The sequence below is a fragment of the Pedobacter sp. T50_32 genome, assembly GCF_057652195.1.
Genome location: NZ_JBYFBY010000006.1, coordinates 230,687 through 288,357, shown reverse-complemented (window position 1 = coordinate 288,357; position 57,671 = coordinate 230,687). Strand labels below are relative to the sequence as shown.

The window sequence follows — 57,671 nt, the reverse complement described above, 5'->3', positions numbered from 1 at the left end:
TGGGTGAGCTTGCAGATGCGCTTATAGTAGCAAAAACAAATACCGCAATCAAACAGGTTTGGGTAGCCGCAGGTACGTACCATCCGTTATATAGCCCAGCTGATGATAACTTTGGTGTAAATGCGGGCAGGGCAAATTCCTTCCTGTTAGTAAAAGATTTAAAGATATTCGGTGGTTTTGAAGGAAATGAAACGGCAACTGCGCAAAGAGATACAATTACTTGGGCACACCAATCTATTTTAAGTGGTAATATTGGAGTGCTGAGCAACGCAACAGATAACGTATATCATGTTTTGGTTTCGGCGGGCGATGTTGGGACTGCCCAACTTAACGGTTTTACAATTACAGAGGGGGGCAGCGGTTACGCAGGTGGATCTATCATCGTAAATGGCAAAAATGTAGATGTGACAAGAGGAGCTGGTGTTTACAATATTTCTTCTTCACCGCTGTTGACAAACCTAAACATAACAGGTAATAACGCATTTGCTGGCGGTAACGGTGCTGGTGTTTACTGCAACTCTTCTTCACCTAAAATTTTAAATACTACCATCAACAACAATAAGTCAGAAGGCGGTAGTGGCGGAGGCATGTACCTCATATCTTCGTCTATTCCTGAACTAAGAAATGTAACCATCAGCGGTAACTCTGCAACTGTTAATGGTGGTGGAATATATAGTGAAGCATCTGCCCCAATCTTGAACGATGTTGTTATTAGTAATAACAAGGCATTGGGTAATTTTGGTGGAGGTATTTTTAATATAGCGTCTTCGCCAATTTTAAAAAACGTAACCATTAGTAATAATTCAGCGCAAGTTTATGGGGGCGGTATTTATAGTGGTAGTAATTCCGAAATTGTATTTGATGGAGGTGAGATCAGCAACAATACAGCTCAAGAAGGAGGCGGTATTGCAAATCAAAGTTCTTCGTCTACTTTTAACAAAGTAGCTATCATTGGAAACTCAGCTACAAATAAGGGTGGTGGTGTGCATAATGATACAGGTGCAACACTGATATTAGATGGTGTATCGGTTAAAGCCAACAACGCTGGATCGGATGGAGGTGGTATCTTCAACAAGTCTAATTCCTTAAAATTGGTCAATGTTGCCATAACAGGTAACAAATCGGCTTCTGGAGGAGGTGGTGGAATTTATAATGAGGCATCAGCTACATTTACAAATTTAACCATTGCAGGTAACGCAGCTCCCATGGGTGGTGGTGTATTAAATGTTGGATCTTCCGTTAAATTTTACAATACTATTTTATATGGAAATAGTTCAGAGCTGCTTAATGTTTCATCTACTTCAGAGTTTTATAACTCTATTGTGAAGGGTAGCGGTGGCAGTAATAACTGGGATTCTTCTATTGGAACAGATAAAGGAGGCAATCTTGACCTAGAACCTGGATTTGTTGTTGCGCCAAGTCACGATACGGCTCCGTTTACGGGTGGAGATTATAAATTGGTGCCTAATAGTCCAGCAATTAATAAAGGTGATAACAGTTACTATGCAGGGCTTTCGGCAACTAGTACCGATTTGGCAGACAATACAAGGGTATATAATTTTGCTACCAATGGTACAATAGATCTAGGTGCGTATGAGTATCAGGGTACACTTTCTCAAACCATCAGCTTTGCTGCTTTGAGTGGAAAGACAACTGCCAGCGCAGATTTTGCATTGAGCGCTACAGCTAGCAGCGGATTGGCCGTGAGCTATGCAAGTGGTGATGCGGCCATCGCAGATGTTTACCAAGACAACGGCGTTTGGAAGGTGAAAGTTAAAACTGCAGGTTCGGTTGTGATCACCGCAAGTCAAAGCGGTAATGGCGACTACGCTGCGGCAACAGCGGTAGATCAAACTTTAGTAGTTACCGATGCGGTACTTCCGGTGCAGTTAACCAATTATACTGCAAAAGTTGCAAATCAAACAGCTAGGCTAGATTGGAGCGTATCTTCTGAGCGTGATAACCGTAATTTTGTAATTTATCGCAGTGGCGATGATAGGCAATTTACCGAGATAGGAACGGTACTAAGTTTAGGTAATACCAATACCAACAGAAATTATTTCTTTGTAGATAAGCAGCCTTTAAACGGTAACAATTACTACAAGCTGGTGCAGGTAGACTTGGATGGCAAGCCGGTTGAACTTGGTGTTAAACCATTGAACTTCGTGCTTTCGGCTGTTAATTTGAATGTATATCCTAACCCAACAAAAGATAAAGTAAACGTTACTTTTGAAGCTGGGACATATAGCCGCATAGCTTTAACAGGTATAGAAGGTAAAGTATTAAAATCTTTTGAACTAAGCTCGCAGCAAGGTCAGTTAGCCATAGATTTAACTGCTTATCCTGTTGGAACTTATTTTATAAAATTAACGGGAGGGCAACAAAGCACTGTTAAAAAAGTAGTAAAACAATAACATTATACCAAACAAACATCAACCCTGTGGGCAATTGCTTACAGGGTTTTTTTGTTTAGCTATAGCCTAAATATTTCTGAAGCAGAGGGTGATTAATGTTAGTTACGCTGCGGTTACTGTTCTGTTAGGATAGATTTTGGTAAACAAACGCATTTTGTGGTGAACAAATTTGCGCTTAGCCTTAATTTCGTTAGCAATTAACTGCTTAGCGAGAGATTTATAAAGTGCTTTTGTTTCTGCATCAGCCTCTGCAAAACCTGGTACGGCACTTATCGCGATAGCTAATGCGCAGTCGACCAGTTGAGGTAATCTATTTGTGATTAATGCAGTTTTCATGATATTCAGGTAAATACAAACGATGTGCCGAATTAAGTGCTGAGCTAATTTTTCACATTAATTTAACATCAAGCATAGTTGGATTGATAAAAAGGGAATGGATGGGACACTCCCTTTAAATTTAAATTTGTGGACTGTGACTAGTTTTCAGATCAGAAGCCATATTTTTTGCTTTTTCCATCCACTCTGGTGCACGGTCTTTAATATAGTCCAGTTTTGTTCTGCCAAAGGCATCTTTTTTCGTCAAATATTTCACTGCGCCGTACACTGCGGCTCCAATCAGCGCTGTTTTTACAATTCCCATATCTTATTAGTTTTTAGAGATTAACAGTCTGCAATCATTTTGGTTTTTAAAAATACTTCGGCATTTCATCACAAACATTTCCCATGCTTCTATGTTCAATTGAAAAGAGAAAAAGACAATGAGCAACTTAGATATCTTTCCAGAACTGTTGGGTAAAACAGTAGTAATTACCGGTGCTTCAAGTGGCGTTGGTTTAGCAACTGCCGAAGCATTTGCTGATGCAGGTTGTAGAGTAGTGCTGGCTGCTAGGGGCGAAGAAGGGCTAGCAAAAGCGCTTGCAAGCTGCTTAGCTTTTGGTGGCTTTGCAATAGCTGTACCTACAGATGTTTCCGATTACGAGCAAGTGCAAAAGCTAGTAAGCGAGGCCGTGGCTTTTGGTGACGAAATAGATTATTGGGTAAACAATGCTGGTGTTATGGCAAGCGGCAAATTTGAAGAAGTTCCAATCGAAGTCAGTCATCAGGTAATTAAAACCAATTTATTTGGATATTTGAACTGCGCTCATGCGGTGCTGCCCATATTTAAGCAACAAGGTCACGGAGTGCTCATCAACAATGTATCTATTGGTGGTTATATGCCAGCGCCGTACAGTGCGGTTTATTCTGCCACTAAATTTGGTATCAAAGGAATGATGGAATGCTTACAGGGGGAACTATCTGGCGAAAAAGATATCCATGTTTGTAATCTTTACCCTCAAATCCAACGTTCTACGGGTAACATGCATTCGGCAAAATACTCTGGATTGGATTTTAAAGTGCCACCCTTTGCTGCCGACCCAAAAGATACTGCTGCACAATTATTGAAACTGGCTATGCATCCTAAAAAAGATAAATTTTCAGATTTTACCTCTTGGGGATTGAAAACCATGCATGCTTTTTTTCCAAAGTTGTTGGTTAATACCGCATCGGCTGGAATGCGTTTAATGATGAAACTAAAACAGGGTGAGCCAACGGATGGTAATGTGCTCCATCCATCAGATGATCCTCATCAAATTTACGGCGAAACTATTTTGCCTGTTCCATCAAAGAAAACAAAAATGGCTATTGGGTTAGGTGTAGTAATTGGCGCAGCACTAATTTTAGCATCCGGAAGAAAAAGTTAAATAAATCTAACATGTATATAAGAAGAAATCCATCCGTTCTAAATGTTACACACAAACCTTAATTACCGTTGTTTTATTTTATGTAAAAGCTTCGATTAATAATGAATTGGTATGAAACAGTTTGCGATCATATTAGTCTTATTGGGCATTTCGCTGTTTGTACAGGCCCAAACAACCGTTAAGAAAGTAAAGAAAGTAGTTCAGGTAATGGCACCGCAAACTTTTTACCTTAACGGTAGAGCTAGGGGCACTTTAGGCGGCAAGTCTACGGCAACATTTAATGTTACACTTCCCAAAAATACCGTAGAATGGTTTTATTCGTTTACTACCTCTAGGGCCGAAAAACCTAAGGTAAGTATTGGTCTGCTGTCTCAACTTACAAGGTTTTATGATCCAACAGGTCTATCGGCTATGGCTACCAACGCCGTACTTACCCCGTCTGGTGCAGGCGTTTGCGATATCTATGTGATGGATAGGGAGAATTGTGACAAGTTTATGAATAGAATAGATCATCTAAGAGGAGCTTATCGATATGATACAGACGACTCGCGAGAGAACTATAAAAATGGCACTGTTCATATCAAGGAAATCCCATCTTTAGAAGTGTGTTTAGGGTTTCGAAATCCGAGTGCTACCGAGGGAACTTCTATTACTTTCGAAGTAGCGGCCATTGTTGAAGAAGATAGTGTGGTGATAAAGAGTATGCGTGAAATTGAAGCGGAAACTTTCGCTCGGCTTGGTCGAAATTCTTTTGAAAGAGAAGAGTACGACCGTAGTTTAGAACTCAACAAAAGAGCGGTTGAATTAGATCCTGAATTGGAACGCCCGCATCACGACATTGGGATGGTGCATCTCGTGAAAAACGACTATATCTCAGCCATCAGTAGTTACGCCACTGCGATTACCCTTTTCAAGAAATCTACAGAAACTGCTTATTGGTTCAATACCGCTATCAATGATCTTAAAAGTTTGATCGCCAAGCATGGCGAACTGGAAGGGGCAAAGGATATTCTCGAAATGTTGAAAAGTGAAGCGCCAAACTAGCAAATCATCGCAAAGTGTATAAACAAAAAACAAAACGTAGTGTTATGAGATTATCAATATACGGCTATGACAGAACATTTAGAAACTTTTAGAACAGAACTTCTAACTTATTATCAAGACTATTTACTGATGGCTGATTTTACGTCGAACGGTAAATTGCTGCTGTTAGCCAAGCCCTTTGTAGATTTCCACCAAATCATTGTAGACTTATGTGATAATATGATTGATATGGTTGATTTTAGGGAACATTTAGATGTGCATCTTTACCAATTTGGTAAGAATGAGCTTGTAGAAATTGTAATTAATTAATCTCTCAAACATTTTAAGTTTTAGCTTGTTTAATCGCTACAACAATTCATCTATGCAACAGCTACAGCTAAGCCCTCGGTCTAAAGGTGGTATTCCGCCAAAAAAGACAACAAAATCTTACCAACAAAAGGCAACCGAAGCGGCCGGTTATCTCTTCGAATTATTTAATGATGCAATTGAATATACTCCTGGCGAGCTAGAAGAGCAACAAGGTGTATTTAGCTTGAAAGTTAGAACCAATTTAGGCACTTCTTTTCATGTTGATATTACCTTCACTCGTTCTGAACTTCGTCTGCAAGCGAAATTTCCATCAGGAATTTTGCAAACTGAGTTCAAGAAGATTAGACATTTCATTGAAGACTTGGAATGCTACCTTAATGTAGCTCACCCTTGGTAGGGGCTATAAATTGAGCGGCTAACTACTTTTTTTAGCAGTTGAATACTTGATATGCTGCCGAGTTATTATGAATGGCAGTTTCTTTGCATACACACAAGAACCATGAGAAAAGAGATCAGTATACTAGAAGATGATTGGGATATTATGGAAGTATTCCGTTTATTACTCGATGAAGAAGGGTACAAAGTAAATAGTTTTGCCAATGTTTCTTCATTAATGGCTAGCACCGCAACTCCCGATTTATACCTGCTGGATATTCGCTTGCCAGATGGTAACGGCATGGAAGTTTGCGAAAAGTTAAAAGATGATCCTCGTTATGCCAGCATACCTGTTATGATGCTTTCAGCACATGCTGATAAAAATCTTTTAATGGCCAATTGCCGTGCAGATGAGTTTATGGAGAAGCCTTTCGATATCAATAGGCTGTTAGAAAGTGTCTCTACACTGCTATCACCGCCAAAGGGAAAAATGCTAGATTAACTTCAGGACTTTATTCCTTTTATTGGCTTTGGAAACTGATTTCTACATGATGTATAAAGTAGATGGAATTATATCTTTGCTAAAAAACGCACAAAATGGGCATAGAGATAGAACACAAATACTTAATTAATCTAAGCGAATGGAACAAAGTAACTGCTACCGAACAGGTGCAAATTAGACAGGGCTACCTGCAAACAGATCCTAATAAAACCATTCGTGTAAGAACAAAAGGTGGGCAAGGTTTTATCACGATCAAAGGAAAAGCAGAAGGCGCTAGCAGGCTCGAGTTTGAATATGAAATACCACTTACAGATGCCAATGAACTATTGGATAAATTCTGTTCAAATTTAATTGAAAAGGTTAGGCATCACGTAATTTACAACGGTAAAACTTGGGAGGTTGATGTGTTTACAGGTTTAAACGCCGGATTAATTGTTGCCGAAATTGAACTGCGGAGCGAAGATGAAAGTTATACTTTGCCAAGCTGGGTAGCGGAAAACGTGACGAACGAGGTTAAGTATGCAAATTCAAATCTAGCTAGCACGCCGTATACTAGGTGGCGATGTTAGAAATCGAAGTTACTTTCTTGAACTTTGTACCACAAATTTTTTCCATTTTACAATCTGCTTCACATAAGCGTAATCTTAAAGCGATAGTTTTAATATCCCAGCGATAGTAGTAAGATTGTTTCGTACCACGCAATGACTGGTTAAGATCTATTTTACGTTACTTTTCTTCCTTATTAAACGTAAATTCTGCACCATTTTGGCGCAAGATCATTTTTCCTTCTAATGGATAAAACTCGAATTTAGCACCTACTTGATCAACCTTAAATTTGTCTTTCCCCGTAGCTTCAAGCGCTAACGGCTGTTGTCCATTACCTTGTCCAATTAGTAAATTTCCATTTTTAGTGAATGTAATTTTAAGCGGAATTTGTTTAGACGCATAAACACCTAGGTATTGATCTAGCTCTTCTGGTGTAGTACTGTAATTGGTAAAAACAGGGATTTCGTATGGTCTGCCATAAACCGCACTTAATACTGCAATAGAAATATTGTTGCTATTCATTTTGGTGCCGTTAGAAATTAGTGCATAGCTCAGGTTCCCATCAGCAAAATGACAAAAGGAAGAACTAAAGCCATCAATTCCGCCAGAATGTCCATAGCTCACTTTATTAGCAAAAGGCATTTGAAACAATCCAGCACCATAGCCATCTTTGATACGCTTCATTATATCAAGACTTTCAGCTTTCAAAAGCTTTCCGTTAAAGAGTGCATCTGCAAAAACATTCAAATCTTTAGGTGTAGATATAATTGCTCCAGCGCCCAAAGGGATGGAAGAATCGGTTTCTGCTTCAAGCGCCCATGTTCCAGTAAATTTGTAAGACTTGCACTCATTTTTATTCGGATCTATCTTTCCGAAAACGTAAGTGTTTTTTAATCCTAAGGGAGTTGTAATGTATTTTTTTAACAATTCTGGATAAGATTTTTTGAAGGCTTTTTCTAAGATGAAGGTTAGCAGCACATAATTAGAATTGCTATAATTCGCTTTACTTTCTGGTTCAAAATCACTGCCTGCTTTAACGATCAGTTCAACCATTTGCTCAGGCGTTTTGGCTTGTGTGTTCCAGGTTAAATAGTCTTGATCGTCTGTGAAGTTATGTATACCGCTTCTGTGCGTTAACAAATGTCTTAAAGTTATTTTGCCTGCATTTTTGATGGATGGAAACCATTTATCTATAGTCTGTTCTAATTTTAGCTTGTTTTCTTCAACTCCCTTTAAAGTGAGTACAGCGGTAAAAGTTTTTGAAATTGAACCTATTCTATATTTATGGTTTTCGGTTGCTTTGATCTTATTTTCAAAGTCAGCAAAGCCGATGGTTTTAGAGTAGATTACTTCTCCGTTCTTCGACACCGCAACGCTGCCCATAAATTGGTTGTTCTTATCTAGCGTATCGAAATAAGTATCTAGTTTCGATTTGTCAAAATCTACTTGTGCAATCCCGACCTTAACTAATAGAAGAAGTACTGCGAGCGTTAAATTTATGCGTTTCATGTTACAATGTTAATTTAGTGATATCGAGCTACTGAGATAATTTTTGTGGATTGTTCCTAAGCTAACATTTTTATATAAGATACGCAAATTACGCTTTGATGGCTTAAATAATAGCTTTTTAATTCCTGCGCCTACTGATAAAGCGACGGTTATATAATCTGTTTTAATGGTTTAATTTTTAAGTCTACAATAGATGTTCGTTCGTGTTGCGAAAGCACATAAATAACGCTTTGCGCAATATCATCTGCCATTAGCATTTCCATGTCCTCAATCTGCTGTAGCTTTTCATCCTGTGGTTGCTCCTGCATATCGGTATCAACGGCTCCCGGTTCAATTAGGGTAATGTTTATTCCCTTCGCATTAACTTCCTTCCTTAACGATTCCGAAAATCCCTGCAAGGCAGATTTGGTAGCCACATACACTGAACTACCATCTCTAGTATTGGCACTCATAGAGCCGATATGGATAATATGTCCTTTTTCCTTAGTTAACATTATCTTAAGCGCATGATTACTGCAGGCCATATAGCCTATTAGATTAGTTCTTACAATATATTCCCAGTCGCTGTAATTACCTTCTGTGATACTCCCATAACCTAATGAGGCATTATTAATTAACACATCTAAGCCGCCAAGTTCTTCATTCACGGTCATAAATACTCGTTCAATATCTTCTTGTAAAGAAAGGTCGGCGGCAACACCAAGTACTTGGGTCTCAGAATCGTCATGTTTAATTGCTTCTAAAGTTTCTTGGATCGCATCTTGGTGGCGACCAACAATCACAATATTGGCACCTAATTCTGCCAAGGTAATGGCTAAAGCTCTGCCTATACCAGTTGTACCGCCTGTAATGAGTATTCTCTTTTTAGCTATTCGTTTTGTATCGAAATATTTTTCCATGATGATTGATTTTGTGTCTATTAAAAACCACTGGTAACATGAGAAGTTTGTAAGCTAAATACCCCTTCTAATAAGGTGAATACCCAATTGTCAGAATAATATTAAGGTAGCAGAGCTGATGGCCAATCCTCTAGTTTTCGACAAATACTGGGCATATCTTTTGTGCCATGATTACTTATTCACCAAAAATCAGATAACGATGGAAAATCAAGCACCACAACACAAGAACGATCCGAAAGGTCAACATAACCCTGTTGATGGTCCAGGAAATGGAGACGACAGACCGCAAACCCATGACGGCATAGCTGATCAAGGTACTACAGCAGAAGAAGTGGGTGGAGAAGACCAAAAGGGTACAAATGCCAATGAAAGGGAAATTCCTGAGTTAAATCCAGATAGAAATGATGTAGAAAACCAAGAACCCACAGATTTTGATGAAAGTACTGGCTAGGATGTTGGTCTTAAGAGGAAGCGTACATCTACGCCTCGAAGTGTCAAGAAATACTGTTTTTTCTAATAGCAAAAACTTTTAGTTCATAATTTACTTAAACCTATCCGATGGGATGTCCCTGTCACTAAACCTTTTAGTTGAAATATCATGAATTATCAAGAAAATGAGCAACAAGGTACTGAACAAGGTTCGAACCTAGAAAACCAAAACATTGGTGAGCAATCGCAAGGCAGTCAAGACCACGATATCCTAAGGGATGATGAAGATCAATTAAATGGTTCTGGCCAATCGATCACTCAAGATGAAGAAACGGCCGCCGATGACTATGAACGCGATGAAACTGCAGATAGCGACTACGACCAAAGTGGCGATGGCGCTGACATGCAAGATGATGAGCTTGAGGATGACGTAACATTTGATCCAAATGCTGATGATGACGAGCGTGATGGAACGATCATCTAAGCGCAATTCAGGATGATTTTATTTAAGCTTCTGTAAGGAGGATGTTCAAAAAGACCTGATAGCGAACTTTTGAACATCCTTTTTTATTTAATATTGAAATTTTAGATGAAAATCGATAAAAAAGGTAAATAGAAGAGCCACGGGTGGTGGTTTGGGAGCAACACTGCTAATATTATTCATTTTGTTCCGATACTTTCAAGATAAAATACAGACTAGTTAAAAGATTTACTAAAAAGATGCCTCATACCGAAGAAATTTTGATGAAAGTAGCGGCTTTTGCTGCCGATGCACACGCTGGGCAACAGCGTAAATATGTTGATGAGCCTTATATCGAACATCCCGTTAGGGTAATGTATACATGTATGGTACAGCAACAACCATTGCCAGTGCTCTGTGCTGCGTTACTGCACGATGTTTTAGAAGATACTTCCGTAAGCGAAGATGAATTATTAGTTTTTCTAAATTCGATGTTTCATCCGCAAGAAGCAAAAGATGTATTAGGCATAGTACTTGAGCTTACTGACGTATTCGTTAAAAGAGATTATCCGCATTGGAACCGACAGATAAGAAAAGAAGCTGAATTGGAACGGTTAAAGCGAATTTCTAGCAGTGCACAAACCATTAAATATGCCGATATTTTAGACAATTCAGAGGTCATCGCCATGCAAGATCCCGGATTTGCTGCGGTATTACTGAAAGAATATCAACAACAAGTTAAAGCTTTACAGCAGGGAGATGCTACTTTGAGGCAAATGGCAATAGAAAAGTTGGAGTTAGCTTTAAAAGGATTGCCTCACAAGCAAGTCAGGAAGAATTTTTAAGGTAGATTTATATTTTAAAAAACCGAAGGTTAAGCAATTCTCCTTCGGTTTTTATTTGAGATTAGTGTGCCGTAGCTTCGTCTTGACTAATTTTTAACGGCATATCGCCTTTATCTCCTTTAATAATGCGCATAATTCTATAATTATGCTGCGCTTCCATTAAATGATGCTCTAGTGTAGGCAATTATTTGCTAGTGCAGGCTGTGTCTCGTTAGTACTTGCAGCTCTAAACAGGTTAACTGCCGCTTCGTGCTCCTTCACCATCAGCTGTGCGTAGAAGTGGTTTCGCTCATCAAACTTTAATGAATCTAAATGTGCAAGTATCGCTTTTTTATCATCAGGCAATCTCTGCGGTATGCTGATCTTATTTTGTTTGGCAATGGCTTTGAGTTCTCTTTGTGCCATTAAGTGATCTCTCACCATAATGGTAGCAAGGTTTTGGATGTCCCTATTTTCGGTGCGTTTAATCATAATCGCACTACTTTCTATTTCCATCATGGTACCAATCGCTGCCTTAGTAGCAAAATCATTTACGCTGCCTTTTTCCAACGCTGGATCTATCTTGTCTTTCCTAATTTGGTTAAGATTGTTCTGACTAGATGGATTGGGATTTTGTTTACAAGAAATTAAGGCAAAGCCCATCGAAACTGCTAGTAATAGTATCTTTTTCATGTTCTTTTAATTTTTGGTTACTTATAAAGCAACAGCCATGAGACTATTTGGTTTTAATTTCATCGGCATTTTACGGGATTTTCGTGTTTGTTTTGCGATAAATACCCAGCAGCTAATACACAAAATACCTATTTCTTTTTTTTGAAGAACTTTTCAGCGTAAGATCAATTTCATTATAAAATTAACCGTGATATGGAAGAAGAATTAGATCATCAGAATATTCCGCCACAAAAAATTGGCGAGCAAATGGATGTGGTTGAAAAGCGCTCTTTTGATGATGAATTATCTGCAATGGATTTTTTCGAATTGGCAAAACACCGACTGCTCGATGTTAATCATTGGTCTGTTTTGGCTGGTACCGCTTTGTCCAACTTTCAACTCACCAATAACTACGGTAATTTGGTAGATCGTTTGGTGGAGGAAGGAGATTATTTACGGATTGATATTCCTGGTCCAGGTTCTAGCGTTGGAGATGGCTACGACTGGGTGCGGGTAGAGTCCATAGTAGAAGAACGCGAGCCTGGAGCCGAGACGATTAGTGTAACCGTGAGACCTGCTGCAAATCCACTTTCTAATAACAGCGATACTGCCCATTTTCTTACAGAGCAAGCTACTTCAACTTTTCAGGTAAAACGCATAGGAACCCATATCTATGCCGCAGAACATGGTCGTAATGAGCTAGCCAATACTTACAACACAAGTACAACGGATAATATTCGGAATATGCTAGTAGGCTGGGCGGCTACATTAGGGTTTTCTTATCCGCAATGGAAATCTTTAGTGAGTGGATTACTCAAAGATCCTGATAAATAGCATTGAGCTTAAAATTAATCGAATAGCTGTTTAATTGATGTATTGGGTGGTTGCGTAGATGTGCGTAGTCAAATTTTTTACCACGCTAATTGTTATGTTTTTCTTTGCATCGTCTAAAAAATAAGACCTAAGAAAGACGATGAAAAACCCTACCTGCCAAAAACAAGAAGCCGTAAGTCTAATGCGCTTTATCTACATTATTATTTCGCTAATAAGCTGGATTGTGATCTGTAATTGCCTCTAGCAAAAACGTATATCAGCGCTACTGAACTAATTTAATTACTGATGAGATGAAATGGACTAATCCCAAATCTCGTTCATTGCTGTAAGAATGATTGGTTTGCCGTCAGTCACTACAATGGTGTGTTCGTGTTGCGCCATGTAACCGCCTCTATTGCCAACCATCGTCCAACCATCAGCTAAGGTTTCTGCAATAGTAGAGTCGGTAGAGATGAAAGTCTCAATTGCCACCACCGAATTTTTCTTGAAACGTGTTAAATTAAATCTATCCCTGTAACAGGCAACCTCATGTGGTTCTTCATGCAGACTGCGGCCAACACCATGCCCTGTAAGGTTTTTAATTACTTTGTAGCCACGTTTTTTAGCTTCTGTTTCAATCAAATGACCAATGTCAGAAATACGTACGCCACCTTTAATATTCGCAATGGCTTTTTGCAGGATATCTTTCGAAGCATCAACTAATTTCTGGTGATTGTTGACGTCGTTTCCTAAGATGAATGAACAACCGTTATCAGACCAAAAGCCATCCAGTTCTGCCGAAACATCAATGTTGATCAAATCTCCTTCCTTTAAAATCCTTTGTGCATTTGGTATGCCGTGGCAAAATTCATTATCAACGCTAATACAAGTATAGCCTGGGAAATTATAGGTTAAAAAAGGAGCCGATTTAGCACCAAACTCTTCCAACATCTTCCCGCCAAAATCATCTAGTTCTTTAGTGCTCATGCCAACTTTTGCATAATCCTTCATCGCTTTTAGCGTTAGGGCAACTGCTTCGCTAGCTTTTTGCATTCCTTGTAATTCGGCTTCGTTGGTAATAGACATGTGCTTTTCGTTTTGCTTCAAATTATGATGATGCAAAGTTAAAAAAAATAAGAAGTCTGGTCTGTCTTAAGGATGTAATTTCGCATAGAGCCATTCGCCAAAAGCATAGCCATTTTGGTAAATTCCAATGGCAATAACAAGCAAAATGATGGGAAGTAAAATCTTAAACCATTTTGATTTTAGTAATTCTTCTTTGTTCATGATGTAGTTTATTTAGGTTTTCTTTAGAACGATAAGCCGATTGAATTGTTACAGTTGTCAACTAGTTTTAACGTATTAATAACAAAAGCCTGTTATAAAATTCGCTCGTTTATCTTATCTTTAGGCGATTTTATCAAACCAGTCCTTTTTTTTGGACTTCTTATTTTCAAACATCATAAAATAAAAAACATGTCAAACTCATCAAAAATTATCTATACCAAAACAGACGAGGCTCCATTGTTAGCTACATATTCATTTTTGCCTATTGTACAAGCTTTTACAGCATCTGCAGGAATTGAAGTAGAAACTAGGGATATCTCTTTAGCAGGAAGAATTTTAGCAAACTTTCCTGAGTTTTTGAAAGATGATCAAAAAATTGGAGATGCCTTGACAGAACTTGGAACTTTAGCTAATACACCAGAAGCTAACATCATCAAGTTACCTAATATTTCTGCTTCTATTCCTCAGTTGAAAGAAGCTATTGCCGAATTGCAGTCTCAAGGTTTTGCATTGCCAAATTTTCCTGAAGATGCAAAAACCGATGAAGAGAAAGCAATCAAAGCAAAATATTCAAAAGTTTTGGGTTCGGCTGTAAATCCAGTTTTACGTGAAGGTAACTCAGATCGTAGAGCACCAAAGGCGGTTAAAAACTACGCAAAAGCTAATCCACACTCAATGGGTGCTTGGTCATCAGATTCTAAAACCAAAGTAGCTCACATGAACGATGGCGATTTCTATGGTTCTGAAAAATCTACAACGGGTGAAAACGATACCCAATTCAAGATTGATTTTGTAGATGCTAGTGGTGCAGTTACCGAATTGAAAGGTTTAGCTAACTTAAAAGCTGGCGAAGTAATTGATAGCTCGGTAATGAGTTTGGCAAAATTGAAATCTTTTGTGGTTGATGCCATTGAAGAAGCTAAAGCTACCGGCGTATTACTTTCTGCGCACTTAAAAGCAACGATGATGAAGGTTTCAGATCCTATCATTTTTGGTGCAATTGTAGAGGTTTATTTCGCAGAAGTTTTTACAAAATATGCTGAGCTTTTCAAATCTTTAGGAGTTGATACTCGTAACGGTTTGGGCGATGTTTATGCAAAAATTGCTGGTCATGTACAAGAGTTGGAAGTAAAAGCAGCAATTGATGCTACTATTGCTAACGGTCCAGCTTTAGCCATGGTTAATTCTGATAAAGGCATTACCAACTTGCACGTTCCTTCAGATGTAATTGTAGATGCTTCAATGCCTGCAATGATCCGTACTTCGGGCCAAATGTGGGATAAAGATGGCAAACAACAAGATACTTTAGCTATCATCCCAGATAGAAACTACGCTGGTGTTTACACTGCAACTATCGATGATTGCAAAAAACACGGTGCCTTCAACCCAACTACCATGGGTTCTGTACCTAACGTTGGTTTAATGGCTCAAAAAGCTGAAGAATATGGTTCTCACGATAAAACTTTCCAAGCTGCGGCTAACGGTACTATCCGTGTAAGCGATGCTGCTGGTAATGTATTTTTTGAACAGGCTGTAGAAGCTGGCGATATCTTCCGTATGTGCCAAACTAAAGATGCACCTATCCAAGACTGGGTGAAATTAGCCGTGAACAGAGCTCGTCTATCTAGCACTCCAGCTGTTTTCTGGTTAGATGAAAACAGAGCACACGATGCACAGATCATCAAAAAAGTGAATAAATATTTAGCTGATTTTGATACCAATGGATTGGATCTTCGTATTCTTTCTCCAATCGAAGCAACTAAATTTACTTTAGAGCGTATCCGTAAAGGTGAAGACACTATCTCTGTAACTGGTAACGTACTACGTGATTACCTAACCGATTTATTCCCGATTTTAGAATTAGGTACTTCAGCAAAAATGTTGTCGATTGTACCTTTAATGAATGGTGGTGGTTTATTTGAAACTGGTGCTGGTGGTTCTGCCCCTAAGCACGTAGAGCAGTTTGTTAAAGAAGGTTATTTACGTTGGGATTCATTAGGTGAGTTTTTGGCACTACAAGCTTCTTTAGAGCACTTGGCGCAAACTCAAGATAACTCTAAAGCGCAAGTATTGGCTGATGCCTTAGATGAGGCTAACGCGAAGTTTTTAGCAACTGATAAATCTCCTGGTAGAAAATTAGGAACGATTGATAACCGTGGTTCTCACTTCTATTTGGCGTTCTATTGGGCTGAGGCTTTAGCTGCACAAACTAAAGATGCAGACTTGAAAGCCAAGTTTGAGACATTAGCAAAAACTCTAGCAGAGAACGAAGCAAAAATTACTGCTGAATTGATTGAAGCGCAAGGAAAGGCTCAAGATGTTGGTGGTTATTACAACCCTAACGACGAATTAGCTTCGAAAGCAATGCGTCCAAGTGCTACGTTGAATAATGCTTTGGCAGGTTTGTAGTAGCATTTAAATGTTATATAGAAATCCTCCGGTAATTCACCGGAGGATTTTTTATGTTCCCATTTCGTCATTGCGAGGAATGAAACGACGCAGCAATCTTTCGCAATCACGATTTTGTCTAGCCCTCCGACAATTCCTTCACCTTTTCCAGTGCTACTGGCCATTTTTCTTCAAAATAGCTTTTATGCTCTTCGGTAGTATCCAATTCTACACTTAATAAAGATTTGCCGTCTTTTGTGCTTAACTTATAAGTTTCAATAGCGCCTGCCCATTTTTTTATCTCTTCGCTATCATAGTCTTCCACCCCATTCATATACATGCCTAAATGATGAATGGAAATGTATTCATTAGGTATATGTTCGGCAATTTTAGAAATCATTCCATCACCTTCCGCATTCACAAACAAAACCTTGCTTCCTATTTGCCAATCGGTTATTGCTCTAGAGCCCTCAGCAAAGGGAGCAGTCCAAACTGGATAGGTTGTTTCTCCTAAAAGTACATTCCATACTTTTTCTTTAGGCGCATCAATCTCGATTTTGAAATATATTCTTTCCATAATATTTGGTTTTAGCCATAGATGCACAGATTTTAAAAAATCTGATCAACAGCATTAATAATTTGGTTTTTTGCTTTTCTGTATCAATAAAATCTTTGCATCTGTGGTATTAATTAGTTTTATTGATTGAAATTACTAAAATCCATGAACAAGACATTCCATTTATGTCCATCTAAATCAGTAAAACCGCCACCATACATCCAACCATCTTTTTCGCCACCTTTAGCGTAAATGTAAGCACCTGCAGCCTCAGCTTTCGCTAAAATCTCATCTACTTCCGTAGGGTTTTCCGCATCGATAGAAATCAAACATTCCGTTTTATTTTCTAAATCAGCTATTTTAAAAGGAGTAAAGCTGTTAAACACCTCATCGGTAAAAAAATTAACGATAAAATCCTTTTGCCCAATTTTAAAAGAAGCCATGGTGGCACTTTGTGGCGCATGCGTGTTTAAAGTAAAACCGATTCTCGTAAAGAAGTCAGTGGTTTTCTGGATGTTTTTAACTGGCAGGTTAAGCCAAATTTCTTTAGTCATGGTTTTATTGTTTAAGTTAAGTTAATCAAATTTCACCAAAAAAGCCAGTTTGCTTCGGGTTAAAAACGACAATAGAAAGGGTTGTAAAAGACTTTCTTTACTTATTGGATATCAATTTCTATGTTAAAAAAATAAATTCCTAGTCATGCAACAAAAAGATTTTTTATGCCTCTAATAGTTGAAGTTATAAAAAATTCGATGAAAATTTGCTTCGTACGAAAGTTATCCTACCTTTGTTTTATGCAACAGAATAACGTGAATAATTCAATACCAGAACCAACCCGAGCAGAGTTAGAGATTTTACAGGTTTTATGGGAATATGGCGCAAGCACTGTCCGTTTCGTAAATGACGAGCTTAACAAGCAAAGAGATGTAAATTATACTTCTACCTTAAAGCAAATGCAGATCATGGCCGAAAAAGGGATTTTAAAGCGTGACGAAAGCCAGATGAAACACATTTATGCACCTGTACAAGCCGAAATTAAAACCAAAGATCAACTATTGGACAGATTTGTGAATACTTTGTACAAAGGCTCTACTACTAATTTGGTAATGCAGCTTTTGGGCAATGAAAAAACTACGAGGGAGGAATTGGAGGAGATTAAGAAAATGCTGAAAGACTTAGAGAAGTAACAAATTTAAAATATTAACGGAACCACAATTATGGACTTTCAATGGTTAAACTTTTTACCTGCAGACTGGGTTAATGCACTTTACAGCACCTTGTTTCATTCTTTATGGATAGGGTTGCTGATGACGCTGCTAGTTGGAGCTATTGTTCTGGGTACAAAAAATAGCTCGCCAGCCTTAAAATATAATCTGCTTACAGGTTTGCTGGGTACGTTTTCTATTGTTATGATTGTTGTTTTCTATCAGTCGCTAAACAACGTTAATCTTTTTTCGGCTTTTTTAAATAGAGATGTTTCAAACTCAAATTCCACATTTAAATACAATTTTGTTAACGATATAGCTACTGTTGTCACTACTTTAAGCACTTATGCTAATCAGCTGCTGCTGGTGTGGTTAGGTATTATTCTTATGAAGGCGGTAAGGCTGCTGCTTGGCTTGCAAGGTGTTCATCATTTGAAACATACAAAAATTTTCGATGCTGGTAACTTTTGGCAACATAAAGTAGATGAGCTTTCGCAACAGCTGTATATTAAACAAAGTGTTCAAATTTTTCAATCCGGCATTGCTAAAATTCCTATGGTTATCGGGCATTTTAAGCCAGTTATTTTAATGCCCATCGGCATGCTAAACCACTTAAGTTTAACCGAAGTTGAAGCCATTTTAAGCCACGAATTGGCGCATATCAAACGTAGAGATTATTTGGTGAACATCTTTCAGAATGTATTGGAAGTGCTATTTTTCTTTAATCCGGCGGTGCTGTGGCTATCTCGATTAATAAAGGAAGAGCGAGAAAATTGTTGCGATGATTTGGCTATTTCATGCACTAATGATAAGAGCGGTTACCTTAAAGCATTGGTGTCGTGTCAAGAATTTAACTTAAATGCTACCGGCTTTGCAATGTCTATGGCCAATGGCAAAGGCCAATTGATTTCACGTATCCGTAGAATTGCCTTCAATAAAAAAGCTTCTTTAGGGAGTTTAGAAAAGACAATATTAACAATGTCGTTGTTATTGGTTTTAGCATTAAGCGTAGCTTTTACATTGAGTGAAAAGCCAAAACACATTGTAAAAACCACTACAAGGAAAGTACAAACCATTACAGCGCATAGCATTACTGAAACTATTGATGAGAAAACTAGGATGATACAAACTCCAAAACATACTTCTACCAAAGCCAAGTTCTCCAAAAAGGAAGTTATTTATTCAGAAGATTTGGAATTGGGAGTAGCCGGTCCAGCAAGTAAAAAAGTTGATGTAAAGAATGAAGCTATTGCAACTTGTGCAAAGGTTGATCCTGTAAAATCGGTTGAGTTTTATGCGCCACCGGTTTCTAAAACGGTGAGTACAACTACATCTACCACTACTAGCACTGTAAAGGTTGATGGAAAAGTAGTCGTTCATGTTTCATATCAAGGAAAAGATGCAAGGGAAGATATTAAAAGAGATATGGTAAATGATAATATCATCGTAATTGGAGAAAATCCATCCTATGTTTTAAACAGAAACGAAATGTTGGTGAATGGCGTAAAACAGGATACTAACACACATCAAAAATATAAAGAGAAATATATTACCAGAGCCGATACCCAATATCGCATCGGTAGTTAAACAAAATAAAAGCTTTAATGAAATCAAAATTCAAGGTTATATTGACCCTATGGCTTGCCATTGCCTCAATTTATGCTACCGCACAGCAAAGTAGCACTTCAACAATCAACGGAAAAATTACAGATAGTGATCTTAAACCCCTTGATTTGGCCACGGTAGCCTTATTTACTGCTAAAGATAGTGTGTTGGTTAAAACTGTTTTTACAGAAGCTGATGGAAAATTCTCTTTCGATAAGGTGGCAAACGGTAATTACCAAATCAGGATTGCATTGGTGGGTTATTTAAATTACAGAAGCGAAGCCATTGTTGTTAGTGAGAGCGACTCGAAAATTCTATTAGGCGATTTAAAGCTTACTACCGCTACCAAAACCTTAAATACGGTAAATATTGTATCAAAAAAACCTTTCGTAGAGCGTAAAATAGATAGAACCGTAGTTAACGTAGATGCTTTGATTTCTAACGCTGGTACTTCGGCACTTGATGTTTTAGAGAAATCACCAGGGGTAAGTGTAGACCAAAATGGAAGCATTAGCCTAAAAGGAAAACCAGGTGTAATGATCTTTATTGACGATAAACCTAGCTATCTTTCTGGTGCAGATCTAGAAAATTACCTTCGGTCATTACCGTCATCCATGGTAGATCAAATAGAATTGATGACCAACCCGCCAGCAAAATATGATGCCGCTGGAAATGCAGGTGTCATCAATATCAAAACAAAAAAAGATAAAGCTGTTGGATTTAACGGTTCTGCTAATGTTAGTTTAAATCAAGGTAAAAAAACAAGATCGAATAATAGCCTCAACCTAAACTATCGCAAAAACAAGCTCAATTTTTTCGGGAACTTTGGTTATAATCTGAGTAACACTTTTACAGATTTAGATTTAAATAGAACTTACAAAAAGCCCGATGGTAATGTAGATTATTTCTTCAACCAAAACTCCTATTTCCAAAGACATGGCAATACGTTTAACGGCACCGCTGGAATGGATTTTTACCAATCAGATTTTACCACGTGGGGTGTAGTTTTAAAAGGGAATTTAAGGAATGCTGATAACGTGAATGACAATACCAGTAATTTACTGCATCCATTGAGGGTAAAATATTCGAGCATTGTAGCCAAAAATATGGATGATGTTGACTTCAAAAATGGAGGTGCTAATATCAATTATCGTCATAAATTTGGTAAAACAGGTAAAGAAATTACGGTTGATGGTGATTACATTAATTACAACACCAGAACAGACCAACAATATTTTAATGATACCTATGACGGTAATGGTAATTTGATAATGCAAGACTTGCTAACTGGACATTTGCCTGCAAAAATTAACATCTACAGCTTAAAATCAGATTATTCGCAAGGTTTAGGCAAAAATTGGAAAATGGATGCGGGTGCTAAATCGAGTTACATTAAAACCAATAACATTGCCAGCTACTTTTTAACCGCTAACAACGTAACTTCTCCAGATTACGATAAAAGTAACCACTTTTTATATAGTGAAAATATCAGCGCTGCTTATTTAAACTTAAGTTCGGAGGGGAAGAAATTTTCGGTCCAAGCTGGTTTAAGGGTAGAAGGAACTATTTCTAAAGGTCACCAGTTGGGCAATATCATGAAACCCGATTCTAGTTTCAAGAGAAGTTACATCAACGCCTTTCCAAGCTTATATTTCTCATACAAGTTAGATACTACATCCACCCATCAGCTTGGGTTAAACTATGGTAGAAGAATAGACAGACCGTTTTATCAAGATCTAAATCCGTTCTTTTCTCCGTTAGATAAGTTTACTTACTATGTAGGAAATCCATTTTTGAAGCCGTCATTTACACAAACTATTGAGCTTTCGCATATGTACAAAAACAAAATTACCACTGCAGTAAGTTATAACCATACACGTGATCAGGTTAATGAGACGATTGAGATTGTAGATGGAACATACTACAGTCGACCAGCTAATATTGGTAAACAAGAGGTTTATAATGCTTCGGTTGATGCAAACTTAGATTTTGCAAAATGGTTGGGTTTGCATTGGTTCGGTCAGTACACCTACATTCATTCACAAAGTGATTTTTATACAGGTTTCTTAAATACTAAAGGTGGTTTTTTCTCTAGCAATGGCCAATTGCAATTAAAGTTAAATAAAGGCTGGAGTGGAGAAGTAAACTACAGATATCAAACTAAATTAAGAAACGTACAGTTTGAAATCGGTAAAGTTTACGACATCGGTTTGGCTGTTCAAAAGAAACTTTCTACAAGTAGCACTCTGCGTTTAAGTGCAACGGATATCTTTCAAACTAGAGCTATTAACGGTATCATTAACAACTTAAATTTAACCGAAGCCAACTGGAGAAATAGAGGCGATTTTACAACAGTTGCCGTGAGTTATACGTACAGGTTTGGTAAAGCAATTAGCAACTTACGTAGGCATAATGCCAATGGAGCACAAACAGAGCAGAATAGAGTGAAAAATTAAAAAGTGTTTACTTTAATTTTGAGTATTAAAATGAAGATTTAAAACTTTTTTGACTAGAGCTATTTGTTTTATCGCTTAATTATCAGTAACTTCATACTGTGATTTCAGTGCTTCTACGATGAAAAGGGGTGGCCTTCTTCTTTTAATCATTTTTATTTTACTTGCATTTAAGCAGGGTAACATAGGAGCGTCCAAAAAGGGTACATTTAACCTTCCTGTTGGCATTACCTCTAAAGACTACCTTCCAAATACACTTGTTATTAAATTTAAAGAAGGTGTGAGGCTAGATGTGGTTACTCAGAGTACAGCAAGAGAGCTTTCTACAAACGGGATTTCACTAACAGCACTAGAACCTATATTTAAGGAACAATCGAAAGGCAACCAAGCGCTCGCAGATAAAAATGGATATAATTTCGAGCTTTACTACCATATTAAATATCAAAGTAATGCTAACATAGAAAAGGTAATTAATACGTTGTTGGTTAGTGATAACATTGCATATGCCGAACCTAGTTACATACATAGTACTTGGCATACACCAAATGATGTGGCTTATAGCACGCAATTTTATTTATCACAGGTAAGGGCGCCACAAGCTTGGGATGTTTTGAAAAACTCCTCTAATGTAATTATTGGTATTGTTGATACTGGTTCTGAAATCACTCATCAAGATTTAGCTGCGAATATTTACTACAACACGGCAGATCCGGTTAATGGTATAGATGACGACGGCGACGGCTTTATAGACAACTACGCTGGTTGGGATTTATGTGGAGCTTCGGCATCTACGATGATCCCAGATAACGATCCAAATGTAAAAAGTTCAGCAGCAGATCATGGTGTGCATGTAAGTGGTATCGCAAGTGCGGTTTCAAATAATGGTTTAGGAGTAGCTAGTTTAGCTTACAATGCAAAGTTGCTGATTGTAAAAGCTGGTGCAGATGATGCCGCAAGATCTATTTACAAAGGTTATGAGGGCATTAAGTATGCTGCCGATAAAGGCGCTCACATCATTAACTGTTCGTGGGGAGGTGCAGGCGGTGGACAATTTGGCCAAGAAATGGTGAATTATGCCATTAGCAAAGGCTGTTTGGTAGTGGCTGCAGCGGGCAATTCTGGCAATGATTATCCAATATACCCAGCAGCTTTTGATGGGGTGTTGGCGGTAGCAAATTTAAACGCTGATGATACCAAAGGTTCGGCTTCTAATTACGGCACTTATGTTGATATTTCTGCTCCAGGCCAAGGTATTTACAACACTGTGTACAACAATAGTTATTCATATTACTCTGGCACATCGATGGCCGCACCACTAGTATCTAGTGCGGCTGCATTGTTGAAAGCAAAATATCCTACCTACACAGGAATTCAAATTGGTGAAATATTACGAGCAACTGCTGATCCGATAGATGCGAAAAATCCAACCTATGCAAATATGTTAGGCCGTGGAAGACTAAATGCTTACAGAGCTTTAACCGAGTCGGCTGCTTCGGTACGTTACCAGAGCATTTCCATTAGCGATCAGAGTGCTGGCAATAGGGCACCAGGCACAGAAGTAACCATGCGATTTAGCCTGAAAAATTTTCTCATTCCAGTAAATTCGTTAAATGTCAGTATAGCTAGCAATAGTAGTTTCGTGCAAGTCTTAGATCAAAACATCAATGCAGGAAATTTCAATACTCAAGAAACGAAAACGGATATTGGTCCTATAAGAGTTAAGGTTCTACCTAATGCACCAGAAAACCATGAAGTTACTTTTACAGTAAGATATACAGGTAATAATGGTTCCTACACAGATTTTGAAAGTTTTAAAGAAGTTTTTGCATTAGATTACCTCAATATTCGAGTGAATAAAATTAGTACTACTTTAACTTCAAATGGTAGGGTAGGGTACAGTCGTCCAAATGCTACAGCCGGTTTAGGTTTTGTATATAAGGATGAAAATATGCTGTACGAAGCTGCGCTCTTAATTGCCAAATCTGAAACGCAGGTAATGAACAATGCGAGGATAGATGCCAGTTATAGTGATGATTTTAGAAGACAGCAAATAGCAGCAATGGTATCGCCATCTACAGCCAATTTTGAAGGTACAACTGTTTTTACCGATGCTGGGAGCGCTAGCCCGATTGGTTTAAAAATACTGGCTAAAGGTTTGGCTTTTGATACTGCTACCGATGATAAATATGTGATCATGGAATACGAGATTGCTAATACAGGAAGTGCAGATTTGGAAAATATCTATACTGGTTTATTTACAGATTGGGATTTGGACGAATCTTCAGCGAATGCTACGCAATACGATGCAGCTAATAAATTGGCTTACGTATATGCAAAAAAGAATGCTGGTTATCCTTTTGCTGGAGTTAAATTGTTGAAATTAACTGCTCCAGCCTCCTACTATCCACTTTCTTATCAGGTGCCGGGTAATTTTTTGGCAGATAATTATTTTACGATAGCTGAGAAGTACCAAACGCTAACTTCTGGAGTGCAGGCAAATGGTTTGGGGCATGATGTTGCTAATGGCTATGATGTAATGTTTACCATAGGAAGTGGCCCCTACAGTATCCCTAAAAGTGGATCAATAAAAGTTGTTTATGCGTTTTTAGCTGGAGATAACAAAAACGATCTGATAGCAGTTGGAGATGCAGCACAGACCAAATATGTCGACTTGCAAAAGAAAGTTGATAAAGTGTTGCCTGCCGAATATGTGCTTAAACAAAACTATCCAAATGCTGCAAAGAACTATACTTATCTACCTGTAGATTTACCAGAAAAAACCGCATTAGAAATTACAATTTATAATATTGACGGTAGGAAGCTGAGCAGTATCGTAAATGGTGTGTTTGAAGCAGGTAGCTATCGTTTTTATGTTGATACTAGTCGCTTCCCTAATGGAATTTATACGTACAGCGTAAATGCTTCAAACTTTAAGCAAGCAAAGAAAATGGTAGTGGCCAGGTAAGCAATTCATTGGTTCATTAGCCATTATTAATTTGCAATGGATGATTTACCTACTTCATTGCTACATAGCATTAAAACAAGCTCTGCAACGAGGTTCGTAACTGTCTTTTTCTCCTAGCAAAACTCTCGATTCGCTAGCTGCGGTGCGATAAGAATACACCGCTGGGCTACCACATTGCATACAGACAGCATTTACCTTAGTTACATGTTCTGCAATAGCCATTAAAGCAGGCATAGGCCCAAAGGGCTTCCCTAGAAAATCCATATCTAAACCTGCAATAATCACTCTAATTCCTTTTCTAGCCAATGTATTGCAAACCTCTGGCAGTTCTTCATCAAAAAATTGAGCCTCATCTATGCCTACAACTTGGGTGTTTGTGCCTAAAAGTAAAATCGCAGCCGAGCTATCAACGGGAGTAGATTGAATAGCGTTTTTGTCGTGAGATACAACAGCGGTATCATCGTAACGTGTGTCTGTCTTCGGTTTAAAAATCTCTACATTTAACTTAGCGATTTGGGCTCTTTTCAGCCTTCTGATCAATTCTTCAGTCTTGCCAGAAAACATCGAACCACAAATTACTTCAATACTACCACTAAATTCTCCCCGTCTAAAGTTTTGTTCGCTAAATAACATGTAAGGTATTTTTAGCCAAACTTAGATAAATTTGCTTTGATATGCAATATAATCTGTTAGTGTATAAGCTCAATTTAACGTTCTCTCCTAGACCATAACAAGATATATTCATCAAGAGAAAATATAAAAGATTTTTATAGTATTTTTGGCTGAATTATTAACATAAAACCCCGAAATTTTCGTTACAACTTTATGATTTAATAATTGTTAGGATAATTGGGTCGTACATGGCTGGCCGTTAAAGAAAATGCAACAGATGAAACAAGAAGCTCTTTTCAAGAAATTAGGAAACATACTCAACGAATTGAATGAACAGTATCAGTTTTTATCTCAAAATCCTGAGCAACTGAGCGAATTGGAACTAGAGTTGTTTTTAGCTAACGCTAATTTCTTGGCTGATCATATCCAAATCATCAAAAAATTAAATTTACCACTACATGCTTTACCAGTTGCTTTGCAATCTCAAAACACACCAGAAGAAGTTGTGATTGATGATGAAATAAGTGATGAATTGAAGGATGTACAGCAAGTAGAGGCAATTACTTTTGCGAATGTACCAGATGAAGAAGTCTTCGAGGCTCCAACTCCCATCCTAATTGAAGAAGAAATAGAAGAGGAAGAAGCACCACTAGCTGAACATGAAAGAGAAATTTTTAAGTTCGATGAAGAACCTGAGCATACTTTTGAGTTTATTTTGAATGATGGTAGTTTTTCTGAAGACGACAAGTTTGATTTTGAAGAAAAGTCCACAGATCAGTTATTTGATAGGCCACTAAGCAAAGAAGAGGAGCTAATTCTAGAGCACAAAAAGAAGGTAAAAGAAAACTTAATTCGTGATCCGGAAGAGTTGGAGGAAGATGAAATTGGACCAGAGCCATTTTTGGTGCATGAGATAGAAAAGGAACCTGTTGAAAAAATAGAAGAAGTACAAAGCACACCAGTAATAGAGCAGCTTGCAACTCCAGTTGTGGCAGAAGTGAAAAAGGTAGTAGTAGAAACTGTAGAAACTACGAAGGTTGAGATTGAAACCAGTAAACCTACCCTAAATGATATTCTTGCTGGTAAGAATACAGGTACTAGATTAAATGAAACATCAGGCAGTACAATTACTGATTTGAAATCGGCAATAAACCTGAACGATAAACTACTTTACATTAAAGACCTGTTTAATGGCTATAATTTAGCTTACGCTGAAGCAATTGATATTGCCAACAAAATGCCAAATTTTGATGCAGCTGATAACTTCTTCCAAAAGAACTATGCTGCAAAGAATAACTGGGCAGATAAACAGGCTACGGTAGATAAATTCTATTTATTGTTGAATAGAAGATTTAAGGATTAACCTCTTAAACCTCCTAAGGGGACTTTAAATAAATCCCATCCTATTAGAATCTAACTTCAGGAAGATAAACAGTAATATCGTAAAACTCCACAATGATGACCCCCCGTAACTGATAAACGGCAACGGAATACCTATTACTGGCATAATGCCAATCGTCATCCCTATATTAATAAATACATGGAAAAAGAAGATACACGCAATGCTGTATCCGTAAACTCGAGAGAATACCGACCGCTGTCGCTCTGCCATATTGATAATCCTCAATAAAAGAAACGCATATAAGCCAATTACTACAAAGCAGCCAATAAAACCCCATTCTTCACCTATGGTAGAGAAAATAAAATCGGTGCTTTGCGCCGGTACATAGCCATATTTAGTTTGCGTACCTTCTAAATGCCCCCTTCCAGTTACCTGGCCAGCACCAATAGCAATTATAGATTGAATTACATTGTAACCTGCACCTCTCTTATCACTTGTTAATCCCAAGATTAGTTCAATACGTGTGCGTTGGTGAGGTTTCAGTACATTCTCAAAAATATACTTTGCTACAAATAAATAACAGATGGCCACCAAGGTTACAATACTAATGTTGATGACTTTTTGCATCCGCTTTTTATTGTTGTAGGCAAATAAACCACCAATTACCAAAATGGAAAAGATAAGAATTGTAGGCGATACAAATAGGTTGAGGATGAATAGTAGTACTGCACCCCAAAAAATAATCAAAAGATTTCCTGGTAAACCTTCGCGATACAAGGGGAACATAAATGAAAGGAACACCAACATAGAACCGGCATCTGGCTGTAACATAATCAGCGCCATTGGCGCTATAATGATAGCTGCGCAAATTAATATTGGTTTTAAGGTATTCAGTTTAATGTTAAACGAACTGATATATCTCGCTAATAGTAATGCTGTTCCAAATTTTGCAAACTCTGATGGTTGTAAGCGGAAAGAGCCTATGGGTATCCACGCTTGATTACCCCCCACGTTTCTTCCTACAACTAACACAGCTATTAACAGCACAATGGTTACCCCATAAACTATCGGCGCAAAAACACTGAAAAACTTTGCATCGAACAATAAAATAGATAGACCCAATACTAAACCCGAAATAATAAAGATGAGCTGTTTTCCGTATTCAGCGCCAAAATTAAACGCCTCAGATTTATCGGGATCGTATCGTACCGAAAAAATATTGAAAAACCCAATAGTACACAAAGCCATATAAATTAATATGGTTACCCAGTCAACATTAAAGAAAAATCTACTATTCTGTTGTTGCATTATTTTTAGGTAAAATGGCTGCTTTGTTTATGTTATTTGCTGTAGATACAGGTTTAATTGGTGCAGATTTTTTCGTGCTATCTACTTTAGTTGTGTCTACTTTTGGTTTTACTTTTGGCAATTTATCCTTTAAAACCGGAAGTAGGTTGTCTGCCTTGTACTGTTCTACCGTAGCTCCATTAATCCTTCGGCCTTTTAAGCTGTCGGTTAAGTATTTTTCAGTAATGAAACTGGCCATTGGTGCGGCATAAGCACCACCATAACCACCGTTTTCTACAATTACCGCAATCGCAATTTTAGGGTTATCACGCGGAGCAAAACCAATAAAAACCGAGTGATTTTTACCATGTACGTTTTGTACAGTTCCTGTTTTGCCACACATCAAAATATTTGGAATACGCGATTCTGTGGCAGTTCCCCAAGGTGCGTTAACTGCATCCTGCATGCCGTCAATTACAGATTCAAAGTGTCTTGCATCAATTCCTACTTGATGCTTCTCTTTATATTTTGGATGGATATATTTGGTATCTCCAATGCCTTTTACCAAATGTGGTTTAATATAATACCCTCTGTTAGCTATGATGGCCATAATGTTGGCCATTTGTAATGGAGTAGTAGTGATCTCGCCCTGCCCAATACTTACCGATAGGATAGAACCGTAACTCCAGTATTTACTATAACGTTTGGTATAATCAGCTGCGGTAAATAGTTTGTAACCACTTTCACCAGGAAAATCAATGCCCAAGGTATCTCCAATGCCAAATTTTCTAACTTTTTCTTGCCATTCATCGTAAGCTTTATGCTGATTCTTGCGACCTTTCTTCAGCATCATTCTAGCAAAAATATCATAGAAATATACGTTGCAAGATCTGGCAATACTTTTTCTAACGGCAACGTTACCATCACCACTTGCGTGATCACACCTAAACCTTCTGTTTCCAACAACATAATAACCAGGACAATAAATTGTAGTAAGCTCATTAACCACACCATCTTGTAGCGCAATTAGTGCATCTAAAGGTTTAAATGCAGAACCAGGAGAATATCGACCTTTAATTGGACGAGAAAAAAACGGGCGATAGGGATTGGCAAGAATCTTCATATAATTGTTGCCCGTTTCACGCCCTACCATTAAGTTGGGGTCATAACCCGGACTACTCACGAAAGCTAAAACTTCGCCCGTGGCAGGCTCAATAGCTACAATACTTCCAACTTTGTTGCGCAACAATTGTTCTCCCAATTTTTGTATCTCTACATCAATTGTAGTGGTTATTTGATCACCCGCAATAGCTAAGGAGTCGAATTTACCATCGGCGTAACTTCCTTGTGGTACGTTATGGGCATTGTAAAGAATATTTTTTACGCCTTTGGTACCTCTTAGTTCTACTTCGTATTGGCGCTCTAAGCCCATTTTTCCTATATAATCCCCCGGTTTGTAATAACCTTTGTGGCGCTCAATTTCTGTAGCGTTGGCTTCTCTAATGTAGCCCAATAGTTGTCCGCCAATACTGTCTGGATAATAACGGATCGTTCTTTTTTGTACATCAAAACCCTTGAAATTTGCCATGCGCTCCTGTAAAGTAGCATAGGTTTGTACCGAGAGCAATTTCTGAAAAATAGAGGCCTGATATCTGGATTGTACCACTGCCTTACGAAATTTCTTCCTGAAATCTTCCATGCTAATCCCAATGATGTTGCACAAAGAAAGTGTGTCAAAAGGCTTCACTTCGTTAGGGATTACCATTAAATCGTAAGTAGGTTGGTTCTGAGCCAGCACCTTGCCCTTCCTGTCGGTAATTACGCCACGAGCAGGATAGATGAATTTCTTACGCAAGGCATTATTGTTGGCATCAAGAAAATATTTATCACTAGCTACCTGAATATAGAAAAGTCTACCCAGCAAGATGAGTGCAATAAGCACAAATAAGCCTTGTATGATGTATTTTCTATTAAACAGTTGATCCATTAAGCCGATTTTCTGTTATGGAAGATAAACTCTACCAGTAATACGATGAAAAGTGTAAATACCACACTCAGCAAAGTTCTTCCCAAAGTGTAAGCTAAAGATGTAAATTTAAAAGCTTCTAGGAAAAACAATATGATGTGATGTGTAAAAATACACAATACAGCGTATAAAGAAAACCACCTAAAACCCATATTTCCCAACGAAGGCTCAGGTTCATCAACTGCCTCTCTGTTTAAACTTACAGAAATGAAGAGTATCCTTACAAAAGCTAAAGCGATACAAGCGCTTGTATGTACGCCTAAAGTGTCGTAAAATACATCTAGGGTAAGACCTGTTATAAAAGCGATAATGTATAACAGCAAATTTGGGATGTTAAAAGGGAGCACTAAAATAAATAATACATAAATGAACGGAGTAGATAGGTTATAAAATGCCATGTTCCGCAACAGAAAGATCTGTACAAACAAAAGCACTAGCCATCTAAAAATATTTATAAGTATTACTCTACTGTTCATTTTTCACTTCTGGTTGCAAAGCTTTTACCTCTTCCGCAAATTTATCCTTAACTACATAAACAAATTGAAGTGTGTTAAAATTGTTAAACAACGCAACTTCTAAAGTCATAAAGCTATCGCCTGTGCTAATAGTGTTGGTTACCTTACCTACTTCAATGCCTTTAGGGAAACCACCAAAGCCCGAAGTTACAATCGTATCTCCAACTTTAACCTTATAATGGTTAGGAATTTCCTTCACTTGCGCTTTGCGATAATCAAAATTATCTTCGCCCCAAACTAAACTACCAAAAGCATTGTCTTTTTTCAAAACTACGCTAATTGCTGTTTCTTGATTAATTAACGGGCGAATAGTAGCAAAATTTTCAGACACATTTTGCACAAAGCCAACCACACCTTTACCCGGAGAAATCACGGCCATATCCTTTAAAATGCCTTCTTTCGTACCTTTGTTAATGGTAATGATATTGTTAGTTAGTGTAACCGAGTTCTTGAAAACTTTGGCAGCTATTAAAGTGTATTGCTGATGATTGATAGTGTCTTTCACTTTTGTGATTTGTGTACTATCAATACTGGCAATAGCAAGTAACTGCGTTTTTAAAGCCGCATTTTCTGCCGCTAAACTATCATTTACGGTTACTAAGTTTAAATAACGCTTAATTACATTCAATCTTTTATAAGCCGTACCTACTACTTCGTTGGTAGAGCTGAAAGTAACACTGCGTTGGTACACATTATTCCTAATCGTTAAAATAATGCCAACGGTAAAAAAGATGATAAAAAAGAAAAATGCGTTGTATCTGCTAAGAAATATCCAAAGGTTACGCATTTAGGTGTTAGGTTATAAGTGATACGTTGTAAGTTACAAGACTTAAAACTTATAACTCACAACCTACAACTCGATTTATTGCATTAAGAATTTATAATTTCCAATGTTTTTCAAGGCAATGCCCGTACCACGTACAACCGCACGCAAAGGATCTTCTGCAACGTGAACCGGCAATTTAGTTTTTGCAGCCACACGTTTATCTAAACCTCTTAACAAAGCACCACCACCGGTTAAGTAAATACCAGTTTGGTAAATATCAGCAGAAAGTTCTGGCGGAGTAATCTCTAAAGCTTTCAAAATCGCTTCCTCAATTTTAGAGATCGATTTATCCAAGCAGTGTGCAATTTCAGTATAAGAAACTGTGATTTGCTTCGGCACACCAGTCATCAAATCTCTACCTTGAACCGCAAAATCAGCAGGTGGATCGCTCAATTCAGGTAAAGCAGCACCAACTTCAATCTTGATTTTCTCCGCAGTACGGTCACCAATCATAATGTTATGCTGACGACGAATGTAGTTCACGATATCCGAGTCGAAGTTATCTCCAGCCACACGAATAGATTGATCGCAAACAATACCCGAAAGCGCAATAACCGCAATTTCAGTAGTACCACCACCAATATCGATAATCATGTTACCCATTGGTTCTTCCACATCAATACCAATACCTACAGCAGCAGCCATTGGCTCGTGAATTAAGTAAACTTCTTTTGCACCAGCAATTTCGGCACTGTCCCTAACCGCACGTTTTTCAACCTCGGTAATACCAGAAGGAATACAGATTACCATTCTCAACGAAGGGAACATCCAACCTTTACCGCCATTTAACATGCGGATCATTCCTTTAATCATGGCTTCAGCAGCGTTAAAATCTGCAATTACACCATCTTTCAAAGGTCTAACAGTTCTAATGTTATCGTGGGTTTTACCCTCCATTTGCATTGCCTGACGGCCAATCGCAATAATTTTATTTGTCGATCTGTCGAAAGCCACAATAGAAGGCTCATCAACAACTACTTTATCGTTATGTATAATAAGGGTATTCGCAGTGCCAAGGTCAATGGCAATTTCCTGCGTAAACCAGTTAAATAATCCCATGTAAAAGGTATGTTATTATGTGTATTAACAAATATGTCTAATATCCTAAATGTAAAATTAGACAAAATATTATATTAAGTTTCTTTTTTCTCTTTGAAAATCAAAACCAGTAGTGCTTTTTAAGGCCAGTCCCTCTTTGCGCTTTAATCTTTTTGACAACCTCTGTCATCCTGAGCTTGTCGAAGGATCTGTTTCATCGTTTGCAAGGCTTCGATTACTTGTCCCGACCTTTCGGGAAACTCAGCCTGACACGTATATCAACTTCAGCCAAAAAGTATTTCCGCTTCAATCGGGTTTAATAAACTCAGGTCCGGTGTTTCAAATTTTCCTCCCCCTGCGCCCTCCAAAGGGGGAAATCCCTCAAAGTTTCAATATCCCTCAGTTATTTCAGTATCTTCCAAAGGGAAAGAAAAGCAGTTAGTTAAGTTTCTGCAATTAAAACTGATCCCTAACTCCTAATCCCTGATTCCTAGGTTAGTGCTTAAAATGTCTCACACCCGTAGTCACCATTGCAATACCTTTTTCATTAGCTTTTGCTACAGAATCAGCATCTTTAATGGAACCACCTGGTTGTAAAACTGAAGTAATACCAGCATCAGCAGCAATCTCAACACAATCAGGGAAAGGGAAGAAAGCATCAGAAGCCATAGCAGCACCTTGTACGCTGAAACCAAAAGAAGCCGCTTTTTCAATCGCTTGTCTCAAGGCATCAACCCTAGAAGTTTGACCAACGCCGCTTGCAATTAAAACATCATCCTTAACCAAAACAATGGTGTTAGATTTAGTATGTTTTACAATTTTATTAGCGAAGTGTAAGTCTTTTAATTCTTGTGCGGTTGGTACTTTTTCGGTAACAGCTGTCATTTGCTCAGGACCTTCAATAATTAAATCTTTATCCTGCTCAATTACACCGTTCAATAAAGTTTTGAATTGTTTGTTGCTCAATTCAACTTCGTTGCGTTTTAAAATTACACGGTTTTTCTTCGTTTTAAACAAGTCAATAGCAGCTTGCTCATAACTTGGTGCAATTAAAACCTCAAAAAATAAGTTGTTAATTTCTTCAGCAGTTGCTAAATCAACTTCTCTGTTGGTAATTAAAACACCACCAAATGCAGAAACTGGATCACAACCCAAAGCATCAATCCAAGCTTGTTTAACAGTGCTTCTAGAAGCTACGCCACAAGCGTTAGTATGTTTCAAAATCGCAAAAGTAGGCTCTTCAAATTCGTCAATTAAACTTACGGCAGCATCTACATCTACCAAGTTGTTGTAGCTTAATTCTTTTCCGTTCAATTTAGTGAACATCTCATCTAAATTACCGTAGAAAGTTCCTTTTTGATGAGGATTTTCTCCGTAACGCAAAGTTTGTGCACTAGCAATACTTTCTTTAAATACGTTTAAAGGCTCTTCGTTGTTGAAGTACTTGAAGATAGCCGTATCATAATGAGAAGAAGTATGGAAAGCTTTTTTAGCGAAAGCCTTACGTTGTGCTAAAGTTGTGGCGCCATCTTGCGCTTGCAATTGCTCTAATAAAGTTGAGTAATCATCTTTCGATGCAATAATTACAACATCGTTGAAGTTCTTCGCAGCAGCTCTAATTAAAGAGATACCACCAATGTCAATCTTCTCAATAATTTCTTCGTCAGTACCACCGTTTTTAACAGTTTCCTCAAAAGGATAAAGATCTACAATTACCAAGTCAATTTCAGGGATTTCGTACTGCGCAATTTGCTCTTGGTCGCCAGCTAAGTTTCTGCGGTTTAAAATACCACCAAAAACCTTTGGATGTAAAGTCTTTACACGTCCACCTAAAATTGAAGGATAGCTAGTTAAGTCTTCTACAGCAGTAACTGGCACATTTAAGTCTTTAATAAACTGTTCGGTTCCACCGGTAGAAAATAGGGTTACACCTTGTTTGCCAAGGTACTCAACTAATGGTGCTAAACCATCTTTATAATAAACTGAAATTAGGGCGTTTTTGATCTTTACTGACTGGCTCATTTTGAGGGGTTTGCTTTGAGCCGCAAAGGTATGAAAATGAGCCGATTTTTAGAGGAGGTTTTTCAAATAAAATTGAAGCCTCGAATTTTGCTACTCTACACTCGCAAATCGTGTTTAGCGCAAGCTTTTTTAGCTAGTAAAAAAGAAGCCCTGCTTTGTTTTCTGCAGGGCTTCTTTAATGTTTTTAGAAACCTAAGCCTAGCGTGAAAGCTTTAGCTGCAGGGGTGAAAGCTGCCATTTGCGTGGCGGCACCTGTAGTTAGGTTTACGGTGTATATTCTTTGCGTGGTGCCTACCGTGAAAATTCCGTATGCAATGCCACTTGTTCCGCCAATATCAAATCCATTAGCACTTTCTACATTTATGCCAAGCGCACCAACTTCAACAAGAACACCATTGTTAGGTGGTTCTTGTCTGAAAAGTCTATCGCCTAAAGCGTCAATGTCGTAAAGTACTGTAGTGGTAGCGCCAGCAAAATTGTTGGTATATGCAGCACCACTTATTGATGCAGTAATGGATGTAATAGCGCCATCTACAGTTACAGCACCATTATCTGGGTCAACCCTCAAGTTTTGTCCAAGATTACTTATAATACGGATTCTATCAACGGTCGGATTGAAATCGAAGCCAAATTGAGAACCTAGAATCGAACTGCTGAGTTGGCTAACTATGGATGCCTGTCCAGATGAAGCGTTGATAGTGTACAGTCTAGAGGTGCTGCCCAAAGCATAAAGTTGCCCATTTTTCGGACGCATATCTAAACCAAGAATACTCTCGCCAGCTTGTATACCTTCAATTTTTTTAACTACAGCAGTAGGCGTAGCACTAGTGTGATTAAAAATTAAAAGATCGTTAGTTGCAGAAATTGCGTAAGCTACTGGTTCTGTAGGAATTGCAATACCAATAATTTGTTGATTAAAATCGCCAATTTTTGAGGCTTTTCCTGTGTTAATATCAATCGTAAATAAAGCCGATTTTCCGTTGTGTCCAAGTGCTGCTAACGCTGCGCTGCCATCTGGACTAATATCAAAACCGCCAGTTTCATCAACATCGTAACCTAAACTGCCAACAGCCATTAATTTTCCATCATTTGGCGGAATTTGTTTGTAAAGTTTATCGGTTGTGGCATCAATATCATATAAAGTCGTATTAGCTGCGCCAGCTCTATTATCTGTGTAAGCAATATTTCCAACTTTTGCACCAGGAACATCAGCAATGTTTAAATCAGTTGCTGCTACTGCTCCATTTTCTGGGTTTAAACGTAGGTTTTGTCCGCTAGAGCTTACTACACGAATTCTATCTACAGTTGGGTTAAAATCGAAACCGAAATTACTGCCAGAAAGTGCTGGAGTAAAAGGAGCGGCATTAATAGCTCTCGAAACGCCGGTTTTAGGGTCAATTACGTAAACGTAGCTATTGCTGCCAAGTCCGTAAAGTTGTCCGGTTGCTGGTCTGAAATCAATTCCAACAATTTTATCTCCTGATACAAGGCCAGAAATGGTGGCCTGAGAGGTAATGGTTTTTGGATTTTGTGCATTAAACCATAAAAGTTTTCCATCGTTGGTTAATGCATATAAGTTAACGTTCGGTCCGTTAACAAGATTTTCTGAGTTTCTGTCTTTTTTACAAGCACTAAAGATTACCGAAATGAAAAGCACAGCTAGTACTGCGAAAGAGTTTATTTTTTTTATCATGTTTTCTAAAGATTATTTTAAGTTAAATGTTGATTATTTGTTTTTAACTTAAATTCTGCGGTGGCCGCTTTCTGATCTCTAGGATTGATGACGGTATGTTTGGTTTATGAATGCGAAATATGGATGCGGTTTTTAACGGTTTAAAGCAAATTGTGTGGCTACCTGCCGTAATAAATTCAGTGATCTTTGTAGATTTTTTTTGTTCGGAATTTTCGGTTTCGCCAAACTTCTCACTGGTTTCGTAATCAAATTTGAAATAGGTATATACGTGTTTTAATGCTGTAGGCGAAGACCTAACCAGCAACAGCGAGATTAATAATAATGAAACACATAAGGTACAAAGTCTCGCCATAAACAATCATTTAACATTAATGATTTTGCGTTTATATACGAATGAACTTTAGCTTTGGTTTTTTAAAATATTTGTTTTGCTCTTAAAGTGCTGATTATTAGTTTATTTCTTTATCTTCTTAATCAGCGTTTCTACAATCCTTGGGTAATGCAAATGCTCTAATTGCTGCCCCTTGAATTTTACCATTTCCAAATTGTCATCTTTATCTATGCGGTATTTAGCTTGATAGATGAACTCACCTTCGTCATAATGTTCGTTTACATAATGGATGGTAATGCCGCCCTCATGCTCTTTAGCTTCTAGTACAGCTTTATGTACCCTATCTCCATACATTCCTTTGCCGCCATATTTAGGTAATAGAGCAGGGTGTATGTTAATCATCCTCCCGGGATATTCTTTTAATAAGTTTTCAGGGATTAACCAAAGGAAGCCTGCTAATACGATTAGATCTATGTCTAGATTTTTAAGCAAGTCTAGCACTTCGTCGGTTTGGTAAAATTCATGTCTATCAAAAACATGAGAAGGAATTTCGAAGCTGTCGGCTCTTTGTAATACGTAAGATTCTGGGTTGTTGGTTAATACTAGGGCAACTTCTGCCTCTGTACTGCGTTTAAAATGCTCCATTATCTTTTGGGCATTTGATCCTGAACCTGAAGCAAAAATGGCGATACGTTTCTTCACTGATTTCTGTGTTTTTTCCAAAAATAATATTTTATGCCTCTTTGCACTAATTTCAGGCCAAAAAACCTTAATTTATCAAAAAATAATGCTTGGTTGTAAGTATTTAGCATTCAAAAGCTTTGTGCTTAAAATGTTAGATGAAAATATTTTTTAAAAACCATTTTGCAATTAAAAATAATACCTCTATATTTGCAGTCCGAAAATAAATACAAGAAGAAATAAAAGGCTAAACAATGGCAAATCATAAATCAGCATTAAAAAGAATTAGAGCAAACGCTGCAAAACGTCTACGTAACAGATATCAAGCTAAAACTACACGTACTTTTATTAAAAGATTGCGTGCTGCTGAAGATAAAAAAACTGGATTAGAAATGCTTCCTAAAGTAATTTCTATGTTAGATCGTTTAGCTAAGAAAAACGTTATCCACAAAAACAAAGCTTCTAACAATAAAGCTAAGTTAACTAAGTTCGTTAACACTTTGAAATAGTCGCTTTTTTTAACGATATTTAGAACGGTGTCATCGTAAGATGACGCCGTTTTTTTTGCCTAAATTTTCTATATCTATGTCTATCTATGAAAACAAACTCGGCATCAAAGCTTGGGCAGAAGCCGACCGTCCGCGGGAAAAATTATTGCAGCAGGGCCGAAGACAGCTTACCGATGCAGAGCTTATTGCAATTTTAATTGGTTCTGGTAGTAGGAACGAAACTGCTGTTGATTTAAGTAAGCGCATTCTAGGTTCGTGCCAAAATGATTTGCACAAGCTAGCCCAGCTTGGGGTAAAAGAACTCTCGAAGTTTAAAGGTATCGGTGAAGCCAAAGCCATTACCATTGTTGCTGCTTTAGAATTGGGACGGAGAAGAAAAGATGCTGAGCCAACCGAAGTGCAAAAAGTAACTTCTTCTATTGATATTCATCGACTAATTAAAGCGGATTTAGCCGATTTGCCACATGAAGAATTTTGGATAGTATTGTTAAACAGAAGTAATGTGGTTTTGGGCAAACATTTCGTGAGCAAGGGCGGTCAGGCAGGAACGGTAGTAGATCCAAAAATTGTTTTCAAGTTAGCATTAGAACACGGGGCGGCGTCAATCGTTTTGGTGCATAATCATCCCTCTGGGAGTTTAAAACCAAGCAGTGCTGATATCAGTATCACTAAAAAACTGATGGAACTCGGAAAAATGATGGAGATCGCTGTTCATGATCATTTGATTGTTTATAATGACACTTTTTTAAGCTTGGCTGATGAAGGGCATGTTTAATGTTTCATAGATTTTACTTTCGCTTAATTTCTATTCTTTACATTTGAAATAAATTTAAATGAAATGAAAAGAATTATCATAGCACTTTTGCTAATCGTTGCTGGCTTTCAGGTTCAGGCTCAAAAAAATCAGACCATTAATGTGATGACCTATAATATAAGATATGCCACAGAGAAAGATGGAGTTCACGCTTGGTCTAAAAGAAAAGATGATGTAAAGGCGCTAGTGAAATTTCATGATACAGATATTTTATGTGCTCAAGAAGCTTTAGCCGAGCAATACGATGCAGTTTTAGAAAATTCCGATTTTGATGTAGTAGGTGCTGGCAGAGATGATGGTAAACGTAAAGGCGAATTTTCTCCAATCTATTACAACAAAAATAGATTTACCAAGAAGGATGGTGGTGTTTTTTGGTTGTCGCAAACGCCGAATGTGCCAAGTAAAGGTTGGGATGCTATGTTTAATCGTGTATGTACTTGGGTAAGATTGTACGACAAATTGAATAAAAAAGAGTTTTTGGTTTTTAATACGCACTACGATCATGTTGGTGTGCAAGCAAGAATAGAGTCTGCAAAACTAATCAAACAAAAAATACAAGAGATTGCGCCTAAACTTCCGGTTATTTATACAGGCGATTTAAACGTAACTCCAGAAACTGAAGCCATTGCAACGATAAAATCATTCTTGAACGATAGTAAGGAAGTTTCGATTGAGCCACCATATGGCCCAGAAGGAACTTTTAATGGTTTTAAATTCGATAGTCCATTGAAAGATAGGATAGATTATATCTTCGTTAACAAAGGATTTAAAGTGCAGAAATATGGTGTGTTAACAGATAGCAAAGACCAGCGTTATTTCTCAGATCACATGCCTGTGTTGGTTAAATTACTTTTTTAAGCAATTGATTTTTGAAGGTAGGCAAGCCAGACTTGCGAAGTTTGATAAACTTCGTAAGTCTTAACGTTTAATCTTTCTCCTTTACCTTTATAAATAATATCTTTGCGTTTTAAATCGTAAAGCAGAGATATGCGTTTGAGATAATCGCAATACGCAATACGCTTATCGCAACATATAACAAATGAAAATATCATACAGCTGGCTTAAACAACTATTAAAAACAGATAAAAATCCTCAAGAACTTTCGTTAATCTTAACCAACATTGGTTTAGAGGTAGAAAGCTTGGAGAAGGTGCAGACTATTCCAGGTGGACTGGAAGGTTTGGTAATTGGGTATGTCGAAGAAAGAGCACAGCACCCAAATGCAGATAGATTAAGCGTTACCAAAGTAAATGTTGGTGGTCCAGAATTGCTACAAATTGTTTGTGGTGCACCAAATGTGGCTGCCGGACAAAAAGTTGTCGTCGCTGTTGTAGGTACTACCGTTCATCCAAACGAAGGCGAGCCTTTTAAAATCAATAAATCGAAAATTAGAGGTGAAGTTTCTGAAGGGATGATTTGTGCCGAAGATGAAATTGGCCTAGGTGGTTCTCACGCTGGCATCATGGTATTGCCAGAAGATGCGACCGTAGGCTTAGAAGCTAAAAAATATTTCAACGTTGATGATGATTATCTGTTCGAAATTGGTTTAACGCCAAATCGTGCTGATGCAGCTTCGCACTTAGGTGTAGCTAGAGATCTAGCTGCTTATTTGCGTACAAGTTATGAGTTGCCAGATGTAAGTGCTTTTAAAACTGAGAACGAGAATTTAAACATTGCTGTAGAAGTTGAAGCTACAGATGCTTGTCCACGTTATAGCAGCGTAAGCATTAGCGGGGTAACCGTAAAACCATCGCCAGACTGGCTAAAAGATAAATTGAAAGTAATTGGCGTTCGTCCAATTAACAACATAGTTGATGTTACCAATTACGTGTTGCACGAGTTGGGACAACCTTTGCATGCTTTTGATGCAGATCAAATTGCGGGTAATAAAATCATTGTTAAAAAATGTGCTGAAGGTACACCATTTGTAACTTTAGACGAGGTAGAACGTAAACTTTCTGCTGAGGATTTAATGATTTGCGATGCGGAAAAACCTTTGTGTATTGCAGGCGTTTTCGGCGGAATTGGTTCTGGAGTTACCGAGCAAACTACCAACGTATTTTTAGAAAGTGCCTATTTCAATGCGGTTTCTGTGCGTAAAACGTCGAAGAGACATGGTTTAAAAACTGATGCTTCTTTCCGTTTTGAGCGTGGCACAGACCCAGAAATTACCATTTTGGCACTGCAAAGAGCAGCTTTGTTAATTAAGGAAGTTGCAGGTGGCGAAATTTCTTCATCAGTTTCTGATATTTACCCTGTAAAAGCTAATCCTTTTGAGGTTGCTGTAAAATATCAAAACATAGTTGATTTAATTGGTAAGGATATCCCTGCTGCAGAAATCAGAGAAATCATTACGGCTTTAGGCATCAGCGTTGCTAAAGAAACAACCGAAGGCTTAGATTTATTAGTACCGGCTTATAAAGTAGATGTTACCCGCGAGTGCGATATTACTGAAGAGGTTTTGCGTATTTACGGTTATGATAACATCGAAATTCCATCTAAACTAAATGCTTCGTTGGCTTTTACGGTAAAACCGAATAGAGAAAATATCCAAAATTTAGTAGCTGACATGCTTACAGCAAACGGCTTTGTAGAAATTTGGTGTAACTCTTTAACTCGTTTGGCTAACTCTAAAAATGAGGAAGAAGCGGTACAGATTTTAAATCCATTGAGTTCTGATTTGAACGCAATGCGCCAAAGTTTGTTGCAGCCAGCTTTAGAAAGTGTTGCTTATAACATCAACCGTAAAAACTCAGACATTAAATTCTACGAGTTCGGTAAAACCTATCACTTAATTGAGGGGAAATATGTGGAACGCCCTCGTTTGTTAATTGCGTTGAGTGGTGCAAAACAAAGTGAACAATGGAACCACCAATCTACACCATCGACTTTTTATAACTTGAAAGCGGCAGTAGATGCTGTGGTAACACGTTTAGGTCTTTCGAGTTTCCAAACTGCTGAGGTGAAGGATGAGAACTTCGCCTATGGCTTAAAATACTTTAGAGGTGATAAAACCTTGGTGAGTTTTGGTGCGGTAACTCAAGCGGATAAAAAAGCAGCTGGTTTGAAACAGGATATTTTCTATGCTGATTTTGACTGGGCTTTTGTGTTAGATGCTTTGAAAAAGAACAAAATCATCAACAAAGAAGTGTCTAAATATCCAGCGGTAAGAAGAGATTTATCTTTGTTGGTAGACCAAGCGGTAACTTTTGATGAATTGAAAACCATTGCCTTCAAATCTGAAAAGAAATTGGTTAAAAATGTGCAGGTATTTGATGTTTACCAAGGCGATAAATTGCCGGAAGGTAAAAAATCTTATGCTTTAAACTTTACTTTACAAGATGAAGAGCAGACGCTGACTGATAAGCAGATAGATAGCATTATGCAAAAGATTATTACTAACTTAGCGCAAACTGCTAAAGCGGAAATAAGATAAAATAAGTTTAAAGTATAAAGTTTTTGAGTTGAAAGTTTTAGGTCGATATGCCGAAAACATTCTCTCATTCAACATTTACTCATTCAAAATTAAAATTAAAAAATGGCTGCTGTAGCTGATCAACTCAATAGTGTAATGCAAAAAACTGCTCGATTAATAGAGCTTTGCACTGCGTTACAGGAAGAAAACCAGTTGTTGAAGTCAGAAAATCAGCAACAAAAACAAGCTTTAGAAAGTGCTAAAAGTACTCATTTAGAGCTAGATGAAAAGATAAGAGTACTCAAATTGGCAAAGAGTATTGAAGGTACAAGTGAAAAGACACTTGATATAAAGCAAAAAATTAACGAATTTGTGCGTGAAATTGATAAGTGTGTAGCATTGCTTAAAAAGTAAGTAAGGCAAGATTAATTGAAACAAAGCTAAAAAATGGGAGAAATCTCGATTAAAATAACTATCGCCGACCGTATTTACCCTTTAAAGGTGAGTATGGAAGAAGAGGAAATTGTGAGACGGGCGGCAAAGATTATCAATGAACGTATAAAAGACTATCAGGAAAATTATGCGGTTAGGGATAAGCAAGATTTGTTGTCGATGGCGGTTCTACATTATGCAACGGCAGTTTTAAAAGCTGAGCATAAGGTACAGCACCAAGATACCACAGTAACCGATAAAGTTGAAGAATTAGATAGTTTATTGAACGGATTTTTCGCTAAATAAAATGTTCTTTATAGCCTTTTCGAATATCGAAAGGGTTTTCTATAGCTATATATTTGGCCGTGGCTAAATTTTTATGTTTCTTTTAATTGGTGCAAAACCACGCCGGAACATAATGATTTAGTGACGGCTTTTTTTATTTATGAAACCAAGATGGTTGTAAAAACCATCACATTATAACAAACAAAAGTAAGGATGAAATATCTTGCCTTAGGCAGTGATAGCAATAGTCCTTTTAAAACAACACGAGAAAAATGGAAATATTAGGAATAGTAGGATGCGTACTCGCCAGTTTAGTTATTGGCGTAGTAATTGGCAGATTTCTACTGCGTAACCTGTTAAAACAACAGGAAGTAGCAGCGCAGGCAAAAGTGAAAAAGATCTTGAAAGAAGCTGAAAATAATGCTGAAATCTTAAAGAAAAACAAACTGCTAGAAGCGAAAGAGAAATTTTTGCAAATGAAAGCGGAGCATGAGCAACAGGTGCAATCTCGTAATAGTGAAGTTGCTCAACGCGAAAACAGTATTAAACAAAAAGAGCAATCGTTAAACTCGAAATTAGAGAACGCGAATAGAAAAGAACAAGAGCTAGATAAGCAAAAAGATACTTTAGAAAAGCAAACTGCTTTGGCTGTTAAAAAACAGGAAGAAGTAGATGCAATTAAAAATCAACACGTACAACAATTAGAAACTATTGCTGGTTTAAGTGCCGAAGAAGCTAAAAATCAGTTGGTAGAAAACATGAAAGCAGAAGCTCGCTCTCAAGCTTTAATGCAGGTAAAAGACATTGTTGACGAAGCAAAATTAACCGCAAGTAAAGAGGCGAAGAAAGTTGTAATTCAAACTATTCAGCGTACTGCGGCAGAGGCTGCCATTGAAAATTCTGTTTCTATTTTCCATATCGATAACGACGAAATTAAAGGTCGTGTAATTGGTAGAGAAGGTCGTAACATCCGTGCTTTAGAAGCAGCTACAGGTATCGAAATTATAGTTGATGATACACCGGAGGCGATTATTCTTTCAGGTTTCGACCCAGTGAGAAGGGAGATTGCTCGTTTGGCTCTACACCGTTTGGTAACAGATGGTCGTATACACCCAGCTCGTATCGAAGAAATTGTGGCTAAAACCAAGAAACAAATCGAAGACGAAATCATTGAAATTGGTGAGCGTACGGTAATCGATTTAGGTATCCATGGTTTACACCCAGAGTTAATTAGAATGGTTGGCCGTATGCGTTACCGTTCTTCTTACGGACAAAACTTATTGCACCACTCTCGTGAGGTAGCTAATTTCTGTGCTACTATGGCTGCAGAGCTAGGCTTAAATGCGAAATTGGCTAAACGTGCTGGTCTATTACACGATATAGGTAAAGTGCCTGATGATAATCCAGAATTACCACACGCTATTTTGGGGATGCAATTGGCAGAGAAATATAAGGAACATCCAGAGGTTTGTAACGCCATTGGTGCCCACCACGACGAGATAGAAATGACGTCGATGATTTCTCCAATTATCCAAGCTTGTGACTCTATTTCTGGTGCTCGTCCGGGTGCACGTAGAGAGGTAGTAGAAAGCTACATTAAGCGTTTGAAAGAGTTGGAAGAACTGGCATTGTCTTATCCAGGAGTAGAGAAAACTTTCGCAATACAAGCAGGTAGAGAATTACGTGTTGTAGTAGAAAGTGAAAGAGTAACCGACCAACAGGCAGAATTGCTAGCGGCAGATATCTCTAACCGTATCCAAACAGAAATGACTTACCCAGGTCAAATCAAGGTAACGGTAATTAGAGAAACCCGTTCGGTAGCGTTTGCGAAGTAGTTTTGTGATTACACCGATTTCAGGATTACACTAATCAATAGTTCCGTCATTGCGAGGCACGAAGCAATCTTAAAGCGATATTCTAAATTCAAATAGAGATTGCTTCTTGATTTGCAATGACGACATATTAAAGATACTAAAACTAAAAGCGATAGATTTCTATCGCTTTTCTTATTTTTACAATTCCAAAATTAAACAGCTATGAGCAAGACTGTAAAAGCCCCGGAAAGAAAGCCTGTAGATATCCTTTTTGATAAATACGCAGAAAGCCATCAAGATCATACCAATAAACTGATCCATTGGATTTGCGTTCCTCTAATTGTCTTCAGCTTGTTAGGTTTAGTTTGGCAAATTCCATTTCCTAAGTTGGAGTTTTTAGGACAATACCAGACATTTCTTAATTGGGCTTCCTTCTTACTCGCTTTTTCGCTTTACTATTATTTCACGCTGTCGCCAGTTTTGTTTTTCCTGATGATATGGGTAGTGTCTGCAATGAGCTTCGTAATTGTGAAGATAGAATTGATTGTGGGCTTAGGTAGCGCAACGGCTTATGGTATTTATGCAGGCATATTTGTACTTGCTTGGATTGGTCAATTCATCGGTCATAAGATAGAAGGTAAGAAGCCTTCGTTTTTAGAAGATGTTAAGTTTTTGTTAATTGGCCCAATTTGGTTATTACACTTTATTTGCAAAAAAATCGGCTTAAAATATTAATACAAAAGCGATACTGGCGGCGTTTAACAATTTGTTAACCTGAGGGTAAACAAATGGTAATTTCACGCTAACATCAAGCTAACATTGTGGTAATAGCTTTGCCCTAATTAAAAATAAGGCAAATTGAAATCACAATTAACTCTAAAAAAAGCACTACTAACCATTATGTTCGTGTTAGGCAGTGTACTTGTTTTCGCACAGGGAACAGGAAAAATTGCAGGAACTGTAACTGATAAAAAAACTGGCGAAACGCTAATTAGTGCAGCCGTTAAAGTTGTAGGTGCAAATAAAGTTGCGGGTACTGATGCGAACGGTAAGTACACCATCGGCGGACTAGCAGCAGGTAAATACACCATAGAAGTTTCTTATGTTAGCTATCTTCCAACAACTGTAAAATTGGTTGAAGTAAAAGAAGGAGCAACAACAACTTTAAACGTTGCTTTAGATGAATCTAGCTCTACATTAAACCAAGTTGTAATTGCAGGTAAAGCAAACAAAGAATCGAATACTGCATTGCTTGCCGAGCGTAAAAACTCTACTTTAGTAGTGCAAAAAATTGGTGCTCAAGAGTTAAGCCGTAAAGGTTTATCTAATGTTGCAGAAGGTGTGAGCAAAATTGCCGGCGTATCAATGGTTGGTAACAAAAATGTTTTCGTTAGAGGTTTAGGAGATCGTTATAACAATACTACGTTAAATGGATTGCCAATTCCTTCTACCAACCCAGATTTAAAGTTAATTCCATTAGATATCTTTCCTACTTCGGTAGTTAAGAACATCGGTGTAACTAAATCTTATTCTCCAGAGTTATATGGAGATTTCTCGGGAGGTTCTATCGATATCGTAACTAAAGATTACCCTGAAAAAGGTTTCTTTAAAGTTGGCTTATCTAGTGGTTATAATTCTATTACTACAGGAAAGGATTTTTACACCACCCAAAGAAGTTTCTTGAATTTTGCCGGTTTTGATAGAGGTGAGAGAGCAATGCCGCAGGCTATTGATAATATGCGTATCTACAGGTCTGCAGAGCGTCCTAACTTAAAACCAAATTTTGCAACTAAATGGTCGCCAGAAACTATTACAGCACCAGTAGCTACAGGTTTCTCATTGTCTGGAGGAGATTCATACGATTTAGGCAACAACAGAAAATTTGGCTATTTAGCAAGTTTAGGCTATAAAAATGATCTTCGTTTCAACGATGGTATCAGTGCAATTTATAACGCACAACAAGCGCCAGATTATTTATACCAAACAGAACGCTTCAGCTTTACGACGAATACTTCTGCATTGTTGAACTTATATTACAAACCAGGAAGTAAGAGCAGTTATAGTGTAACGGGTATGTTTGTTAACGATTCTGGAAATGATATCTTCAACCAACAAGGTTTTAAGGCAGATTTAAGTGGTGATATCTACGCTAGAAGAAATGCTTATGTACAGAATTCGTTGTTAACTGGACAGTTTTCTGGGACAAACAACTTCAGTGAGCGTTTTAATTTGAAATATACTTTAGGTTACACCAACATTAGTGGAAGCACGCCAGACAGGGTGCAAAATACCTTCATTGATAATAAAACTACTACCTATTCATTTTTGAAACTTAACAATAGTGATAACCACAGGTTTTTTGCAGACTTAAATGAGGATGATTTCTCTGGTAATATCACTGCTGAGCTAAAATCAAAAAATACAGAATCAGCTTTTAAAACTTTGCAATTTGGTTTTCAAGGTAGGTACAAAGCCAGAGTTTTCAACTCAAGACAATTTGAAACTAAAATTGGTTTAAATCCAGTATTTAATTTAAATCAAGTAGATCTTTATTTGAATGATAATAATTTAGGAAGCGGTGATGATGCAAATACTTTCAGGTATGACGAGTCTTACTACGCACCTAACAACTACGAAGCAGACTTAATGATTGCAGCTTCATTTGTGAATTTCAACTTTGAGTTCAATAAAAAGTTAAAATTAATTGCTGGTTTAAGAGCAGAGTATTCTGAACAAAACACTTATTACAAATTAGGTAGCCAAACTTACGATTCTCCTTTTAGAGTTAAAACTATAGACGGATTAGACATCTTACCAGCATTGACTTTGAAGTATGCACTTGATGATAAATCTAACGTGTTATTTGCAGCTAGTAAAACTATTTCTCGTCCACAATTTGTGGAAGCTGCGCCGTTTAGATACAACGTTGGTTTTGGTATAGCAGAAGGCGAGGGAAATCCTGATTTGGTTAATAGTGATAACTACAACGTTGATTTGAAATATGAAATCTATCCTTCTAGCGGCGAAATTTTAGCGGTAAGTTTATTTGGAAAATATATCGATAAACCCATCGAGTTAAGCCAAGTAAATTCTGCAGATCCATTGTTTACTTACATCAATACGGACAATGCAATGTTAGCTGGTGTTGAATTGGAATACAATAGAAACATTGGTGCTTTATTCTCGTCATCTTCTAAGACTTTGCAAAATATGTCGTTGGGCTTTAACGCTTCTTATATCTATAGTAAAATTGACATCAGTCAAGAAACAATTGACAATTCTGCAAAGCCTATTGCACCTACTAATCGTTCTCGACCATTATTTGGAGCATCTCCATATTTGATCAATTTCGATTATAGTTACAAACACAATTGGTCGGCGAAATCTAACACCACATTTACTTTGGCTTACAATGTTTTTGGTAAACGTTTATTCGTGGCAGGTGCACAACAGGCGGGAGATATTTACGAAATGCCTGTAAACACTTTAGATTTTATCATCAACACAAAATTGAATAATAAAATAGGTTTAGATTTCAACTTTGGTAACATTCTAAATCCAGAAATTAAATTCCAGCAGGAGTATAAAGACAATAATCTTCCTTATAACCAGTATAAAAGAGGGATGAATATTGGTGTTAATCTTAACTACACATTCTAGCTTTTGTTAACAATTAATTAATGTTTTGTTGATTGACTAGTAATCACTAGCTAATCTATTGTTAACACTAATGTTGTTGCTTTGTGATATAAAATTTTGAATATAAACAATTTAAAAAAAATGAATAAGCTTAAATTTTCAAAACTTCTTTTTGTTGTAGCTTTAGCAGGTGCTTCTACCTTTACAGCTTGTAAAAAAGACAAGCCAACAGACGAAGAAACAGTATTGTCTGGTTCATTGGCTAATGGTACCGTAATTAAAGGTGATCTTGTAAACGATGTAACTTTGGTGAAAGGAAATACTTACGTTTTAAGAGGTGGTGTGCATGTTAAAGAAGGTAAAACTATCACCATTCAAGATGGAGTTACTGTTAAGCACGATCCTAACGAGCCTGCAACTGCTTATTTATTAATTGAGCCAGGTGCTAAAATTATGGCACAAGGTACGGCAGCTAGTCCTATTGTATTTACTTCAGGTGCAACAACTCCTAAAGAGCAAGATTGGGGTGGTATCATTGTATGTGGTAGAGCACCGGTAAATGGTGAAGGTGGTCGTATTTCATCTGAAATGGGCGCTGGAGTAACTTACGGTGGAACTGTTGCTAACGACAATTCTGGTGTGTTGAAATATATGCGTGTAGAATTTACTGGTAGAAAACAAACTGCAGATAAAGAGCACAATGGTTTCACTTTTGAAGGAGTAGGTAACGGAACATTAGTAGAAAATTTAGCTGTATATAGAGGTGGTGATGATGCTTTTGAATGGTTCGGTGGTACAGTTAACGTAAAATATTTGTTCGCTTACGGTGCACAAGATGATACTTTCGATTGGACTTTCGGTTGGTCGGGTAAAGCTCAGTTCTTAGTAGGTGTACAAGCAGACGGTGTAGCTGATAGAGGTATTGAGGCAGATAATAGCGATAAAAACAACGCTGCTAATCCTTTCTCTAATCCAACTTTATCAAACGTGACTTTAGTAGGTTCATTAATCGCTAAAACTGGTGATGATCCGACCGCAGTTAAAGATACAGATGTTGGTAAAACTACTGGTTTAAAATTGCGTCAAGGTACTAAAGGTAAGTTGCACAACTTCGTAATCTATAACTTTAACAATGGTGTAGATGTAGAGCACAATGGAACTTTAGCTAACATGACAGACGGTTCTTTAACTATCAAAAATTCAGATATCTCTAACATCAAAACTTGGGCATTTAAAGTATCAAGTGGAAGTCCAGCTTTTACTGGTGCAAATCCATTCATTACTGGTCCATATACTAACACTATTACAGAAACTAGCACTAAACCTGCTTACATCACAGGTGTATTTGTTGGTACTTCTAACACAGGTTCGGTAGATCCAACTACATTAGATCCTTTCTTTACTGCTGCTAACTACAAAGGTGCAGTACAAGCAGGTTCTGATTGGACTAACGCTTTATGGGTTAGAACTGATAAAAGATAATCTTAATTAGTTAACTGATATAAAGGTGCATTGTGAAAGCAATGCACCTTTTTTTATTTGGCGCTAGGTTCATAGGCATAAACTACTTCGTATGCCTCCTTTCTCAATTTTGGAGGAAGTTTCCCTATTGGTAAATCATTGATTTGAGGTGTAGGTTCGCAAACAGAGTAAGCTCTATTGTTGTAATTAATGGTTTTGCCAATTGGTTTATCAAACTGAACAGCCATGGTTACATGGGTAGGGTAAAGCAACACAATCATTGGTAAATCGTAAATCTCCTTTACTAAATAAAAGAATAAAGCGGCTCTATCGTCGCAATCGCTGTATGGGTTTAGTAAAGTTTGTTCTGGCGACAACCTCTTTTCTTTACCAAAGTTTTCATGATCGTTTTCATACAAGAAAGCATATCTGGTAAACTTCATCAAATAATTTACACCATTTTTTACAGACATACCGTCTATATTCTTTTTTAATGTAGGGATTAAAGAACCGTACGTCTCTTTGGTTAAAGGGATGTTAAAATAATACGAAAAATCTACACCAGGATAGTTCTTAAAAATACTTTCTACCTCTGGGCTCACTTTAATGTCGAAATGATAGTCTTGGGCGCCATATTTAAATGAAACTTGCTTCTTATCATAATTCGATGGATTAAAATCAGGCATTTTGGTAATCTGATAAGAGAAAGGTTTGGTAGCTTCAGCTATACCAATCATTTCGGTATCAGGTATCGAAGTAAAATTAGTGTGGATATAATCATGATAGTTTAAGCACATATACTTTTTGTTATCCAACATTAGATATGGGATATCAAAGATCTTCTCCTTGTTGTAAACATACATGATGATCCTATTGTCAGCCAAAATTAAGCGAGCATCGTAACCACTTTTTCCTAGTAGAAACCATTTATACAATGTGTATTGCTCATAGTTCTTTTTCTTTGCGCAAATGGTTTCGGCAGTTCTTCTAATGAGCTGATAAAAGAGCCAGTCGTTTAACTGTTTCTTTTTTTGGAAGGCCAACAGTGTATCAACTATAGGTTGGTAGTTGCTCGCTTCTAAAGTATGATAAGCGGAAGAAATGTACTGGGTATTAAATTCAACTTTTTTCTTAAGGACGATGTTCGAATCTACATCAATATTAAAGGTGTGACCATAAAACTCAAAGCTGTGCATTTGCCCTTTCACGTTGGTGAACGAACATAAAACTATCAGCAATGCTGAGAGTTTAAAAATGCCATATCGCTTAATTGAGTACATGTCTTAACATTTTGTTAACATTAAATTTAAATATAATTAACGTTAAAATGCAAGAGATTTCTGTAGAAAAAATGAGTTTTTCTACAATTTTAAGATTTCCTGTTAAGTGAATATAAAATAACTCAGGTTTTACAAGGACTTAACATTGCCAAGCTACATTTGTGACGTTAAATATTTGGTTAGTATTTATCATACAGTTTAGGTTAGTTGATAGCAAAAAGCCCCGATGGATGTCGAGGCTTTTGCTTTTGTAGATACTTTGAAAGTTATTAGTGAACTGAAAACTCTTAACTGAAAACTTCTAACTGGTTAAAGGTTCTTTCCAACCTTTTCTAAAATATCTGCTGGAATTTTATGTGTATCTACTACCAAAAATCCATCTAAACAATCAGAAAACTTAGGGTCGATATTGAAACAGATAATTTTGGCATTCAAATTCATGTACTGGCGCAATAACACCGGAATTTTAATATGATGATTTTCGATATCCCCAATTAATCCGTCTAAGTCTTTCAAGCTTTCGCTCTGTTCAATCAATAAGTCGGTATCAATAGGTGTAAGATCCGCTTTAAACTTATTTCTCGGTTTTACGTAATGCGCCATCTCGTAATCGAAGTGGTTTTTCGTAATAAAATCTACAATTAAAGATTTGCTGAACTTCGAAAAGCTATTGCTAATACTTACTGGTCCAATCATGTAGCGGTACTGTGGATTTAGAATTAAATACTTCAAAATACCTTTCCACAATAGAAAAAGAGGCAGTGGTTTTAATTGATATTCCTTTCTAATCCACGATCTACCTAGTTCAATCCCTTGTCTTAAAATTGGGTAGAATGGTTCTTTGATTTTGAAGAGCTCGGAAATATAGAAGCCACGTTTACCCATGGTGTCCAAAATTTCATCGCCTTTGCCAATTCGGTAAGCACCCACAATCATCTGTGTTTCTTTATCCCAAATAAAGAGGTGGTTGTAGTAAATATCGTAGTTGTCTAAATCTATTTTCTTATTGGTGCCCTCGCCAACCTGTCTAAAAGTAATTTCACGTAAACGCCCAATTTCTCTTAAAATATTGGGAATACCCGTAGTTGGAACGATATACACTTCATAAGCTTTCTCTTCCCAAACTTTGTATTCGGTTAAGTTGGCCACTTCTTTAGCCATCAGTTCCTTGCTGGTCTCTGCAACTATTTCTTCAGGCTTTTTCTTAATCTTAAATAGATTGATGGGATTAAAAAGCTTTCTTTCCTGTTCTATGCTAGTTCCTAGTGCATAGGTTCTAGCTCTTAAGAAATCAAGTAGCTTATTAGTATCCTTGTTGTAATTAATGTCTTCAATTTTGATAGGCTTGCCAATACGAACTTTAATTTTCAGCCCCTGCTTATTCAAAAACTCTGATGGTAGTTTTGCTGTACGTAACGTAGGATGAATAAAACTCAGGATGTTAAACAGCACACCATTATTACCATGAAAATAAATTGGAACCACTGGAAGTTTTGCTTTTGAAACCAATTTTCCAACCACCGGATGCCAAAGTCTGTCGGTAATTTCCTGCTTTTCTAAGTTAAAGGTAGAAACTTCGCCAGCCGGGAAAATCCCGATAGGAGTGCCACTCCGTAGCAAATCGAAAGTAGATTTTAAACCGCTAATGCTTGAGGAGTGCTGTACATTTTCGAACGGATTTACCGCCACAAAAAACTCACTCAGGTTTGGTATTTTCTTTAGGATGAAATTCACCATTACCTTAGCTTCTGGTCTAACGGTGCAAAGTAGCTTTACCAAAGCCAAGCCTTCTACACCGCCATATGGGTGATTGGCAATGGCAATAAATCCGCCAGTTTTCGGGATGTGTTTCAGGTCATCCTCATCAAAATCTATAGAAACACCAATGGTTTCCAATATCTTATCCACAAACTCTAAGCCCTCGAAATGTTGGTTTTTGGAGAACACCTTGTTAATGTCGTTCAACTTCATTACCTCCATTAAAAGGGTTGCAAGTCCTGGTACGCCTAACTTATCTATTTTGGTTGCCTGGGCAAACTCGTGTTTGGTTATGATCTTCATTTATAAATAATAAGCTGCAATGCAAATCCAAAATTAACGATTATATTTATATACCTTCTAATCTATGAAAATATGAAGAACTGGCTAATCAATAATTTTGGTTTTAGCAAGCGGGAGTATAACGGATTATTGTATCTTTTGTTATTGATCTTGCTTGTCACTTTCACGCCTTATGCTTATCAATATTATCTCCATAAAAATCAAGCGACAACATCTCAAGAAAAGTTGGCACTACAGCAACTAGTGTTAGTAGATAGATATCAGCAAAGGAAGTACGAAAGCACAAGAAATGAGATCGAAGGCAGTAATGTCAAACAGCCAGCTCATTATTTTCCGTTCGATCCCAACGTCATCACAGAAAAAGAATGGCAGCAATTTGGACTTTCTTACAAGCAGGCTATGTCTATCGTGAATTACGTGAAGAAAGGAGGGAAATTTTATAAGCCCGAAGATTTGAAGAGGATGTACACCATATCTCCCGAAAAATATGAAGCTTTATTACCTTATGTTTCCATCGCAAAAAGAGAACAGCTAGATCAGAAACCGACGTTTACGTATACAAAGAAAGAACCTGTAATTGTAGAAATCAACACTGCAGATACGTTGGAGTTGGATAAAATTAAGGGCGTTGGTGCAGCTTTCGCAAGGCGGATTGTAAAATATCGTGAACGCCTAGGTGGTTTTTACACCAAGGAACAATTGTTTGAAGTTTTCGGGGTAGACACACCAAAATTCATGGAAATTAAAGATCAAGTGAAAATTGACTTAGATGGCATTAAAAAGATCGACATCAACAAAGTGGAATTTGATGATTTAAAAAGACATCCTTATTTAAGTTTTAAGCAAATGAATGCCATTATTCAATACAGAAAGCAGCATGGGGTTTATAAAGGTATAGCCGATTTAAATAAAGTCCTGATTTTAAAACCAGAAATTATTGAAAAGATAGCGCCGTATTTAGAATTTAAATGATGTGATATAAAGTAGCCCATGGTTTAAACCGTGGCTATGAAGTTAAACATATCAATAGTTTTAGCCATTTTTATATGTTTTTTTGCTTCATTATTCGAAATGTAATAATAATCCACTGCGCTTTCTTAAATTTGGATGATGTTTTAATTAGCAGCTTGCGATTAAGTGACTGTTAAACCTTCCAATATTGAAACAATTAACCAATGGTATCCGATAAAATCAAACAAATCATTAGGGACGTACCCGATTTTCCAAAACCAGGAATTATCTTCAAAGACATTACCCCAATATTGAAAAATCCTGCTTTGTGTAACGAAATTGCCGATGCATTAGCTGAACAGCTTCAGGGACTTAAGATAGATGTAGTAGCTGGTATAGAAAGCAGAGGCTTTTTGTTTGGCTTAGCGTTAGCGCAAAAGCTAAACGTTCCTTTTGTACCGATAAGAAAAGCTGGGAAATTACCTTATAAAACGGTACAGCAGTCTTATGATTTAGAATACGGAAGTGCGACCTTGGAAGTTCACGAGGATGCTTTTGAAGCTGGACAGAATGTTTTGATACACGATGACCTATTGGCTACTGGCGGAACTGTAGTAGCAGCATCAAAATTGGTACAAAAATTAGGTGCGAATGTGGCTGGCTATTCGTTCCTGATCAACTTAGCTTTTCTTAACGGTAAGGATAGATTGCAGCTGTACAGCGAAAGTGTGTTTTCGTTGGCAGATTATTAGAGAGAAGATTTTAGCTATAAAAGCAAAACTGATATAGCAGCATTGGCACTGCTTTTCAAATCGTTAGGCAAATTGTGATATTTCTTTTAAAATATTTCTAATAAAATATTGCGAATTTAAAATTGAAACATTACTTTTGCAGTCCGTTAACGATACGGAAATGCTTTCGTAGCTCAACTGGATAGAGCATCTCACTACGGATGAGAAGGTTTGGGGTTCGAATCCCTACGAGAGCACAAACAATTAGGTAAAGCCTTGCCGCCCAAGCGGGAAGGCTTTTAATTTTTAAAGACAAACTTAAATGCTCAATTTAGTTCTCTTTGGCCCTCCGGGTGCAGGCAAAGGCACCCAATCTCAAAAACTAATTGATAAATATCAACTAGTACACATCTCTACCGGCGATCTTTTTAGAGGCCACATCAAAAACCAAACTACGCTAGGAAAACAAGTAAGTAAATTAATTGCAGACGGCGAGTTAGTGCCAGATAGCATTACAATTGCAATGTTAGAGGAGGAGGTAGATAAAAATCCAGATGCAAAGGGTTTTATTTTTGATGGTTTCCCTCGTACAGTACCGCAAGCCGAAGAGTTAGATAAATTCTTGGAAGGCAAATCTTCTAAAATTAATGGTGTAATTGCTTTAGATGTTGATCAAGATGAATTGACACGTCGTATTGCAGAGCGTCATAAAATTAGTGGCAGGCCAGATGATGATGCAGAAAAACTAAAAAAACGTATCGACGAGTATTTCACTAAAACTATCCATGTTTTACCATACTACGAAGGTCAAGGTAAATTGATTAAAGTTAATGGTATTGGTGAAATAGAAGTTATTTTCGGCGACCTTTGTAAGGTAATCGATAACTACTAAAATGAATTTTAGCGATTAGCATTGAGCGTCGCACGATACATAATTTATTAAAGAAGCATCCGTATGAAATACATTAGCTATTTTTGCGGATGTTTTTTAGTTTTTTACCACAAAGGCACGAAGAACACAAAGATTTTGTGGATTGCAATTGCGCAATATCCTAACTGCTAAGTAATAAACAATATAGCCATTTAACAATCGTACTTCGTAAATCTAAAATCGTAATTCCCTATGTCTCAAGGCTCCAATTTTGTTGATTATGTAAAGATCTGTTGCCGCTCTGGTAAAGGTGGTGCTGGCTCTGCGCATTTGCACCGTGACAAACATACGGCTACTGGTGGTCCAGATGGTGGTGATGGCGGTAGAGGTGGTCATATCATCTTGCAAGGTAATGCCCAATTTTGGACTTTACTGCACTTGAAGTACCGCAAGCACATCATTGCAGAAGATGGTGGCGCTGGTGGTAGTGGGCATAAATTCGGAAAACAAGGCAAGGATGAGGTTTTGGAAGTACCACTAGGAACTATTGCTAGAGATGCAGAGACTGGTGAGGTGCTTTTCGAAATTACGGAAGATGGTGAAACTAAAATATTAACCGCTGGTGGTAGAGGGGGCTTAGGAAACGCTCACTTTAAATCGCCAACATTGCAAACTCCACGTTTTGCGCAACCTGGAGAGCAAGGAAAAGAAGAGTGGGTAGTGTTAGAATTGAAAGTACTGGCTGATGTAGGTTTGGTAGGTTTCCCGAATGCGGGCAAGTCTACTTTGCTTTCAGTAGTTTCGGCGGCTAAGCCAGAAATAGCAGACTATCCATTTACTACCTTAGTACCTAATTTGGGGATCGTTTCTTATAGAGATTCTAAATCTTTTATCATGGCCGATATTCCTGGGATTATTGAAGGAGCTTCGAAAGGAAAAGGCTTAGGATTTAGATTTTTAAGACATATTGAACGTAACTCGGTATTGTTGTTTATGGTGCCAGCAGATACCAGCAGAACAATTGCAGAAGAGTACGAAATTCTAAAAAATGAGCTTCAGGTCTTCAATCCAGAATTAATGCAGAAACCTCATCTGTTGGCAATTACCAAATCGGATATGTTAGATGAAGAATTGAAGGAAGAAATGGCAAAAGAGTTACCAGCGCAGGTTCCATACTTGTTTATTTCTTCTGTAGCGCAGTTGGGATTGGTAGAGTTGAAAGATTTGTTGTGGAAAGCGATTAATACACCTAACTCCTAGAGAAGTTATTTGGTAGGTCAAGAATTATCCTTATTGATATCAAAATAAAAGGCCCGGTAGATTTCTATCGGGCCTTTTAATTTAATATTTGCCATATAATCAGCTACCGTTCAATCACAATATCTTCTAATACAAGCATATCCATTTTTGTCCTTAAAAAGCAATTAAGTGCTTCTTCTGGCGTATTTACAATAGGCTCATTTTCATTGAATGACGTATTCAGCAAGATAGGAACACCTGTTTTTGAGTAGAAATTATTAATCAATCCAAAATATTTAGGTTCTATAGTTTCGTCTACACTTTGTAGCCTTCCAGTGCCATCTACGTGTGTAACTGCCGGAATTTTTACTCTTTGATCTTCTTTAATTAGAAATACTTTCTCCATGAAAGGAACATCGTCTACCTGCTCAAAATAATCGGGGATGTATTGTTTTAGTATCGAAGGTGCAAAAGGCCTAAAAGATTCTCTTCTTTTAATTTTGGCATTAAGTATCTCCTTAGCATCGTTACGACGAGGATCTGCGATGATGGAACGATGTCCTAAGGCTCTAGGTCCAAATTCAGCCCTGCCTTGAAACCATCCTACCACACCAGAATTGATCAAACAAGCCGTTACTTTATCGAATAAAGCATCTCCTTCTAATTTGGTGTAACTGATATTTTTTTCCTTTAAAAGTGCTTCAATATTTTCGTTGCTAAAGCGACTACCCAAATAGCCATGCAACATCGGTTCGGTTCTTGGCTGGTCTAACAACTGGTTATAAACCCAAAGTGCTGC

The 57,671-nt window shown here is 37.5% G+C and carries 53 protein-coding genes and 1 tRNA gene (2 of these 54 running past the window's edge); 32 read left to right on the top strand and 22 right to left on the bottom strand.

Annotated features, from left to right (window positions below; translation table 11 throughout):
• Nucleotides 1-2,414 carry the 3' end of a T9SS type A sorting domain-containing protein gene (locus AC23ME_RS17895; protein WP_487729129.1) on the top strand. Its footprint begins 6,196 nt before the window's first position, so only the last 2,414 of its 8,610 coding nucleotides appear in the window; its start codon lies off the left edge, out of view; it ends in the stop codon at nt 2,412-2,414.
• Between the two features lie 102 nt (nt 2,415-2,516).
• On the opposite strand, the gene AC23ME_RS17890 is transcribed toward AC23ME_RS17895, so the two are convergent.
• Together AC23ME_RS17890 and AC23ME_RS17885 are read right to left on the bottom strand one after the other, a co-directional pair.
• Entirely contained in the window at nt 2,517-2,750 is a 234-nt protein-coding gene (locus AC23ME_RS17890) for a hypothetical protein (protein ID WP_487729128.1), read from the bottom strand.
• 121 nt (nt 2,751-2,871) lie between these two features.
• Entirely contained in the window at nt 2,872-3,054 is a 183-nt protein-coding gene (locus AC23ME_RS17885) for a YtxH domain-containing protein (protein ID WP_487729127.1), read from the bottom strand.
• A 118-nt stretch (nt 3,055-3,172) separates the two neighbouring features.
• On the opposite strand from AC23ME_RS17885, the gene AC23ME_RS17880 reads away from it, so the two are divergent.
• The 6 genes from AC23ME_RS17880 (at nt 3,173) to AC23ME_RS17855 (ending at nt 6,955) form a co-directional block, all read left to right on the top strand.
• A complete protein-coding gene (locus AC23ME_RS17880) occupies nt 3,173-4,156 on the top strand; it encodes an SDR family NAD(P)-dependent oxidoreductase (RefSeq protein WP_487729126.1) in 984 nt (327 codons plus the stop codon).
• Nucleotides 4,157-4,267: 111 nt separating this feature from the next.
• A complete protein-coding gene (locus AC23ME_RS17875) occupies nt 4,268-5,200 on the top strand; it encodes a tetratricopeptide repeat protein (protein ID WP_487729125.1) in 933 nt (310 codons plus the stop codon).
• Nucleotides 5,201-5,266: 66 nt separating this feature from the next.
• On the top strand, nt 5,267-5,509 hold the full coding sequence (locus AC23ME_RS17870) for a hypothetical protein (protein ID WP_487729124.1): 243 nt from the start codon (nt 5,267-5,269) through the stop codon (nt 5,507-5,509).
• Between the two features lie 52 nt (nt 5,510-5,561).
• Nucleotides 5,562-5,906: a hypothetical protein gene (locus AC23ME_RS17865; RefSeq protein WP_487729123.1), complete on the top strand. Its 345-nt coding sequence runs from the start codon at nt 5,562-5,564 to the stop codon at nt 5,904-5,906.
• 102 nt (nt 5,907-6,008) lie between these two features.
• Nucleotides 6,009-6,386 (top strand): response regulator transcription factor, encoded by a 378-nt coding sequence (locus AC23ME_RS17860; RefSeq protein ID WP_487729122.1) that lies wholly within the window; start codon nt 6,009-6,011, stop codon nt 6,384-6,386.
• A gap of 95 nt (nt 6,387-6,481) precedes the next feature.
• The gene (locus tag AC23ME_RS17855; RefSeq protein WP_487729121.1) at nt 6,482-6,955 is read left to right on the top strand and encodes a CYTH domain-containing protein; all 474 of its coding nucleotides are present in this window, start codon (nt 6,482-6,484) and stop codon (nt 6,953-6,955) included.
• A gap of 157 nt (nt 6,956-7,112) precedes the next feature.
• On the opposite strand, the gene AC23ME_RS17850 is transcribed toward AC23ME_RS17855, so the two are convergent.
• Entirely contained in the window at nt 7,113-8,441 is a 1,329-nt protein-coding gene (locus AC23ME_RS17850; RefSeq protein WP_487729120.1) for a serine hydrolase domain-containing protein, read from the bottom strand.
• Between the two features lie 149 nt (nt 8,442-8,590).
• A complete protein-coding gene (locus AC23ME_RS17845) occupies nt 8,591-9,340 on the bottom strand; it encodes an SDR family oxidoreductase (protein ID WP_487729119.1) in 750 nt (249 codons plus the stop codon).
• 199 nt (nt 9,341-9,539) lie between these two features.
• On the opposite strand from AC23ME_RS17845, the gene AC23ME_RS17840 reads away from it, so the two are divergent.
• From AC23ME_RS17840 to AC23ME_RS17830, 3 genes are all read left to right on the top strand, one after another.
• Nucleotides 9,540-9,791, top strand: a complete 252-nt coding sequence (locus AC23ME_RS17840) for a hypothetical protein (protein ID WP_487729118.1) — start codon at nt 9,540-9,542, stop codon at nt 9,789-9,791.
• 147 nt (nt 9,792-9,938) lie between these two features.
• A complete protein-coding gene (locus AC23ME_RS17835; RefSeq protein WP_487729117.1) occupies nt 9,939-10,253 on the top strand; it encodes a hypothetical protein in 315 nt (104 codons plus the stop codon).
• Nucleotides 10,254-10,489: 236 nt separating this feature from the next.
• Nucleotides 10,490-11,074, top strand: coding sequence for an HD domain-containing protein (locus AC23ME_RS17830; RefSeq protein ID WP_487729116.1), 585 nt, complete (start codon nt 10,490-10,492; stop codon nt 11,072-11,074).
• A gap of 61 nt (nt 11,075-11,135) precedes the next feature.
• On the opposite strand, the gene AC23ME_RS17825 is transcribed toward AC23ME_RS17830, so the two are convergent.
• Nucleotides 11,136-11,258, bottom strand: a complete 123-nt coding sequence (locus AC23ME_RS17825; protein WP_487729115.1) for a hypothetical protein — start codon at nt 11,256-11,258, stop codon at nt 11,136-11,138.
• Nucleotides 11,246-11,746 (bottom strand): DUF4142 domain-containing protein, encoded by a 501-nt coding sequence (locus tag AC23ME_RS17820; RefSeq protein ID WP_487729114.1) that lies wholly within the window; start codon nt 11,744-11,746, stop codon nt 11,246-11,248. Before AC23ME_RS17820 ends, AC23ME_RS17825 begins: the two co-directional genes overlap by 13 nt.
• A gap of 192 nt (nt 11,747-11,938) precedes the next feature.
• On the opposite strand from AC23ME_RS17820, the gene AC23ME_RS17815 reads away from it, so the two are divergent.
• Nucleotides 11,939-12,559, top strand: a complete 621-nt coding sequence (locus tag AC23ME_RS17815) for a hypothetical protein (protein WP_487729113.1) — start codon at nt 11,939-11,941, stop codon at nt 12,557-12,559.
• Nucleotides 12,560-12,859: 300 nt separating this feature from the next.
• Here the strand turns inward: AC23ME_RS17815 and map are convergent, their stop codons facing one another.
• Nucleotides 12,860-13,624 (bottom strand): type I methionyl aminopeptidase, encoded by a 765-nt coding sequence (gene map, locus AC23ME_RS17810; protein WP_487729112.1) that lies wholly within the window; start codon nt 13,622-13,624, stop codon nt 12,860-12,862.
• A 66-nt stretch (nt 13,625-13,690) separates the two neighbouring features.
• Complete coding sequence (locus AC23ME_RS17805; protein ID WP_487729111.1) at nt 13,691-13,825, bottom strand: hypothetical protein; 135 nt, start codon at nt 13,823-13,825, stop codon at nt 13,691-13,693.
• Nucleotides 13,826-14,014: 189 nt separating this feature from the next.
• On the opposite strand from AC23ME_RS17805, the gene AC23ME_RS17800 reads away from it, so the two are divergent.
• A complete protein-coding gene (locus AC23ME_RS17800) occupies nt 14,015-16,234 on the top strand; it encodes an NADP-dependent isocitrate dehydrogenase (RefSeq protein WP_487729110.1) in 2,220 nt (739 codons plus the stop codon).
• A gap of 118 nt (nt 16,235-16,352) precedes the next feature.
• Here AC23ME_RS17800 and AC23ME_RS17795 read toward each other — a convergent pair whose 3' ends face one another.
• Both AC23ME_RS17795 and AC23ME_RS17790 read right to left on the bottom strand, forming a co-directional pair.
• A complete protein-coding gene (locus AC23ME_RS17795) occupies nt 16,353-16,790 on the bottom strand; it encodes an SRPBCC family protein (protein ID WP_487729109.1) in 438 nt (145 codons plus the stop codon).
• A 119-nt stretch (nt 16,791-16,909) separates the two neighbouring features.
• On the bottom strand, nt 16,910-17,323 hold the full coding sequence (locus AC23ME_RS17790) for a VOC family protein (protein ID WP_487729108.1): 414 nt from the start codon (nt 17,321-17,323) through the stop codon (nt 16,910-16,912).
• Nucleotides 17,324-17,563: 240 nt separating this feature from the next.
• On the opposite strand from AC23ME_RS17790, the gene AC23ME_RS17785 reads away from it, so the two are divergent.
• The 4 genes from AC23ME_RS17785 to AC23ME_RS17770 all read left to right on the top strand — a co-directional run bounded on the left by AC23ME_RS17785 (nt 17,564) and on the right by AC23ME_RS17770 (nt 24,997).
• Entirely contained in the window at nt 17,564-17,956 is a 393-nt protein-coding gene (locus tag AC23ME_RS17785) for a BlaI/MecI/CopY family transcriptional regulator (protein WP_487729107.1), read from the top strand.
• 30 nt (nt 17,957-17,986) lie between these two features.
• Nucleotides 17,987-19,561 (top strand): M56 family metallopeptidase, encoded by a 1,575-nt coding sequence (locus tag AC23ME_RS17780; RefSeq protein ID WP_487729106.1) that lies wholly within the window; start codon nt 17,987-17,989, stop codon nt 19,559-19,561.
• 17 nt (nt 19,562-19,578) lie between these two features.
• Nucleotides 19,579-22,035 (top strand): outer membrane beta-barrel protein, encoded by a 2,457-nt coding sequence (locus AC23ME_RS17775; RefSeq protein ID WP_487729105.1) that lies wholly within the window; start codon nt 19,579-19,581, stop codon nt 22,033-22,035.
• Between the two features lie 118 nt (nt 22,036-22,153).
• On the top strand, nt 22,154-24,997 hold the full coding sequence (locus AC23ME_RS17770) for a S8/S53 family peptidase (protein ID WP_487729104.1): 2,844 nt from the start codon (nt 22,154-22,156) through the stop codon (nt 24,995-24,997).
• Nucleotides 24,998-25,057: 60 nt separating this feature from the next.
• Here AC23ME_RS17770 and AC23ME_RS17765 read toward each other — a convergent pair whose 3' ends face one another.
• Nucleotides 25,058-25,630, bottom strand: a complete 573-nt coding sequence (locus tag AC23ME_RS17765; protein WP_487729103.1) for a thymidine kinase — start codon at nt 25,628-25,630, stop codon at nt 25,058-25,060.
• Between the two features lie 256 nt (nt 25,631-25,886).
• Here AC23ME_RS17765 and AC23ME_RS17760 point away from each other — a divergent pair, with 256 nt between their 5' ends.
• Nucleotides 25,887-26,972 (top strand): hypothetical protein, encoded by a 1,086-nt coding sequence (locus AC23ME_RS17760; protein ID WP_487729102.1) that lies wholly within the window; start codon nt 25,887-25,889, stop codon nt 26,970-26,972.
• Nucleotides 26,973-26,996: 24 nt separating this feature from the next.
• Here AC23ME_RS17760 and rodA read toward each other — a convergent pair whose 3' ends face one another.
• The 8 genes from rodA to purN all read right to left on the bottom strand — a co-directional run bounded on the left by rodA (nt 26,997) and on the right by purN (nt 37,391).
• The gene (rodA, locus tag AC23ME_RS17755; RefSeq protein WP_487729101.1) at nt 26,997-28,259 is read right to left on the bottom strand and encodes a rod shape-determining protein RodA; all 1,263 of its coding nucleotides are present in this window, start codon (nt 28,257-28,259) and stop codon (nt 26,997-26,999) included.
• Nucleotides 28,243-30,225 (bottom strand): penicillin-binding protein 2, encoded by a 1,983-nt coding sequence (gene mrdA, locus AC23ME_RS17750; RefSeq protein ID WP_487729100.1) that lies wholly within the window; start codon nt 30,223-30,225, stop codon nt 28,243-28,245. The genes rodA and mrdA overlap by 17 nt, the downstream gene beginning before the upstream one ends.
• On the bottom strand, nt 30,225-30,662 hold the full coding sequence (locus AC23ME_RS17745) for a rod shape-determining protein MreD (RefSeq protein WP_487729099.1): 438 nt from the start codon (nt 30,660-30,662) through the stop codon (nt 30,225-30,227). The genes mrdA and AC23ME_RS17745 overlap by 1 nt, the downstream gene beginning before the upstream one ends.
• 67 nt (nt 30,663-30,729) lie before the next feature.
• Nucleotides 30,730-31,566 carry a rod shape-determining protein MreC gene (gene mreC / locus AC23ME_RS17740; protein WP_487729098.1) on the bottom strand — a complete coding sequence of 279 codons (837 nt, stop codon included), beginning with the start codon at nt 31,564-31,566 and terminating at the stop codon, nt 30,730-30,732.
• A gap of 75 nt (nt 31,567-31,641) precedes the next feature.
• On the bottom strand, nt 31,642-32,664 hold the full coding sequence (locus AC23ME_RS17735) for a rod shape-determining protein (protein ID WP_487729097.1): 1,023 nt from the start codon (nt 32,662-32,664) through the stop codon (nt 31,642-31,644).
• A 474-nt stretch (nt 32,665-33,138) separates the two neighbouring features.
• Nucleotides 33,139-34,665, bottom strand: coding sequence for a bifunctional phosphoribosylaminoimidazolecarboxamide formyltransferase/IMP cyclohydrolase (gene purH, locus AC23ME_RS17730; RefSeq protein WP_487729096.1), 1,527 nt, complete (start codon nt 34,663-34,665; stop codon nt 33,139-33,141).
• A gap of 184 nt (nt 34,666-34,849) precedes the next feature.
• Nucleotides 34,850-36,358, bottom strand: a complete 1,509-nt coding sequence (locus AC23ME_RS17725) for a DUF4394 domain-containing protein (protein WP_487729095.1) — start codon at nt 36,356-36,358, stop codon at nt 34,850-34,852.
• A 454-nt stretch (nt 36,359-36,812) separates the two neighbouring features.
• A complete protein-coding gene (gene purN, locus AC23ME_RS17720) occupies nt 36,813-37,391 on the bottom strand; it encodes a phosphoribosylglycinamide formyltransferase (RefSeq protein WP_487729140.1) in 579 nt (192 codons plus the stop codon).
• 233 nt (nt 37,392-37,624) lie between these two features.
• On the opposite strand from purN, the gene rpsT reads away from it, so the two are divergent.
• From rpsT to AC23ME_RS17670, 10 genes are all read left to right on the top strand, one after another.
• Nucleotides 37,625-37,879 (top strand): 30S ribosomal protein S20, encoded by a 255-nt coding sequence (gene rpsT / locus AC23ME_RS17715; protein WP_487729094.1) that lies wholly within the window; start codon nt 37,625-37,627, stop codon nt 37,877-37,879.
• Between the two features lie 76 nt (nt 37,880-37,955).
• Nucleotides 37,956-38,654, top strand: coding sequence for a RadC family protein (radC, locus tag AC23ME_RS17710; RefSeq protein ID WP_487729093.1), 699 nt, complete (start codon nt 37,956-37,958; stop codon nt 38,652-38,654).
• Between the two features lie 63 nt (nt 38,655-38,717).
• Nucleotides 38,718-39,551: an endonuclease/exonuclease/phosphatase family protein gene (locus tag AC23ME_RS17705; protein WP_487729092.1), complete on the top strand. Its 834-nt coding sequence runs from the start codon at nt 38,718-38,720 to the stop codon at nt 39,549-39,551.
• Nucleotides 39,552-39,732: 181 nt separating this feature from the next.
• A complete protein-coding gene (gene pheT / locus AC23ME_RS17700; RefSeq protein WP_487729091.1) occupies nt 39,733-42,129 on the top strand; it encodes a phenylalanine--tRNA ligase subunit beta in 2,397 nt (798 codons plus the stop codon).
• A gap of 102 nt (nt 42,130-42,231) precedes the next feature.
• The gene (locus AC23ME_RS17695; RefSeq protein WP_487729090.1) at nt 42,232-42,522 is read left to right on the top strand and encodes a hypothetical protein; all 291 of its coding nucleotides are present in this window, start codon (nt 42,232-42,234) and stop codon (nt 42,520-42,522) included.
• 33 nt (nt 42,523-42,555) lie between these two features.
• Nucleotides 42,556-42,846 carry a cell division protein ZapA gene (locus AC23ME_RS17690; RefSeq protein WP_308849769.1) on the top strand — a complete coding sequence of 97 codons (291 nt, stop codon included), beginning with the start codon at nt 42,556-42,558 and terminating at the stop codon, nt 42,844-42,846.
• 251 nt (nt 42,847-43,097) lie between these two features.
• On the top strand, nt 43,098-44,660 hold the full coding sequence (rny, locus tag AC23ME_RS17685; protein ID WP_487729089.1) for a ribonuclease Y: 1,563 nt from the start codon (nt 43,098-43,100) through the stop codon (nt 44,658-44,660).
• 201 nt (nt 44,661-44,861) lie between these two features.
• Nucleotides 44,862-45,374, top strand: coding sequence for an Mpo1 family 2-hydroxy fatty acid dioxygenase (locus AC23ME_RS17680; RefSeq protein ID WP_487729088.1), 513 nt, complete (start codon nt 44,862-44,864; stop codon nt 45,372-45,374).
• Between the two features lie 123 nt (nt 45,375-45,497).
• Nucleotides 45,498-48,299: a TonB-dependent receptor gene (locus AC23ME_RS17675; protein ID WP_487729087.1), complete on the top strand. Its 2,802-nt coding sequence runs from the start codon at nt 45,498-45,500 to the stop codon at nt 48,297-48,299.
• Between the two features lie 120 nt (nt 48,300-48,419).
• The gene (locus tag AC23ME_RS17670; protein ID WP_487729086.1) at nt 48,420-49,760 is read left to right on the top strand and encodes a hypothetical protein; all 1,341 of its coding nucleotides are present in this window, start codon (nt 48,420-48,422) and stop codon (nt 49,758-49,760) included.
• Nucleotides 49,761-49,813: 53 nt separating this feature from the next.
• Here AC23ME_RS17670 and AC23ME_RS17665 read toward each other — a convergent pair whose 3' ends face one another.
• Both AC23ME_RS17665 and AC23ME_RS17660 read right to left on the bottom strand, forming a co-directional pair.
• Nucleotides 49,814-51,019: a hypothetical protein gene (locus tag AC23ME_RS17665; RefSeq protein ID WP_487729085.1), complete on the bottom strand. Its 1,206-nt coding sequence runs from the start codon at nt 51,017-51,019 to the stop codon at nt 49,814-49,816.
• Nucleotides 51,020-51,328: 309 nt separating this feature from the next.
• Entirely contained in the window at nt 51,329-53,080 is a 1,752-nt protein-coding gene (locus tag AC23ME_RS17660) for a bifunctional lysophospholipid acyltransferase family protein/GNAT family N-acetyltransferase (protein ID WP_487729084.1), read from the bottom strand.
• Nucleotides 53,081-53,152: 72 nt separating this feature from the next.
• Between AC23ME_RS17660 and AC23ME_RS17655 the strand changes: the two genes are divergently transcribed.
• The 5 genes from AC23ME_RS17655 to obgE all read left to right on the top strand — a co-directional run bounded on the left by AC23ME_RS17655 (nt 53,153) and on the right by obgE (nt 56,893).
• Nucleotides 53,153-54,052, top strand: a complete 900-nt coding sequence (locus tag AC23ME_RS17655; protein ID WP_487729083.1) for a ComEA family DNA-binding protein — start codon at nt 53,153-53,155, stop codon at nt 54,050-54,052.
• 203 nt (nt 54,053-54,255) lie between these two features.
• Nucleotides 54,256-54,783, top strand: a complete 528-nt coding sequence (locus tag AC23ME_RS17650) for an adenine phosphoribosyltransferase (RefSeq protein ID WP_487729082.1) — start codon at nt 54,256-54,258, stop codon at nt 54,781-54,783.
• A gap of 162 nt (nt 54,784-54,945) precedes the next feature.
• Nucleotides 54,946-55,019: transfer RNA gene (locus AC23ME_RS17645), tRNA-Arg, on the top strand.
• A 65-nt stretch (nt 55,020-55,084) separates the two neighbouring features.
• Nucleotides 55,085-55,654 (top strand): adenylate kinase, encoded by a 570-nt coding sequence (locus AC23ME_RS17640; RefSeq protein WP_487729081.1) that lies wholly within the window; start codon nt 55,085-55,087, stop codon nt 55,652-55,654.
• A 231-nt stretch (nt 55,655-55,885) separates the two neighbouring features.
• Nucleotides 55,886-56,893, top strand: a complete 1,008-nt coding sequence (gene obgE, locus AC23ME_RS17635) for a GTPase ObgE (RefSeq protein ID WP_487729080.1) — start codon at nt 55,886-55,888, stop codon at nt 56,891-56,893.
• Nucleotides 56,894-56,996: 103 nt separating this feature from the next.
• On the opposite strand, the gene AC23ME_RS17630 is transcribed toward obgE, so the two are convergent.
• Nucleotides 56,997-57,671, bottom strand: partial view of a carbamoyltransferase family protein gene (locus tag AC23ME_RS17630; RefSeq protein WP_487729079.1) — the end only. The gene runs 1,050 nt beyond the window's last position; 675 of the gene's 1,725 nt are visible here — the last part of the coding sequence; its start codon lies beyond the right edge, outside the window; the stop codon is at nt 56,997-56,999.

Bases quoted from the DNA above. Each gene is read 5' to 3' on its own strand.
- AC23ME_RS17815 (WP_487729113.1), top strand. From the start codon at position 11,939: ATGGAAGAAGAATTAGATCATCAGAATATTCCGCCACAAAAAATTGGC.
- AC23ME_RS17680 (WP_487729088.1), top strand. From the start codon at position 44,862: ATGAGCAAGACTGTAAAAGCCCCGGAAAGAAAGCCTGTAGATATCCTT.
- AC23ME_RS17790 (WP_487729108.1), bottom strand. From the start codon at position 17,323: ATGACTAAAGAAATTTGGCTTAACCTGCCAGTTAAAAACATCCAGAAA.
- AC23ME_RS17770 (WP_487729104.1), top strand. From the start codon at position 22,154: ATGAAAAGGGGTGGCCTTCTTCTTTTAATCATTTTTATTTTACTTGCA.
- rny (WP_487729089.1), top strand. From the start codon at position 43,098: ATGGAAATATTAGGAATAGTAGGATGCGTACTCGCCAGTTTAGTTATT.
- radC (WP_487729093.1), top strand. From the start codon at position 37,956: ATGTCTATCTATGAAAACAAACTCGGCATCAAAGCTTGGGCAGAAGCC.
- AC23ME_RS17655 (WP_487729083.1), top strand. From the start codon at position 53,153: ATGAAGAACTGGCTAATCAATAATTTTGGTTTTAGCAAGCGGGAGTAT.
- AC23ME_RS17745 (WP_487729099.1), bottom strand. From the start codon at position 30,662: ATGGCATTTTATAACCTATCTACTCCGTTCATTTATGTATTATTTATT.
- AC23ME_RS17885 (WP_487729127.1), bottom strand. From the start codon at position 3,054: ATGGGAATTGTAAAAACAGCGCTGATTGGAGCCGCAGTGTACGGCGCA.
- AC23ME_RS17860 (WP_487729122.1), top strand. From the start codon at position 6,009: ATGAGAAAAGAGATCAGTATACTAGAAGATGATTGGGATATTATGGAA.
- AC23ME_RS17830 (WP_487729116.1), top strand. From the start codon at position 10,490: ATGCCTCATACCGAAGAAATTTTGATGAAAGTAGCGGCTTTTGCTGCC.
- AC23ME_RS17690 (WP_308849769.1), top strand. From the start codon at position 42,556: ATGGGAGAAATCTCGATTAAAATAACTATCGCCGACCGTATTTACCCT.
- obgE (WP_487729080.1), top strand. From the start codon at position 55,886: ATGTCTCAAGGCTCCAATTTTGTTGATTATGTAAAGATCTGTTGCCGC.
- AC23ME_RS17795 (WP_487729109.1), bottom strand. From the start codon at position 16,790: ATGGAAAGAATATATTTCAAAATCGAGATTGATGCGCCTAAAGAAAAA.
- AC23ME_RS17845 (WP_487729119.1), bottom strand. From the start codon at position 9,340: ATGGAAAAATATTTCGATACAAAACGAATAGCTAAAAAGAGAATACTC.
- AC23ME_RS17765 (WP_487729103.1), bottom strand. From the start codon at position 25,630: ATGTTATTTAGCGAACAAAACTTTAGACGGGGAGAATTTAGTGGTAGT.
- AC23ME_RS17850 (WP_487729120.1), bottom strand. From the start codon at position 8,441: ATGAAACGCATAAATTTAACGCTCGCAGTACTTCTTCTATTAGTTAAG.
- AC23ME_RS17670 (WP_487729086.1), top strand. From the start codon at position 48,420: ATGAATAAGCTTAAATTTTCAAAACTTCTTTTTGTTGTAGCTTTAGCA.
- AC23ME_RS17820 (WP_487729114.1), bottom strand. From the start codon at position 11,746: ATGAAAAAGATACTATTACTAGCAGTTTCGATGGGCTTTGCCTTAATT.
- AC23ME_RS17735 (WP_487729097.1), bottom strand. From the start codon at position 32,664: ATGGGATTATTTAACTGGTTTACGCAGGAAATTGCCATTGACCTTGGC.
- AC23ME_RS17695 (WP_487729090.1), top strand. From the start codon at position 42,232: ATGGCTGCTGTAGCTGATCAACTCAATAGTGTAATGCAAAAAACTGCT.
- AC23ME_RS17875 (WP_487729125.1), top strand. From the start codon at position 4,268: ATGAAACAGTTTGCGATCATATTAGTCTTATTGGGCATTTCGCTGTTT.
- map (WP_487729112.1), bottom strand. From the start codon at position 13,624: ATGTCTATTACCAACGAAGCCGAATTACAAGGAATGCAAAAAGCTAGC.
- rodA (WP_487729101.1), bottom strand. From the start codon at position 28,259: ATGCAACAACAGAATAGTAGATTTTTCTTTAATGTTGACTGGGTAACC.
- AC23ME_RS17775 (WP_487729105.1), top strand. From the start codon at position 19,579: ATGAAATCAAAATTCAAGGTTATATTGACCCTATGGCTTGCCATTGCC.
- AC23ME_RS17800 (WP_487729110.1), top strand. From the start codon at position 14,015: ATGTCAAACTCATCAAAAATTATCTATACCAAAACAGACGAGGCTCCA.
- pheT (WP_487729091.1), top strand. From the start codon at position 39,733: ATGAAAATATCATACAGCTGGCTTAAACAACTATTAAAAACAGATAAA.
- AC23ME_RS17650 (WP_487729082.1), top strand. From the start codon at position 54,256: ATGGTATCCGATAAAATCAAACAAATCATTAGGGACGTACCCGATTTT.
- AC23ME_RS17865 (WP_487729123.1), top strand. From the start codon at position 5,562: ATGCAACAGCTACAGCTAAGCCCTCGGTCTAAAGGTGGTATTCCGCCA.
- purH (WP_487729096.1), bottom strand. From the start codon at position 34,665: ATGAGCCAGTCAGTAAAGATCAAAAACGCCCTAATTTCAGTTTATTAT.
- AC23ME_RS17855 (WP_487729121.1), top strand. From the start codon at position 6,482: ATGGGCATAGAGATAGAACACAAATACTTAATTAATCTAAGCGAATGG.
- AC23ME_RS17725 (WP_487729095.1), bottom strand. From the start codon at position 36,358: ATGATAAAAAAAATAAACTCTTTCGCAGTACTAGCTGTGCTTTTCATT.
- AC23ME_RS17660 (WP_487729084.1), bottom strand. From the start codon at position 53,080: ATGAAGATCATAACCAAACACGAGTTTGCCCAGGCAACCAAAATAGAT.
- AC23ME_RS17640 (WP_487729081.1), top strand. From the start codon at position 55,085: ATGCTCAATTTAGTTCTCTTTGGCCCTCCGGGTGCAGGCAAAGGCACC.
- AC23ME_RS17805 (WP_487729111.1), bottom strand. From the start codon at position 13,825: ATGAACAAAGAAGAATTACTAAAATCAAAATGGTTTAAGATTTTACTT.
- AC23ME_RS17785 (WP_487729107.1), top strand. From the start codon at position 17,564: ATGCAACAGAATAACGTGAATAATTCAATACCAGAACCAACCCGAGCA.
- AC23ME_RS17840 (WP_487729118.1), top strand. From the start codon at position 9,540: ATGGAAAATCAAGCACCACAACACAAGAACGATCCGAAAGGTCAACAT.
- AC23ME_RS17835 (WP_487729117.1), top strand. From the start codon at position 9,939: ATGAATTATCAAGAAAATGAGCAACAAGGTACTGAACAAGGTTCGAAC.
- AC23ME_RS17705 (WP_487729092.1), top strand. From the start codon at position 38,718: ATGAAAAGAATTATCATAGCACTTTTGCTAATCGTTGCTGGCTTTCAG.
- mreC (WP_487729098.1), bottom strand. From the start codon at position 31,566: ATGCGTAACCTTTGGATATTTCTTAGCAGATACAACGCATTTTTCTTT.
- AC23ME_RS17760 (WP_487729102.1), top strand. From the start codon at position 25,887: ATGAAACAAGAAGCTCTTTTCAAGAAATTAGGAAACATACTCAACGAA.
- AC23ME_RS17665 (WP_487729085.1), bottom strand. From the start codon at position 51,019: ATGTACTCAATTAAGCGATATGGCATTTTTAAACTCTCAGCATTGCTG.
- AC23ME_RS17870 (WP_487729124.1), top strand. From the start codon at position 5,267: ATGACAGAACATTTAGAAACTTTTAGAACAGAACTTCTAACTTATTAT.
- AC23ME_RS17880 (WP_487729126.1), top strand. From the start codon at position 3,173: ATGAGCAACTTAGATATCTTTCCAGAACTGTTGGGTAAAACAGTAGTA.
- AC23ME_RS17890 (WP_487729128.1), bottom strand. From the start codon at position 2,750: ATGAAAACTGCATTAATCACAAATAGATTACCTCAACTGGTCGACTGC.
- mrdA (WP_487729100.1), bottom strand. From the start codon at position 30,225: ATGGATCAACTGTTTAATAGAAAATACATCATACAAGGCTTATTTGTG.
- AC23ME_RS17780 (WP_487729106.1), top strand. From the start codon at position 17,987: ATGGACTTTCAATGGTTAAACTTTTTACCTGCAGACTGGGTTAATGCA.
- rpsT (WP_487729094.1), top strand. From the start codon at position 37,625: ATGGCAAATCATAAATCAGCATTAAAAAGAATTAGAGCAAACGCTGCA.